Raw genomic sequence first — 57671 nt, 5'->3', positions numbered from 1 at the left:
CGAGGATGGCAACAACCACCTGTTGTTCGTCAACCGGCGCCTGAACGCCTACCGCCAAGGTCGAATGATACGTCGCCTTCTGGAAATCGAGACCTACCGGATGATGGCCTCATTATCCTTGACCATGGCCAAGTCCTTGAGCGCGCAACTCGATGTTTTTGACAAGACCTTGGTCACGCTCTCCGAACGTAACGCCCATGCCGACGGTAATAATGCGAAAGCCCTGCTTGCAGATATTTCCAACCTGTCTGCCCAAGTGGTCAGCAGCACCGCGAAAACCCGCCACCGCTTCAGTGCCACTCAGGCCTATGCTCAACTGGTGTTTGAACGCTTGGGTGAATTGCGGGAAAGTCATGTGGGCGATTGCCAACGCCTTGGCGTGTTCATCGAACGCCGCTTCAAACCCACCGTCAGGTATTGCTCCGCCACCGAACAGCGGTTGGAGCACTTGGCCAAAAGCGTGGCCAACCTGGGCGATCTGTTACAAGCACGGGTCCAGGTAGAAATGGAAGAACAGAACTCGGAAATTCTCAAAAGCCTGAACGCCCGCGCCGATGCCCAGATCAAGATCCAGCGCGCAGTGGAAGGTCTGTCGATTATTGCAATTACCTACTACCTGATTAACCTGCTCAAACTTGGCTACTCGGGGCTGCACTTGCTCGGCGTTGCAGTGGCCCCGCGAGAGGCCATGCTGGCGATGACGCCGCTCGCGATCGGCATACTTGCGTTGATTGTGCTTCGTATCAAGAAAGTCAAAGAGCATTGAGGTGATGGCCCTGATGCTCATTTTTTTAACGGGGCGCGTGGTCTTGAACGACTGGGCATTTCTCAGCTGCCACCATTTCCAGGCAATCAACTCATGGATTCGGCAGCACCGTTGGTGGGATCCCCTTCAGACAGCATCTGCCTGAGGCATTCTCGCTCTTCAATTCCAGGCAGCACGCCAGAAGTCGTCGCTTCCAGCACCGTGATGCCTTCAGCATTCACAATCCTGACCTGGGCTTTTGCGTGACCGCGTTCATCGATGTCAGCGATGAGCCAGTGGCAGATGATCTGTTCACCCGGGTACACCGGTCGTTTGAACTCGAAACTCATCCCTGTCGCCAGCCAGCCGATTTGTCCGCCAATTTCGGTGACAAGGCTGGCGGTCAGCAGGCCATGGGCAATGGGTGCCTTGAATCTGCGCAACTGCGCATAACGTGCGTCGCAGTGAACCGGGTTGTAGTCGCGAGAAATCTGCGCGAATTGACGAATATCAACCTCTGAAAAACAGCGGACTATCGTGAACCGGTCTCCGATCTGGAGGCCTTCGGCAGCACGTTCTCTTGGACTCTTCATAAACGCTCCCGGGTGGTAAAAACATAGGTTAGTCGCTCATTGAGGTTGGCTCGCTGAAAAAAGAATCAACCCATCTGCTCGCTGAGCAGCACCACCGCGATGATGATCATGGCCGCTCCGGATAGACGGCTGACACCGCGAGCCGCCGCCGGACGTGCTTGCAGTACAGCCTGTGAACCAAATCCGACCAGCAGATAGATAACGCCGCAGCTGACGGTGTGGATGAGTCCCAGCGCAATCATCTGCATCGGCACAGGCCAGGCAGCAGCTGCATCGGTGAATTGAGGCAGTAGCGCGAGGAACAACAGAAACACTTTCGGATTCAGCCCACTCACGCAAAGCCCCTTGATCGCCCAGCGACTCCAGGAGCCCGACGCCTGTATGTCATCAGCGCGCGGTGTAGCGGGGCGGGCAAGCATGTTGATGCCCAGCCACAGCAGATAACCCGCTCCGGCAACGGTCAGTACTGACAAGGCTATGGGATGGTTAACAACCAGCGCGCCGGCACCACCGGCCACAATCACGGTTGCAATCAAATGACCGGACAAAAGCCCGCCCACGGCGGGTATGACGACTCGGCCTTTCAATCCCGCCGAAATTGCGTAGGCCCAATCTGCGCCCGGTGTGATGACGAACAGAATCGACACTGCCCAGAATGCGATGAAAACGCTGACGGTCATGGGGCTACCCATGCCTGCTGTTGCGATTTTGTGACCTGCATCGTCTTGCTCCTTGAATCAAAGGCCGCCTCTGGAAGAGGAATGCGGCATATATTAGTCAAGGGAAGAATAGTGAAATGTGGTTAGAATTAACTTTCAAAGATCATCATTTGCGTGCGCAGAATTGGGAGATTATTCCGAATGGACAGGATTGATCGCAAGATTCTTTCTGAGCTTCAAAAGGACGGTCGTCTTTCGGTGACCGAACTGGCTGAACGCGTGGGCCTGAGCCTTTCCCCTTGCCATCGACGGGTGCGGGCACTAGAGGAGTCGGGAGTGTTGCTCGGCTATAGAGCCCAGCTGGATCCCTGCGCATTGGGCTTTAACTTTTCCGCCATGGTGTTTGCCACGCTTCGCGAGGGGAATAGACAAGCTGTCGCTGCCTTCGAGGCGGCACTCATTGAAATCCCGCAGGTGGTCGATGCCCAGCGATTGTTTGGGGAGCCGGACTACCTGCTGCACGTCATTGCCGAGGATTTGCCGGCGTTCCAACGACTGTACGACGAGAGCCTATCGACACTGCCTAATGTGCAGCGCCTGACCTCAACCCTTGTCATGAAAAGGGTCATTCAGGACCGGCCGCTCCCGTTGTGATGGCAGGGCCGGGGCTTCTGGCTTTGCTTTTCATACAGAGTTTGCGTTGATACGGAATGCCCCGATCTGGCCGTTTTCTGCTTGTCGTGACCGGCTGGAAGCGACCCATTGCAGACATTCAGAAAACGGGATTTTATGTTTTGAGTCCTGAGTATCTAGAAAGCGCACTGGTCAGCCATTACGTTGAAAAGCTCGCAAAGTGGCGACCTCTAAAAAGGCCGCCGCTCATTGCCTGATTGCCTAATTACTGGTTGGCATCGGCAGGTTAATGCCCTCCTTCTGCAATTGCTCCCGAACCGATTGGAATTTCTGATACTGGGACAACTCGAGCGGCCCGTCATAGGTCATGCTTTGCATCTTGCGGGGGGGGTATTTGACATAGGTCTGCATAAGCTTGCCGATCGCCTGGCTGATCGGCACCATCACCCAGGTACGCTCGGTGAAGTTAGTCATGAAAATGTCATAGCGCTCTTGCGGGTCCTGCCACAAGTCAAAGACTTGCGGCACGGTGGCCACATATTTTGCTGCGCCTTTCCAGCCCAGGTTGGAGTCCACGGCCAGACCACCGGTTTGTGCGCCATCATCACCCCGCAGGTTGAACACGGCCTTGTAGTTTCCAACACGGGCCGCCCCCGGGGACAATTCGTTCTCGGTAAAGTAGAACCACTCCTTGCGCGGAGACGGGGCACTGCCGGTGAGTACTGGTGTCATGTCGTAACTGTCGAAGATGATTGGCTGACCCTCACGATCTTTCTCGGGCAACTTCACGCCAGCCACAGAGGCAAACGTCGCCATCAAATCCAGGCCACCGAGAATCTCGTGATTTTTCGTGTCCGGCTTGATTTTGTTCGGCCAGACGGCAATGGCCGGCACCCGGTTACCGCCCTCACGCACCGTGCCCTTGGTCCCACGGAATGGGGTGTAGCCGGCATCCGGATAAACATCCTGCCAGGCCCCATTGTCCGTGGTGTAAACCACCAGCGTGTTCTTGTCCATGCCCAGTGCCTTGAGCTTGTCCATGATGCGGCCGATGTGGGTATCGAGTTCGACTACCGAATCGGCGTACTTGGACTTGGACATGGACTTATGAATGAACTCCGGTGCTGGCAAGTTCGGCTGGTGCACTTTCATGAAGTTGACGTTGATGAAAAACGGCTTGTCCGATTTGGCCGCGGTGTCGAGAAATTCCAGTGCGGCTTTTTCGACATAGTTGTCAAAGAACGGAATGCCGACCACGCCGGGTTTGCCATCCACGACCGGCGTGTCCACGTATTGGCCGTTGATCTTGAATTCTTCGACCGGTTTTTCCCCGGCCTTGCCGGACAACGCACCCTTGGTCACCTTTTCAAACATCGCGCGGGTTTCCGGATCCATGTCGGGGAACCAGGTAGGGTCCGCGTAGGTGTAAGCATTGAGGTGGTACAGGCCGACGTATTTCATCACGTCATAACCTTGGGCATTGGGAAGGGCGTAGTCGGCTTCACCCAAATGCCATTTGCCGGTGAAATAGGTGTCGTAGCCACCGGTTTTCAGCACCGATGCCAGCGTCCATTCGGCGGCTGGCAAGCCACCGCCCTGACCCTGGAAGGCCACGGTGGTCATGCCGCTGCGATTGGGTATGCGCCCGGTTTGCATGGCTGCCCGGCCCGGCGTGCAGCTTGGTTGAGCATAGAAAGAGTAAAAAGTGACGCCTTCTGCCGCCAGCTCATCGATGCTGGGCGTCGGCATGCCCCGACCGATACCTCCGCCGTAGGGACCGAGGTCGCCGTAACCGGTGTCGTCGGAGACGATAAACAAAATATTGGTTTTTTCCGTTTGAGCGGCGTGGGCAAGACCGTTGAGCGCTAACAGTAACGAACAGGCAACATAGAGCTTGGAGCGATGTGAGGGCCTTTTCATAGTGGTTTTCCTTTATCGAGTGTCGATCCTTGTTGCTGCTACTCAAACACAAGTTCGCAACGACCAGAATCCTGGTGTGTTATCCCCCAACCCTGTCCATGGACAGTTCAAGGGGGTCAACTAACCCAGCGATAGAACTCCCATTACTACTCAAGGCGCCCGCAATAGCCTAGTACGGTTATTTTCATTGCGCGCGTTGCTGATGAGGAATTTCAACGTCGTTGGTCGATATCTGGAAAAGTGCAGAGCCGATCGTAAAACCCTGGAGGATTCGAGGTATAGACAATTTTTAAATGACTGCTGTTGGCCGATTTCTGCCTCTGATCAAGGGCAGCAGACGGCCCAAAACTGCCTGTTGCAGCGTCTAGAAAATCAGGTGCGACGTAAGCGGCCAGCCATCGCACCTTGCCGAACGGTTCCTTGCCAACCTTTATGCGGTTGCCTCGCCGATTGGCGAACAGATATGGCCAGGGGCGTCCATCCCATTGCTTACTGGGCTCTGGCAGATCAGAAGCGATCAGTATCAATACGTTCGAAGATCGCTAGATGCAGGGTATGTAACAGCGGAAATCGGGCGAAGTCTTTGACCAGACGAAAGCCTGCTAGCTGAAAGTAAAGGTCTATTTCGCGCAAAGAAGTTGAGTATTTCTCTGACTTTCGCCCGCCGCGTAGCTCACGTAGGCGACGTTTGAATGAGGTGACCGAAAACGGGCTGAAGTAGGAGAGCACAACATAGCAATCAGCAACGCGGCACAATTCGGAAATGACTTTTTGGCGAATACCTGGCTCTGGAAAGTGATGAAATAACCGGAAGCTAAGGACGGTATCGAAGCTGCGATCGGGCAGCGTCATCTGTTCGAGATCCTGCTTTTCTACCGTGCAGACAAGTCCTTGGGCGGCCAGGTTGGCCCGTGCGATTTCAAGCATCGACTCGGATAAGTCTGCGGCAATCACTGCGTAATTCTTGCGAGCTAGATGAGCGGTTACGCGGCCACCTCCGCAAGGTGCATCAAGTACCCGATGGGTGAGCGGGATGTAGGCAAACGCACGATCAATCAAGCGCATTTCCGCCGCATGCTTAGCGTCTGGACGTTGCTCTTCATAGCTACGAGCTGTCGACCCGTTGTACTTGCTTCTGCCGCGATACTGAAAGTTAGAGCTACTTTTCATTGTTTTAATCACTCTAAGCGACAAATGGAAGACGTTGTTAGGTTGATGCCGAGAAAATGAGTACTCTTTCTGGTACTGGTGGCATAGGGCAATGGACACAGTTCTGGTGCCTGGTTGCACTAACGGGTAATAGCCTGCAACACATTTCGATAAGCGTCGTATCGGTGTAAGCGTTCGACCAACTCACCTTGCGTGGTTAAGCGGATGCCCATCTATGCGGCAGTAACTCGGTAATCTCGCTCGCCCGCTGCGTCGGCAAGCGCATGAGAACGTCCTTTCAATAAGCATACGGATCATGCCCGTTGAGCCGCGCCGACTGGATCAGACTCATGATCGCAGCCGCACGCTTGCCGCTACTAGCGAGCCCGAAAATAGCCAGTTCGAGCGCCCAAGTGCCCACGGCCGGATTTGATTATCCACCCAGTTATTGTCGATGTGCATGGCACCGTCAGCGCTATCCAGCGTTTTAGGTTGAACGTCTCCTTTTGGTCGGTATCTGTCTTGGCGGGTCGTCCGCTTCTGGCCGTTTTCTGCCTGTCACGAAGGGCAGAAAACGACTGTGTATTCAACCGACGATGGAAACTTTAGCGCTGAGCTACTGCTTGACATGCCGGTCCTCTGGAGATTTGGCTGCCAAGCAATTTGCCGATTCAATCCCCCATCAACGCACCGAGACTGGTGCTGTTACCACCTTGCCAAGCGCAGACGTGACAGTGATGGTCGGGTTTGGCGCCGGCCCGGCACCGGCGGTCGCCACCAACACTCGCCACTTCGCACCCGTGCCGACTTGCGTGAGCGTGGCCTTGCCCAGGTTAAGCGGCCCGGCGGTAGTGGACGCGGTCACCGTCACGCTATTGCCGGTAAAACGCGTGGTGGTGCCGGAAATATCCCAGGTGTAGCGATTGTCGGTACGAACGGTGACGAAAGCGCTGGTGACCACCAGAGTCTCGTTGGCCGCTGCAGCGGTGACATTGACGGACACCGTCGCCGGGTCCGAGTTCGCGTCCTTGGCATCGCTGGCCCGATAGGTGAAGGTCGCGGTGAACGGTGCGGGGACGATGGCCGGTGGGGTGTAGATCACGCGCAGACCATCGGTGGCGACCACGCCCTTGCCGGAGTCCGGTTGCTCCAGACCCACCACTTTAAGTGGCACGTTACCGTCGGGGTCGCTGTCGTTGGCCAGCACGTTGATGGTCACCGGTTGGCCGGTGTTACTGATGGCGCTGTCTGGGTTGGCAATTGGTTTTTTGTTTTCGCCTTCGTTATTGTCACGTTTATCGCCAGTGCGGAAGGTCGGCAGCGCAGCGGAGTTGACGTAAGTGACGCCGTCCCAGCCGGGTATGGGCGTTGGCATCAACTGGAACTGGCCCGGATGCTCTACATCCCAGCGCAGCAGCATGGACGTGTCCTCGTGCTGGGTGTTGTGGCAGTGCTCCAAGTAGGTCCCGGCGAATTCGCGGAAGCGGATCGCTATGTCCACGTCCACCGAACTGTCGATGCCTTCGCCGATGAGATAGACGTCCTTGCGCGCCCACTTTTCCCATTCCGGCGGCGCCTTGCCGTCGCGGTTGAGGACGATGCCTTCTTCGAAATGCACATGCACCGGGTGGCTCCAGCCGTTGCCGCCGTTCCTGATTTTCCACACTTCCAGGGTGCCGTCGCCGGAGAACCCGGCAGGGGTCGGACCGTTGGCCAGTTGCGGAGCGGCGCTGATGATTCGAGGGTCCATTTGGAAGCCTAAACCTCCGTCGGTCTTGATCGTCCAGGGTTGTTCGTCGGTACCGTCGGAGCGGCCGAAGATGAACTCGCGATGCCGCGCCAGTTTCAGTTTGGCCTGCACCGCCGGGTCGTCGCGGTTGAGGGTCAGCGGAATCATGGTTTTACCCGCCGCCTTGCCCGGTTTGGCGGGTTCGAAGTCGGCGGGGTTCATGCTCACGTCCTGGCCGGAGTAAGGCTGGACCACCATCTGCATGAACTTGCCCACCACCGGGTCGCCGTTCTCCCATTGCAGCCCTTTGCTGCCCAGCTTGAGTACCGCCTTGTACTTGCCGGACAGGACATCGGCCAGGCTCAGCGGATTACTCTCCGGACCTTTACCGGTCTGATGCTCCATCAGGTTGACGAAGTACAGCTTGTCGCCGGTGTTGATCCCGTTTTTCGCGAAGTTGACGATGATGTCGAAACGCTCGGCGATGCCCTGGCTGGGTAGGATGGCGTTGTGGTCCTGCACATCGCCGTCGGCGTCCAGGTCCATGCTCCCATCGAACGGCACGGCGTGTTCCATGAGGTTGCCGTCGTTGGCGATCAAGTGGAACGGCACGCGGGTATAGGACAGGCCGGAACCTGTCGGGCCGGGGAATTCGCCACCGGTGCCGACGATTTCACGCACCAGCGCGATCCTGAAGAAGCGCGACACCGAGCCATTGAGGATGCGGAAGCGATAGCTGCGCGCGCGCACATTCAGGCGCGGCTGGTACTGCCAGTTGACCAGGATCTGATCGCCGAGAAAGCCATCGGTGTTGAACGGGTTGAACCACAACTGGCCATTGGCGTCCCAGGCCTTGTCGGCCACCACCAGGTTGACGTCATAGTCGCGGTTGCCCCAGGGCAATGCCGAACCGCTGGGCAGGCGCAGGTTGACGCCGTCTACAAACGCTTCGTTACCGCGATCCAGGGCGCTGTAGTAGTTCATCATCGTCGCGTTGCCCTTGTAGACGTTCTGTGCGGTGAAATCGAGCATGTGGTCGTGGAACCAGTGGGTGCTCATGGTTTCGCGCCAGTCGCCACGGATCTTGATGCTGCCGTTGTTGCAGGTCTTGAGGCCCGGAGTGGCATCGTTGACAAACAGGGTTTCACCCGGGGCGCAGGGGAACGCCGCGCGCGGATCCTGAGCGCTGGTGTTGATGGTGTCGTAACCGGCCAACTGGATCGGCCAGCGATAGTCGTAGTACTGTCCCGGAAAGAAAAACGCATTGGCAAAGCCATCGCTTTCGGCCGGGGAGTGGCCGTTGTGTTCGTGGGTGCTGAGGGTGTGCAGGCCGAAACCCATGTTGGCCGCGGGGTCGATCGGCAGGGCGTTGTAGTGACGCATCAGCACGGGCTGGCCGTACCGCACCATCAACAGTTTTGCCGGAAAGGTGCCGTCGAAGGTCCATAGCGCCTTGTGGTTTTGAATCGGCATGTTGGGGTGAAAACGGGTGTCGATGCCTTTGGTGGTGCCCGCTATGATCGGGGCGTCCGAGGTCTGGTTGTAGAGCCCGCCAGGCCCGAACTCACCGACGGCGTAGTTGTGCAACTGTCGGCGGTCGCGCATGCCGCCGTTGAGTTTGGCGCCCGCTTGAGCGGTCTTGAAGGCGACCTGTGGGTAGAACTCGTTCCAGCGCTGGTGCGACCAGCCTTTTCCTGGCGGACGACCTTCGGCCGGCGAGCCGACCGGGTGGCGGTTGAGGAAGGCTTCGATCTGCGCTTTCCAAGGGTTGCGGTCGAGCACGTTGGAAAACTGCGACGGAAACGGGTACAGCCCCGGCTGGCGCATGAAGGCTTCCAGCGCCGCGCTCGAAGGGCCGCTGCGAGCGATGCTGTTCGGGTCTTGCGTCGGCGCCGGGCCGGCGGTGGGCACCGGGAAGGTCAGTGGTGGCGCGGGCAGGGTCGGGTCGAGTTTTTCCGTGCCGAATTCTTCGAACAACAGCAGTTGCTGAGTGTACGGCTGAGCTCCGAACAATGGGCTGGGCTTGCCGTTGGTGGGGATTTTGAAGGATGTCTGCAGGTTTGGCGGCAGCACGTTGTCGGCCGTTGGCGTGGTGCGGGTGCCAAAAACGCCATTGGGCAGGGCGATGGCACCCTGGTTGGCGGGTGGCATGGCCCGTATGGCATCCAGCGCGGCCTTGGGGTCGGCCGGCGGGTTGGTAAACGCCGAGGGGTCCGTCGGTGGTGGCGGGCCGAAATCATCCAGCGGCGCGGCTTCTGCCGTGGCCAGGGTAAGGAGCATCGCACAAGACAGGTTTGATTTACGCAGCAAGCCGAAGGCGTCGCAAGATGGAGTCGTACGTGTCATTTTTCACCCCTCACCTGATGCCCCGTCGTCTCCATATTCGGGACGACAGCAGTTGCGTGTACAAGGGGAGGTGCAACTAATGAGCCATCACTAGGGCGAAGAAAAAATTCAAATTAACGAGCATGTTGTTCTGAGCGTTGCAGACGGAAGAAGCGGGGGGGGGGGGAATAGTCCTCTAATTAGGTGGTAAACACCCGGTTGGTTGGGTGAAGTACCCCATTTGTGGGGATAGTAGCGACCCTATTTCACCGGCCGCTGTTGGTCGGATCTGCTTACCCTAAGGCGACATGGATTTAACTGGTCGAGAAGGGCCGCTTTTGGCTGTGTAGCAGCTGTTCGCGACCGACCAGCGCTTATCCCTGGCCAACCGTTCTGACAGATTGCGCGGGCGCTGAAACTGCTCCAGCGTTTTTTTTGTTGAGCTGCGGCAACTCTCGTATCACGATTTTACAAACTGTCTTCTTTGTAGGTAGATGACTGAAGAAACTCTGCTATCAGCGATGTAATCTGCTGTTGGATCAGCCCACGCGTGCGAGCGCTGTCGCCATCCCGGCAAATGATGCCATCGCCTGGTACTTCTTCTTCTAGCATTACCTCCGCGCCAGGTTTGCACACCGACAAGAAGCTGAAATGGCTTGCGTCGCTGATTTCGACGTAACGGCTTGACGCCGGAGGCAGGCGTTTGGCCAGGTTGGCAGACTCCAACTCAGCGGGAAGCTCGCGCGACGGTACGCCGGCAGCGATCACCAGCGCTGGTACCGGCAGCGCGGCCAGGCTTTCATCGGTCAGGCCCCGTGAAAGGCCCAGGTCCAATGTAATCACAGCAGTGACGCGTTTATCGCGCCAATCGGCGGCCAGCGCGGCCTTTGATTCTGAGGTGCTTGCGGGGTTTATCTGTCCGTAAACGGTGCAACCGGATAACTGCGGGTGGGCTTTGCAGTCATGGGCGAAGAGGTCTGGATCGAAACGAGCACCGGCGATCTCCAGGGCGGTCAAGCCGCCGAGTGAATGGCCCGCTACTGCAATTCGGCCATTGGCGACCAGGCCAAATTTTTCAGGTTGAGTCGTGACCCTATCAATGGCTCGGCGCAGATCAACGGGCCGCTGCCATAACTGCGCAGCTGCTTGAGGGCTGCGGTCATGGGTCGTGGTACCAGGGTGATTGATTGCGGCGACGATGTAACCCTTTTGGGCCAAAGAACTGGCAAGCCAAATCTGGTTGCTCCAGTTCCCCCTGTAACCGTGGGATAGCACCAGCAATGGATGTTCGCCGGCAGCGGGCGGCGCGTCACGAACGGCAGAAGCACCGACAAACACCGCATCATCGGCGATCAGTAGCGTGGCTGCGGTAGTTGCACTGGGGTACCAGACGACCATCTCCAGTGCGCGGTCATTGTGCGAGTCCGCCAGTGTGGAAGAGTGGAAGCCGACAGCGTTCTCGTCAGCGAGTGCGATAGTAGTCAGCCAGGTCAACAACAGGGCGCCAAAAGCTATTTTCAATGTCGTTTCTTCCTTGATTAGACAAGTGCATGGCAACCTGAACCCGCCGTTAGGCGCATCCACCTTCGTAGGGAGTCGAAGCTAATGTGGCTGCATATAAGCATGGACATTAAAGCCCACATTCGAACCGCCGCGCATACTTTCATCGTTAACTCTGTTCGCGGTCTTTAGTGAGAAGGCTGAACGTCCCTCAAGTCGACAATCGCTGTCCAGCTACAGGATTGCAGCCTCACCTTTACCCAAGTGGATATTTTTGGGAGCTCTGTAGCCTTTTCGGGCACTCTTTACTTTGCGATTTCGCATGTGGATCAATACTACGAATCAGTGAAAGACAAGGTCGCCATTGCTTGGCTGCTTCAAAACATGCCCTATGGATCAAGGGAGTTCGGGTTCCGCGATTGCAATGGCTACTACCTTGCGTTCACGCAAATTTCGGCAGGTAGCAAAAATTCTGGCTGAGCATTCTGCTGCCTCACCATTGGCTTGCCACGATCTGAATCACTGCCGTTTAGCAGCCATTGTGAGTGGCGGTTTCCGGGTGTTAGCTGCCCGCTATTGAGGGTGAGTTTTAGATACTGGTATCTGGGGGAGGCCCGCGTCTATTTGCACTATAGACGCGGGAAAGCCGTTACTTGCGCACGTTCTGGTACAGCATCAATCGTGAGGTTTCATGCATGGCGCGGGTCAACTCTGACAGCCGCTTGAACTCTTCGGGGTGTTGCTCGGCGACGTTGTCCAGCGGCGTCGGTGAGGCCAGGTCATGGAGACTTGGCGAGCTGCCGTCGTGTTCCATCTGTACCAGGTAGTGTTGAGTCACGCCGGCAATCAGCGGGAATGTGCCTTCGCGCAATACCAATGGCACCACGCGTTCGCCTTCGGGCGCGGGCTGCTGAATATCACGGCCCATGCCGCTGTTGCGAAACTCAAGGCCGGCCATACCCGCCACGGTTGGCAGCAAGTCCACCAGGCCAACGGCTTCCTCGACCTTGCGCGTCCCGATCATGCCTGGCGCGTGGATGATCATCGGCACCGCGTTGCTTTCCAGACCCAGTTGCTCGTAGGCCGGTGCCAGGAAAGGGATCTGGGCGATACGGGTGTTGTGGTCGCCAAACAGCACGAATATGGTGTTTTCGTACCAGCCGCCGGCCTTGGCGATTTCCATCAAGCGTCCGATGTTGAAGTCCAGCAAGCGCACGGCGTTGTATTGCTCGACACTGCGCGAGCCTGCGGCCTGGACTTCCTCCAGGGTAGGGTGCTTGACCTCGAATCCGTCATTGGTCTTTGGAATCGTAAAGGGGCGATGGTTACCGGCCGTTTGCACATAGGCGAAGAACGGCTTGTCCTTGGGCAGCGTTTGGAGGATCTGGTCGGTTTCCTTGAACAGGTCCAGATCCGAGATCCCCCAGACATCCACCACTGGGGATTTCCAGTCTCGCTCATCGAACAGACGAACGCCGTCGATACTTTGCTTGATCAAGGCATTCATGTTGGCCCAACCGGAGTTGCCGCCAATGGTGTAGATCTTCTCGTAGCCGGTGAAGGCATTGACCAGCGTGTTTTGGTTGGTGATCAGTGGATTACGTGTCGCGGTTTCCTGTCGAGTAACGTCAGGCACCCCACTGATGCTGGCCCAGACGGTTTTTGCGGTCCCCGTCACTGGCACATAGAAGTGCTTGAAGAACCAGCTCTGCGTCGCCAGGCGATCAATATTGGGCGTTGGATTAATCGGGTTGCCATAGGCCCCGACGGCGCTGGTGCCCAGCGATTCAAGCATGATGAACATCACGTTCGGTGGCCGCGAGCCCGGTACTTTGTAGGGTTGTGGCGCCTGGTGGCGGACGAAGTCAAGGGTCTGCGGGTCGGGTTGGTCGACGCCCAGATAGTTGGCCATGACCGCGTAATGTTCGCGCACCTGCGCTTCGTCATAGCGCGACTGGCCGACCTTGACGGTGTCGTAGAGGAAAAGCACCGGGTTCAGGCCCAATGCGGCGACCTGGTTATTGCCCGAGAAAAACGCATCGCTCCAGCGCAGCGGTACAGGGTTTTCAATGTTCAAGTGTTCGACACGACCCAAAATACCCAGCAGCACCAGCACGACTATCAACGCACTGCCCCATGTCGCGGAGAACCGGTGAATGACTTTGCGGGGACGGTCCAGCGTGACGCGCTCCAGACGCACCAAGGCCAGTGTCACCAACGCGACTGTTGCCAGCCAACCCAGTGAAATCCAGATAACCGGGTAGGTTTGCCAGACCATATCACGGGATATTTGCGCATCGTCGATGAAGCGCAACACTGTGGCGTTGATCCTCACGCCGAGGTACGCGTAATGGCCAAAATCGATGATGTAGATCAGCAGCAGAGCGCTGAGGACGGCAACCAGATACACCCGAGCGATGCAGCGAACGAGGCGGCTGCTGATCAGGTTCCAGCGAGGGGTCCAGGCCAACAACGCCAACGGCAGCATGACCAGAATGGCCAGGCGCAAGTCGAAACGAAAGCCGATGCCCAGGGTTGTCAGGACGGCATTGTCGTCGCTCAGGGCTTTGGCGTCGAAACCGGAAAAGCCGAAAAAGAACACCACCCGCAGCAGTGCAAACAGCACAAACGCGATCGCTGTTGCGCCCAGCCAGTAATGCAAACGTCTCGATTTCAGCCAACCCATCGAAGTTTCCCTATTAAAAATGTCGTTAAATTTCAAACGGATTTGTTTCGCATTGGTCTGCGCAACGTGATGAACCGGCGATACGCCCAGCGTGTCGCCAGCACCAGCACTGCCAGGCAGCAATACAGGCCCAGCAGCGGATCAATCAAGTAATCCCAATAGTTGTGGGAAGGTTTGATCCCGGCGATGAAGGCCAGGGTCGCGCTGGTCAACAACACGACGGCCAGGTAATTGCGCAGGTAAAACAGGCTCAAGGTCAGTAGTGCGACGACAAACAACAGGGGGCGCGGGCTGAAACCCCGCCGGTAAGGGTCCAGATCACTCAAGCCCAGGGTTGCCGGGTACAGCACCAGGGCCATCGCGGCGAAGAGGATCAATACGCCGATGTGACTCTGCTGCGCAGGCGGCAACACTCCCAGCCGACGCAAACAGCCCCACCCCATGAACACCAATGAGGTGATCGCAAGGTCATCAATATAGCTGCGCAAGTAAGCGGCCAGCGACACCTCGCCCAGCTGTATGAAGCTGGCGGCCAGCAATGCCAGCAACAGCGCGATGCGCCAGCCCCTGTTCAGACCAAAAGCCGGCAGTATCAGGAAGATGATCATCGCGAAGCTGGCATGGGCTTGCCACAGACTAATCATTTGAGACGCTCGGACAGCCAGGCCTCGTTGAAGGAGACGTGTTTGATGAAAGTGTTGTTCCAGGTATAAACCAAGTGATACATCCCGTCGGGACTGCGGATGAAGTACGGGTATTCATATTCAAACTCACACCCTTCGCTTTTACAGACGCGTTTGTCGAGGTTGTCGAGGAATTGCGCCTCCAGCGGTTGGCGGAGTTCGCCGCTGGAATCGCGGAACTCTTTCCCGATGATTTCCTTGTAGGCGAGGGGTGAAAACGGATCACCCTCGGGATCCGGTGATTTGTCCAGATCGTGCACCAAGCGCCAATCGTCCATTTTCGCATCGGTAAGATAAAGGCTCAGCTTGAAGCGCCCCTCTTGCAGGTCATTGAGCGCTACCAGCAACCCGTGTTCGGGCGTCGCAACGGCCGCCAGCGAGGAATTGGGGTTCGAAGGATCGAGCGGATAAGGTTCGCTCCAGGTTTGCCCGGCATCCTCGGTGCGGCTCGCCAGGACTCGGTGGTGGGTGTCGCCGGCATAGCGCAACATCGCGATACCGCGCTGACCGTCCAGCGGAACGACCGCGGGTTGCAAGGAATTATTGCCGTGGCTGATGCGGTATTTATCGATCACTTCACCGTCTGCGCTCAAGTACAGGTACTCGGCAAACTTGCCCAGAAACTCGTGGTAGACCGGCAAGCCGATGGAGCCGTCGACATGGAACACCGGTGCCGACCGGACCAGGGTGCTGATGTTCAGAAAGGGTGAAGTGATCAATTGGCGCGGTGCCGACCAATTCACACCAAAGTCGTCTGAAACCATCACATTGACCGCGCTACCGGCCCAGCCGCCCATGGATACGGAGACGTAGAACAGCCACAGGCGATTGTCCGGCGCCAGTGCAACGACCGGGTTGCCGAGTTTTCGGATGTATTTTCGAGTGCTTTGCTGGGTTGATTCCCGGGTCGCCATGACCTGTTCCTCCCCCCACTCGCCGGTGCTCACGTTGAAACGGGCGGAGCGCACCTGCACATCGGCTGCGCCTTCGCGAGTGCCGGCGAACCAGACCGCCATCAGGCTACCGTCAGGCAAGGCCGTTACCGCCGAGGAATGCACGAAGTCCACCAGCCCGGAGGAGGCGAAACGGCTGGTATAAATGGGCTTGGCGGCTTCATCCGCCTCAGGCAAAACCGGACTTATCAGGGCAAAGGAAGAATGCTTGGGGGCAGGGTGGGTGAACCATGCGCCCGCAAAGAGGCAAGCCAGGGCAAGGTAAACACCGATGGCAGGAATGCTGGGGAGCTTTATGCGCATAACGAAGGCTTTGGCCTCTCATGGCCCGATAAAGCGCACAAGCTAACACTCGGTAGTACAAGATCGGACTTTATGAGTTTCTATTGTGTAAGCAGGTATTTATAGCGCTACTGCGCTGTCTGCGAGTAAAGACTGATTGAGTCGCTGACACTACCGGGTTAGATGGTTTTCGCCTCGGTCCAGGATACTCGTCAGCCATCTTCACCGCTGGTCGCAAAGCTGGCCTCAAAAGGTGGTTTTCATCGTCAGGTACACGGCGCCACGGTCCTCAATCGTTGCACCAACACCGGAGAAGGACGAGTAGCCACCGGCGAAACAGGCGTAGTTTTCGTTGCCGCTAAAGGCGTTCGGCGTAGAGCCATCGCCACCGGTCGGGCCGGTACTCACACCACTGACATTGCACTTGTCGGTTTGGCCGAAGGCGTCCACGTACTTCAGGTCGACAAAGTATTTGTTGTACACAATGGCACCGACGCCCAACGCGTAGTTGCCGGTGTCCTTGGCACCGCCACCGGACACCGGTGACACGCCTGCGAGGCCGACGTTGACGGACACCGGCGCGTTGAGGTCAACACCGGGGAACACCTGGAACCAGGTCGGTGTGAAGTTGACCGCGACGCCCCAGTTGTCCCGGGTCGGCTGGTCGATGCCGCGATAGGTGCCTTTGCCCTTGTAGAGCGCTTCGTTCTTGTCATCGAGCTTGAGCAGGTTGCTGTAGTACAACTCGGCCAGCAGGGAAGCCGAATCGAACAGTGGCGTTTTCGGCAGGGGCAACAGACCGTTCAGCGTCCAGTGCAGGGTGTCGCCGGTGGCGCTCAGGCTGTCGCCGCGGCTCGGGGTGTCGTAGATCACACCCGTGGAAGCCGTGCGCGCCGGCAACAGGCCGAGGCCTTGGCCCAGGCCCAGCGGGCTGGTGGTGCTGACGATGGCCGGGATACTGGCCAGCGGCATGTTGTGACGGATGTTCAGGTCCGAACCCACACTCACAACGCCGACATCCTTGGACAGACTCAGGCCGAAAATCTGAATGTTGTCGGCATAGGCCAGTTGATAGGTGGCGGTGCTCAACGAGTTGAGCGTGTTGACCACCGCTGGCACTTGCCCGGCTGGCCGGGTGCCGTTCGGGTTGGCCGAGGAGATGCCTCTGGCATCCAGCCAGGCTTGCGGCAGGATGTCCGAGGTTTCGCGGTAGTAGACGCCGAGCGTCCCGTCCAGCCAGGCCGGCGACCACTTGGCCATCACGCCCCAGTCACCGCTGTTATGCGGATCCAGGTCATGACCACGACGCACGTTGGTGAACGCGTCGCACGGTGCCAGGCCACAACCCAGCGGGCTGTCCGGAACCACGGCGTTGGTGTTGCCCAACAGGAACGATTTGGCGCCAAAGCCCACCAGATCGGAACCACCGTAGTAGGTGCCCGCTTCAGGCAGGCGAGCGGCGTCCCAATCCAGGAAGTACTGCGCACCCACGGTCAACTCGGGGTTAACGGTGAACGACATCGACAACTGGTTACGCGGAACGAACAGCTCCTTGGTTTCCGTACCCGGCGACGCCGCCAGTTTGGCCAGGTCGAGGCCGGACTGGCCGTAGCTGATCGAGTGCACCGGGTTGAGAATGGTCTCGCCCCAGAACACGTTGTGCTGACCGGCCTTGGCGCTGAACAAAGACTCTTCGCCCACTTCAGTGCTGTAGAACACGAACGCATCGAGAATTTCGCCAGACGGACCGGTGTAATAACGCTGGGCGTAGTTGCTCAGGTGCGGGCTGCCAAAGCCGACGTTGTCGTTGGTGACGCCGGCCAGGCGTGGGTCGTTAGCGACCAGACCAGACCGTGAGTCATTGCCGTTGACGAACGGGTTGGAGTTGGAACCGGTGTTTTCATACGCCTTGTCGTACCAGCTGGCAGCACTGACACGAAAGCCCATGGCGTTTTTGTAGACCACGTCCATCTCGGTCAACAGGTCGACACGGTTGGTGATGTTGGTTCCGGACTTGCGGAAGTTGTAGTCGCCATCGTTGTTGTTTGGCGTCCCCAACATGCGCTTGTCGGCGCTTTCGGTGCGCACACCGTAGTTGTACCTGACGGTGTTATCGATACGCGCGGTCCAGTCCGGATTGCCCGTATCCAGTTCAACCGCCTGGGCGGTCGGCATGGAAGCCGCCAGGATGGCCGAAGCCAGCAAGGTGTAGCGCGAAACCGTGAACCCTTGACGCTTATTGTTGGGCATTACGTGTCCCCGCCTGCTTTTATTTTTTACAAGCGTAGCGGCATTCCCGCACTTCCTTGTTCCACGGACTTTTCTTGATGACGTTTTTTACCGGGTAAACTGGTTCGCCACGCGTGAAGAAATCGCTCGTGCCTGGCTTGAGCGAAGTTAAAGGCGTGGCCTTGGTCGCAGGGATTTGAAATGCACGGCGTTGCTCGGCAGAATCGCGTCCCGATCTGGCCTAAGGTGCCGGACGTTCGTGGTGAAAAGGAACTGCAGTTGAACGAACAGACATTGTCCATGCGCCTGGAACGCGTGGCGGCGCATGTGCCAGCAGATGCGCGCCTGGCCGATATCGGCTCGGATCACGGCTACCTGCCGGTGGCGTTGATGCGCCGGGGCGCCATCGTGGCGGCGGTGGCCGGCGAGGTGGCATTGACGCCGTTCCGCTCGGCTGAACGCACCGTGCGCGAGAACGACCTCGACCAGCGAATCACCGTGCGCCTGGCCAATGGCCTGGCGGCGATCGAACCGGGAGACTGGATCACGGCGATCAGCATCTGTGGCATGGGCGGCGAGACAATTCGCGACATCCTCGACAGCGGCAAGGCGCGGCTGAGTGGCCAGGAGCGCCTGATCCTGCAGCCCAACGGCGGCGAGCAGCCACTGCGCCAATGGTTGATGGACAATGGCTACCGCATCCTCTGCGAGGAAGTGCTGCGGGAAAACCGTTTCGACTACGAAATCATCGTCGCCGAGCGCGACGGGCCAATGGTGTACACCGCCGAGGAGCTGTATTTCGGCCCGCTGCAGATGCAGGCACGCAGCCCGGCGTTCCTGGTCAAGTGGCAGCGGATGCTGCGCGAGAAACAGAAGACCCTGAACAGCTTTGCCCGGGCTCGGCAGGCTGTGCCCGAGGAGACGGTGCAGGACATCGCCCGGCAAGCCCGGTGGATCACCGAACTGCTGGCTTGATCCCGCCCAAGTGTCCGGGTACTGATGCCGAAATTCAGAGCTTTTATTGACGGGGAGGCAGCGGAGTCCAATCGCTTTGATGGATTGATCTGAAGTTGACTATTTACCTTATATACGGGAAATCATATATTCGTTAGCCCGTATATGAACTGAGACTTCACCCTGACCAGCAAAGCCCGTGTCCTTTTGCTGGTGAGCGTTTCGATCAGGTCATCACTCTCTTGGTCAAAAACAAACACTGAGACACGATATGGCTGACCCTCTGACACCGACCACTGTTTTTAAATGCCTGGCTGACGACACTCGGGTCCGCACGATGATGCTCATCACCCGTGAAGGAGAGCTATGTGTTTGCGAGCTGACTTGCGCGTTGAATGAGAGTCAGCCAAAAGTCTCCAGACACCTCGCGCAGTTGCGCAGTTGCGGTTTGCTGTCGGACCGTCGGCAAGGCCAATGGGTGTATTACCGATTGCACCCAAATCTCGCTGATTGGGTCCATCAAGTGCTGACCACTGTGCTCGAAAGCAACCAGCATTGGTTGAGCCCTGACGCCAAACGCCTTGAAGAAATGGGTGACCGTCCTGAACGGGCACTGGCCTGCTGCGAAAGCTGAATCGCCGATTCCGCCTCATCGAGTAGATCGGCCAGTTCGACACCCGGTCGAATTTCCACTGACATCAGATACAGAGCACAACAACATGACTATCAAAGTTGGCATCAATGGTTTTGGCCGGATCGGTCGCCTCGCTTTGCGAGCAGCCTGGAGCTGGCCGGAGTTTGAGTTCGTGCAGATCAACGACCCAGCTGGGGACGCGGCGACTCATGCGCACCTGCTGAACTTCGACTCAGTGCATGGTCGTTGGAATTACCAGGCCGATTCCGAGGGCGACAGCATCGTCATCGACGGCAAACGAATCAAGGTAACGGGCAACACGGCAATTGGCGCCACCGATTGGTCGGGCTGTGATCTGGTGATTGAAGCCAGCGGCAAGATGAAGACCGTCGCCGTGCTTCAGGCTTACCTCGACCAAGGCGTGAAGCGTGTGGTGGTCAGCGCCCCGGTGAAGGAAAAAGGCGCGTTGAACATTGTCATGGGCGTCAATCATCAACTGTTCAATGCGGCGCAACATCGCATCGTCACGGCGGCGTCATGCACCACCAATTGCCTCGCTCCAGTCGTTAAGGTGATCCACGAAAAGCTGGGAATTCGTCACGGCTCGATCACTACTATTCACGACCTGACCAACACCCAGAGCATCCTCGATCAGCCGCACAAGGATCTGCGCCGTGCGCGTGCTTCGGGTATGAGCCTGATTCCAACCAGTACCGGCTCGGCTACCGCCATCGCTGAAATCTTTCCGGAATTGCGCGGACGCCTGAATGGTCACGCCGTTCGCGTGCCGCTGGCCAACGCTTCGCTGACTGACTGTGTCTTTGAAGTCGAGCGGGCCACCACTGTCGAAGAGGTCAATCAGTTCCTCAAGGACGCTTCCGAGAACGAGCTCAAAGACATTCTCGGATTCGAGGAGCGTCCACTGGTGTCCATCGACTACCGTACCGACCCGCGTTCATCGATTATCGATGCGCTGTCGACCATGGTCATCAATGGCACTCAGGTCAAACTCTATGCCTGGTACGACAACGAATGGGGCTATGCCAATCGCACCGTCGAACTGGCCAAGATGGTCGGTCTAGCGGTCTAAGGAGCGGCAATGAAAGCGTTGTCAGCCCTCGCGCCGCAAGTGCGGCAGTACCTGCTCGTCACGGGCAACTACTGGGCCTTCACCCTCACCGACGGCGCCTTGCGCATGTTGGTGGTGCTGCACTTTCACGCGTTGGGCTACAGCCCGCTTCAAATCGCGGCGTTGTTTCTGTTCTACGAACTCTTTGGCGTGATCACCAACCTGGTGGGTGGCTACCTCGGCGCCCGGCTGGGTCTGAACCGAACCATGAACATCGGGCTGGGCATCCAGGTTGCGGCGCTGCTGATGCTGACGGTTCCGGTGGCCTGGCTAACCATTCCATGGGTGATGGGGGCTCAAGCGCTGTCGGGGATTGCCAAAGACCTGAACAAGATGAGCGCGAAAAGCTCCATCAAGCTTCTGGTTCCGGATGGGCAGCAGGGCAAGCTCTACCAGTGGGTGGCGATCCTCACCGGTTCGAAGAACGCACTCAAGGGTGTCGGCTTTTTTCTGGGTGGCGCCTTGCTGGCATTGATTGGCTTCAAAAGCGCCTTGCTGGCCATGGCGGGTGGCCTGGGTCTGATCTGGATCAGCAGCTTGATCTTGTTGAAGAAGGACCTGGGCAAAGCGAAAGCCAAGCCGAAGTTTCGCGACATCCTGTCCAAGAGTCGGGCGATCAATATCCTCTCCGCGGCGCGGATGTTCCTGTTCGGTGCCCGTGATGTCTGGTTCGTGGTGGCATTGCCGGTGTACCTGAGCAGTGTCTTCGGCTGGGACTTCTGGAAGGTTGGCGGGTTTCTTGCGGTCTGGGTGATTGGCTACGGCATCGTGCAGTCTTTCGCGCCCAACATCACCGGAAAGAAGCGTGGGCACGTACCGGATGGTCGTGCAGCGTTTCTTTGGGCGCTTGCACTGGCGGGCCTGCCTGCGGCCATTGCTCTCGGGCTGAACACCGGCCTGTCGCAACAGGCAGTGCTGCTGGGTGGACTGATGGTTTTTGGCGTGCTGTTCGCGGTGAATTCTTCGCTGCACAGCTACCTGATCGTGTCTTACGCCAAGGAAGACGGCGTGTCGCTGGATGTGGGGTTTTATTACATGTCGAACGCCTTGGGGCGGTTGATAGGTACGGTGCTTTCCGGCTGGGTTTACCAGGTGTCTGGGCTGGTGGCGTGCTTATGGATATCAAGTGCATTCGTGCTGCTTGCAGCTTTGATTTCAATGGCATTGCCCCGTCACGCGCTGAGTGAATAACTGTTTTGGGCGATAGCAGACACTCTCCCCAGTTGGGCTTCGCAGCAGCCCCAAAAAGAGACCAACTGCAAAGCCCCGCGTCACTTACCTGCTTATCAAAGCAGACCGCAACTAAGCAGGTATATCAATTTTATCCAGCACCCGGTTAGCCGTGATCTCCGCCACCATGATGCTGTTTGAAATGCCCAGCAACGCGTAGCGCGCCTCACCTTCCAGATGGTCCACCAACTGATGGACCATCACATCGACCGACGCCAGCGTTTCGACCAAAAACACCACCAGGGTTTCGTTGGTCGCCTCTTGGTCCACGGCAAACAATTTGCTGGGTGTACGCGCGGTGGCTTTGATGTCAGCTTTCGACGGGAAGTGGAAGTCGAGGGCGCGTTCGGCGGCCTCGTTGAGTTTGTTTGAATCGGGTTCGTATGGGGAGACCGGATCGGTGTCCGGTGGGTTTGGTGTGACCTTGAACATTTCTTAGGTTCCTTATGGTGTGCCAACCCTCCTGCTGCTAAACGAAGAGGGAGGCAGCTGCACGCAGGTTAGCAGACCGGGGAAACCTAAGAAGCCGGCGCGCCCAAGGGCGCCCTGCGAACAGCTACCATCAAAATGCAGGCGCAAAACCTGACTGATAGACGCGTCGTATATCTTAGGTTATCCACGGGCTGCTATTCCCGATCACTGATGAGCAGTGACGGGAATCAAGTTACCGAGCGGGCCCAAGACGCACAAGACGGCGGATTCTGGCGTAACGGTAGGCAACGGCGCAAGGTCTTGTAGCTTTCAGGACGTAACCTTGATGGGAATTAAACAAGCACCTCCCGATGATGTTTAAAAAGCAAAGGAACAATAGTTTCGTTTTACCTAAGTGCTCACAGCAGCATCTTGGCGAGGACGGGGTGCACTCGTCACTGAAGTATGCTCGGTCTGAATAGGCAAAGTGCCATGCGTTGATTCGCCTTACCTTGAGTGTCACCCTGCGACTGCAAATCAAGGATCAGTCCCAAGGAATCAAGGAATGAGTGGTTACGTCCCTAAACCTGCACTACCCAATACACCGCAGAACTTGCGTAATCCAGGAGTGACGCCGGTCGATGTTCACGCTCAGCGCTGGGCGGAATACGAAAAGTACGGCAAAGAGCCCGCACCTGAGCCACAAAAAACCGGCATAGCGTTACGCATCGGTGTCTTCTTTGATGGCACCGGTAACAACGCCAACAACGCGGAGGCGGGCCTGCTCTGCGGAGCCCATCACCCCATTGCACCAAAAGACATCAACGCCAGTTGCAAGCCGTTCATGAGTGATCCGGACAGCAGCTATGGCAACGACACCAGCAATGTGAAAAAGCTGAGTGATCTGTACTACGTCACGCCACAAGCAGAAGGCAATGGCCCGCAAAAAAGCGCCTCCCGTGTCGTCTACATTGAAGGCATCGGTACCCAATCGGGTGAAGCAGACAGCGTCTTGGGGGCGGGCACTGGACGCGGCGATACCGGCGTCGTAGGGCGCGTTCAGTCTTCGTTCGTATTGATCAAGCAGAGCATCAATGAAGTGTTGGTCGACAACCCCGGCAGTGAAATCAGTTCACTGACGTTCGATACTTTTGGCTTTAGTCGCGGTGCAGCCGCCGCTCGACACTTTGCCAATGAAATCGTGCGTGGCAAGCAAGGCCCTTTAGGGAACGTTCTGCGCGGCAACTCCAAAGCCTTAAGTTCGACCTTCATTGACCAATACAAAAGCGACATCAACATGGGCTTTATTGGCCTGTTCGATACCGTGCCATCAATTGCCGGCTGGTCCAACCTGGGGAATATCAAAAGCCCTATCGCGACAGGCATCAAACTTTACCTTGATCGGCGCTTTTTCACTGACGTCGTCCAGTTAGTGGCGCGTGATGAATGCAGAGCTAACTTTGCTCTCAGTCGAATCAAACCGGCCTTCCCGGAAATTACAGTACCCGGTGTTCACTCGGATGTCGGCGGAGGATACCTCGCCGAAGCACAAGAGTGTGTATTGGTCAGCCCTATGCAGGCTTTGGAAGTGCCTATCAACACCGACGTTGTTACCACCTCGATCTATCGCGACGCCAAGAACATAAAAAACCAATGGCTAGCAAACGGATGGCCGCCTGAACTCCTGGAGATTGTCACTCCCCCCGCGTCCGAAGTGCCGCAACAGCAACAAGACCGGCTCAGTCCAGGTCAAAAACGCGTCTATGCCGCATTGCAGCTCAAGCGTCCGGTGAGCGGCAAGCTTTCACTCGTTTACCTGCGTGTGATGTATCAATTGGCGAAGGAAAAGGGGGTTCGCTTTAACGATATCGTTGATGCGCCTGAACTGGCGGTACCAGTAGAGCTTCAAGCGCTCTGTGACAGGTTTATCGCGAGCGACTACAGCATCACACCGCAAGAAGAACAGCTCCTGAAACTGAAGTACATCCACACCTCCGCCAACTGGAACCACCCACAGGGTAGAAAAGACGGCAGCGGTCTAAAGGCTGTTTACATCAATGCCCCCACACAGGATGCGATCCGCGTGCAACACCCTCATGTGCCTGACTGGACGATTTGGTAATGAAACTACTCATCACGCTACTGGGCATCCTACTCATTGCCGGCTGCCAGTCTGCCGACCCGCTTTCAGCAAAAAACGACCCCAAGTCCCAGTGGTGGGAGCTCGATTTCACCGAACCCCACTACATGAAGGTATGGGTTGAGGACAGCGCCGTGGAAGACATCAACGGCAAGCTGTTTCACCACACTGGTGGGGGCTCCGCCTCGGGTGGTGAGCCCGAAGACGGAACAGAGTCCGCAAGAGGTTGGCGAGGCGTCGGCGGTTCCGGAAAAGCGGTGGTCGGCGCCGACCTTCCCCAACGTATTTTTGTGCGGTGGCAGTCCATGGTAGAGCCACAGACCTATAAAGTCTGGGTGGACATTCCCGATCAAGCCAGACAACTTATGCACTCATCAATCATGCAGCGGTGCCCGGCAACCCCTGAACAAGAGGCCCGGTATAGGGCCGCTATCTATCTGGGCCTTGCCCCTGGTGGCGTCGTACAGGTATGGGTCAGAGACTCATGCCACCGTCCCGTCAAAGTAGCTCGGGCCCAAGCAGAGATTGAGCCGCTGGGACCTAGTCAAGGAAAAAATGAAGGCCGTTATGGCTACCCCGTCAGTGAAAAGGCAAAGCGATACATAGAAAAATACGGCATTCCTTACGGTAGCTGGTGAGGCCCCAACATGACTGATAGGCCTCCCCACCTCATAGGACGTGCGTTACTAAAGATGCTCTTGCGTCACTTGATTCCATATTTCGTCTTGAGTGATGCGACTACAAATCTCGCTTCATAAACTAAGCCTTGCGTGGTTGGTTTTTCTTTGAAGCATACAATCGTATTGGTCGTGTTTGGGTAGGTGAAAAAGAAGCTCTGTCCGCCATAAGTAGTTGCAGTTCCGTACGCAGTATTTCCTACGACAGTCGCAGTTGCCTGTGTCGTTGTCGGTGCTACATAGCTGGTGCCTGTAGAGTCGTCAGCCATGTTTACAATCACAAAATAGGCGAATCCATTTTGAAGGGCTACTTCGGCACTACGCAGTAGAGCAAGATCTGTCACCCTACCTCGAGAGTCGTACCCATCCCCTTGGAAGCCTACTTTAAAAATATTCTCGCCCAGTTGAGTGTCAAAATACCCGTTAAATCCTGGGAAGTTGCTCTGGGGGGTATAGGTCGAGGCGCAAGATGAAAGGAAAAGGATGGCAGGCAAAGTAAAGATAATTTTCAAAGACACTTTCATAGAAGCCCCTAACCACATACCTGTCGATTGAGCCCAAAGCAGCGACACAGATGAAATTACTCCTAAGCCTTCACCGTGTCTATTTCAGCTTTTGGCCGGATATACGCATTTTCTATAGCTAGTCAGACATGTGAATCACGATCCACTGCGATCAATTCTCGTAGCGTAGAATCCCAAAACCGCGCCCCATCCGAGATGGACCTTCCATGCAACCCCCCGCCCAATCAACCCAGCTTTGGAAAACCTACCTCCTTTTCCTAGCCCCGATGGTCCTGTCGAATTTCCTCCAATCCATGTCAGGCACCGTCAACAGCATCTATATCGGCCAGATGCTCGGCACCCAAGCCCTGGCGGCTGTATCAGGCATGTTCCCCATCGTCTTCTTCTTCATCGCCTTGGTGATCGGCTTAGGCGCGGGCGCCAGCGTGTTGATCGGCCAGGCCTGGGGCGCGCGTGAGCTGCACCTGGTGAAGACCATCGCCGCGACTACGTTGCTGTTGGGCGCAATGATCGGTCTGTCCGCCGCGGTGCTGGGCAGTGTGTTCGCCAGGCCAGCCTTGCAGGGTTTGGGCACGCCGGCCGATGTGCTGGACGACGCGGTGTCCTACGCCCGCGTGATGATGTGGATCATGCCGTCGCTGCTGGTCTACGTGCTGTTCACACAATTGCTGCGCGGGGTGAGCGATACGCTGTCGCCGCTGATCGCGTTGGTGGTGTCGACGTGTATCGGGTTGGCGCTGACGCCAGCGTTGATTCGTGGCTGGTTCGGGTTGCCGATGATGGGGATTCAGAGTGCAGCGTATGCCGGGTTGGCGGGTAACTTGTCGGCGATGGGCTGGCTGGCCTGGCGGTTGATTCGCAAGGGGCATCCTTTGGCGCCGGATCGGGAAATGTTTGCGGCGATGAAGCTGGATCGGGTGATTCTTGGCAAGGTGTTGCGCATCGGCTTGCCGACCGGGCTGCAGATGGTGGTGTTGTCGGTATCGGAGCTGGTGATTCTGGCGCTGGTGAACCAGCACGGTTCGCAGGCGACGGCGGCGTATGGGGCGGTGACGCAGATCGTCAATTACGTGCAGTTTCCGGCGCTGTCGATTGCGATCACGGCGTCGATTCTCGGGGCTCAGGCGATTGGGGCAGGGCGCCTGGAGCGCATGGGGCCGATTTTGCGCACGGGGCTGCTGATCAATGTGTGCCTGACCGGAGGGTTGGTGGTATTGGGTTACTTGTTGTCGCACTGGTTGTTGGGGCTGTTTCTGACGGATGACTCGACGCGGGCAATGGCCGAGCACTTGTTGCACATCATGCTCTGGAGTCTATTGGTGTTTGGCTTCCAGGCGATTGTTGGCGGCATCATGCGCGCCAGCGGCACGGTGCTGGTGCCGATGGCGGTGTCGATTTTTTGCGTGGTGTTGGTGCAGTTGCCGGTCGCGTATGTGCTGGACGGGCATTTTGGTTTGCAGGGCGTGTGGATGGCGTTTCCGGTGGCGTATCTGGGGATGCTGGTGTTGCAGACCGCGTATTACAGCTTCGTTTGGCGGCATCAGCAAATCCAGCGATTGGTGTAAGCGGCGCCGCTTGATGTCGGCTACGGTCAGGCCGACAATTCTCTGGGACTGCGTGATGAAACCGACGGGCGTGATCGCCTGAGGAGGTTTTCAAATGAGTCCCCCATCGAACATCGTTTTGCAGGACCGAGCAGCGGCCGGTCGGCGTCTGGTGGCGCCGTTGCTCGCTTACGCTCATCGCCCGGAAGTGATCGTCCTCGCCTTGCCCCGTGGCGGCGTGCCGGTGGCCTATGAAGTGGCCACGGCGCTGGACGTTCGCCTCGACCTGATGCTGGTGCGCAAGCTCGGTGTGCCGTCGCACGAGGAGTTCGCCATGGGCGCGATAGCCAGCGGCGGCGTCCAGATTCTCAATGAACAGGCGTTGCGAACGCACCCGATTGATAAGGTGGCATTCGATGCGGTGGTCGCCCGGGAGACGCGGGAGTTGTTGCGGCGCGAGCAGGTTTACCGGGGAACGCGCGCGTCTGTGCAACTCAAGGATCAGGTGGTAATTCTGATCGACGATGGTCTGGCGACAGGCGCCTCAATGATGGCGGCGATTCACGCGGCGCGGGTGCATGAGCCGTCTAGCATCGTGGTCGCGGTGCCGGTTGGGCCACCCGAGACAGTCGAGGCGTTGCGCAGTGAAGTGGATGAATTGATTTGCCCGCTCATGCCTGAGTGGCTGATGTCGATTGGGCATTGGTACATGGATTTTTCCCAGACCTCGGATGCGGAGGTCATCAGGCTGTTGCAACGGGCCTGGGAGAAAGAGGGTCGCGCCGATCAGCAGCATCCCGTTCATTAATTACCTAAAATCAGGGTGCTCACGGGGGCGCGGGTAACGCCCAGACCGGGCACCCTCGACACCTGAGATTTCCTGATTTAAAAAGTATGACTGTTTTAGTTATTGCGTCATGAATGCGAGTTGCTCGCTATTACACATGCTTTGGAGTGGTTGGTAACTAATGGATCCAATAAATTTATTATGAAGTCCATGTAAATTAAGCAGGCCAGTTATCATGGGCCTATCAGGGAAGTCTACGACTTAGTATCGGCGCGATAAGTCACAAATTCTAACTACCGTTTGTCGGTAGTGTGCTCAAAAAATGAACATTCGGGTATTCTTGGGCTCTCATTCTTCAGCAGTCATTCGTGACCTGCACCTGAATCCGTAGTAAAGAAGTGGAAAATTGAACCTCATGTGCATTGAATGCTATGGGGATTTTTTTTCACTGAAACCCGGGAGAAATACTTAAGCAGATCGTTGGTTCGCTGTGCGAATCAATTATCTTGGCCGTGCCAAGTCTATGAGTTGGCTTATCTTGAATCAGTAGGATCGAACAGGTGTATTTGGAATAAATATATAACCTGTAGAGCATCGATCAGTACTGTCGAATAAGGTGGAGAACGTACCGTGGCGATAACTACAATTATGAGCCTGATTGAAAATAAAGAATTCATGGAATTCTTACGATTGGGCGTTGTTTATGTCCATTTAGTTGCGTGTTGTGTCGCCATTGGTTTGGTATTGACCAGCGATATTGCGATGGTGAGAGATCTATTTAAGCGAAAAACATTTACGGAGCATGATAATGCTCACATGGAAAGTCTTCAGAAGTCTGTCAGTGTTGCGTTGATAGCCTTGTGGGTAACAGGTGCCGCGATCATCGGTATCGATTACCTGGACAAAGGCATGAACTACTTTATGAATCCAAAACTTCAAGCCAAAGTCATTATTGTCGCCTTGCTGACTTACAACGGTGTCGTATTGCATCGCTTGGTACTGCCTGCTCTGCAAAAGGCCGGCTCATTGCTCAATCTCGGGTTCAGCGCCCGGATGACAGCACTGTTCTGCGGCTCGCTGTCGGCAGTATCCTGGATGTACGCGGCCATGTTGGGGGTCGGTCGTCCGCTGGCCTGGAAGTATTCCCTTACTGAACTATTGATGGCCTATCCGGTGTTGATTGCACTGGGGTTCCTGGCGATGCTTGCGTTGACTCAGCGGGCGAAACAACCGGACTACGCCATTGCGTCTCCGCGGACATTCGCAGCCGCTTGTTAAGTCGGTTAAGCGAGTAGACCTTACAGGCTTGTTCGGAGCCTGACAGAAGCGACCTCCTTTGTGCAGGGCAACTAATGCCTGAATCAAGGAGGTCGTTTTTGTTTTCCAGCCACCCTCAGCGTGGCAGATGGGCGCCTAGTGGGTCTTGAGCCAATCCTGAAACCGGGTCGCGCCGACGATGGGGTTGGCACCCGGTGTCAGTGACTGGTCATTGATTGGCGCACCAAAGTAAGGAACCGTGTCGTCCGCTACGGTTTGGCGCGGGTCGTTGGTGTGCTTCAGGTAATCGCTCGCGAACTCAACGAGAGGGCGGTTATCAGGTCCAGCCACTTCGACGGTCTGATTGACAGGCGCTTTCAGCGCAATAGCTGTCAATGCCTGCGCAACATCCGCCGAGGCCACCGGTTGCAACGCTGCGGACGTTAAGTGAATGATGTCGCCTTCTTCACGCCCGGAGTGAGCAATGGCATGGATAAACTCAAAGAACTGCGTCGCCCGCAGGATGGTGTAGGGAATACCTGACTTCTTGATGAGATTTTCCTGCGTCATTTTTGCCCGGAAGTAACCGCTGTCGAGCATCCGTTCGGTGCCGACGACCGACAGGGCCACATGGTGTTTGACGCCGTCGAGCTTTTCCGCCGCTAACAGGTTGTGCCCGGCGGTTTCAAAAAAATGCAACGCTGCGTGGTCTTCGAAAGAGGGCGAGTTCGCGACGTCGACCACCACGTCGGCGCCTTTTAACGCCTCCGTCAGCCCTTCGCCGCTGATGACATTCACGCCGGTACTCGGTGACGCCGCGAAGGCTTCATGGCCCAGGTCCTGCAGGTTTTTACAGACTTTGCTGCCGATCAGCCCGGTACCTCCGATAACGACGATCTTCATGTCCTGTCTCCCGCCGTGGTGAGTGCAGCAATTATTAAACACCCGCAAAGGTGGCAGGGTCGGGCGCTGATCCGGATTGGCCGACAGGTGGTCGTAAGTCAGCACGGTAGGTGGAAGAATTGGTCGTTGTTTGCTTTAGTCCTCCTATCGCTGGCGTAGGTGTGCGGGCGTTTCGGCTCATGACCGGACGCCTTGACCGGAGAATCCCATGACTTTTCGATTCCCGCGGCTCGCTGTTCTGGCTGCCTTGCTCACTGTCGGCGTCTTGCCCTGCGCGCAAGCGGTCCAGTACACGCAGGTCAATCAGGCTGCGAGCAAAATCTCCTTCACGTACAACCAGTTCAGCTCGCGGGTATATGGCACGTTTGGCAAGTTTGAAGCCAAGCTTGATTTCGACACGGCCAACCCCGCAGCGGCCCATGCGTCGCTCACCATCCAGCTCGACAGCATCGATGCCGGCAGCAGCGAGGCCAACACTGAACTGCAAAAACCCGCCTGGTTCGATACAGCGGCTTATCCGGTGGCGACCTTTGAATCGACCGATGTGAAGGCACTTGGCGACAACAAGTACACAATCATCGGCAAACTGACACTCAGAGGCATTACCCGTGAGGTGGCGGTTCCGGTCCAGCTGAAGGCGAAGAAGACCATCGGGATTTTCGATGGCCAGTTAACGCTCAAGCGAAGCGACTTCAAAGTCGGCGACGGTGAATATGCTGATGCCGTCGTTTCCAACGACATCAATATCCGGTTCAAGATGGTTGCGCCGCAGCAGTAGCGCGTAGCCAGTGAGACAGTGGGGGAGCAAGGAGTAATGCTGGTCACGCACCTTAAGAGTGTGGTCCTTAAGCGATCGGCATGTGATTTGTTTGTTTGCCTAAGTGGGAGGGTGTCACAATCACATTCTTGTCACAGCATCATGATCAGGAGGATCAAATGGGTGGCCCAGGATATCGGCACGATCAGGAGATGTTCATCACCGCGCAAGTGCGTGGTGACCGATTGCGCCAGCTATTCCATCAATCCGTGTCTGCTGTGTTCGGCAGTTACCTTGCCGCGATCATGTTGTGTGGGTTGTGCTGGGATCGTATTGATCACCGCGTCGTGTGCGGCTGGATTGTCCTGCTAAGCGCCTCGTCGTTGCTGCGCATCCTGATGTTTATTGTCTATTTTCGTAGCCCGGAAAGTGAGCGCACACCTCAACGCTGGGAGCGGACCTATTGGATAACGCTAATGTTGTCTGCCAGTATCTGGGGCGCAGGCGCTTTGGCGGTCATTCCGGCAAACGACCTGCTGGCCCAGTCGCTGGTCATGCTCTTCGCCGTCGGCATGTCGGTCAGCGCGGTGTCGTGTTACTCGTCCTATCGGTACATGACGTTAGCGTCGATTGGCCTGGTGTTGTTGCCGTGTACCACGTGGCTGTTGTTTCAACCGTCGGCCCTGCAATTCGGTATGGCGCTGGCGGTCCTGGTGTTCGCCTCATTTGTCGTCAACGCGACTCGAAAACTGTCCGAAGCCCTGGAAACAGCTTTCCGCGTGACCCGTGAAATGGAACAGGCGCACCGCATTTCCACACTCGCCGCACAAACCGATGAACTCACCGGGTTGAAAAACCGCCGGGCTTTTTTTGAGCGCGCGCAGCAATTGTTCAATGACTGCCAACACAAACGGTTGCCACTGTGCGTGGTGATGCTGGATATGGATCACTTCAAGCACATCAATGACACTTACGGTCACCAGGTCGGTGACCAGGTATTGCGTCAAGTGGGTGTCATCATCAGTGGCGGTTTTCGCGAAACGGACGTATACGGCCGGTTGGGTGGCGAGGAGTTCGCCATCCTGCTGCCGGACACGTCCATTGAGGTCGCCCTGAATCTTGCCGAGCAACTGATCCAGGCTATCGGTGGTTTGATGTCCGGCCCTGTCCACCGCATATCGGCCAGTCTCGGCGTCGCTTCAATGGAGTTCCACGACAATGATCTGCAAAGGTTGATGAACAATGCGGACAAAGCGCTTTATCGGGCCAAGGCACGCGGGCGTAATCAAGTGGCTGTTTCAGAGTAAGCGCGGGGCAGGGTGGGCCTGAGCGAGCAAGGTTTTGAAGTGTGTAGGGAATGTTCGTCTGCCTGTTAAACATCTGCGGAAGGGGTTTGTTTAAACGCCATCAAGGTTACGTCCTGAAAGCTACAAAACCTTGCGCCGTTGCCTACGGCTACGCCAGAATCCGCCGGCTTGTGCGCCTTGGCCCTGGCCTCTATCGTTTCCCTGCCACTGCCCATAAGTGGTCGGGTTTAGCAGCCCGGGGTTATAAGTAAGCTGCACAAGCGCTTGTCAGTCAGGCATTTCCATGCCTGCACTTGATGGTGGTTGTGCGCAGGGCGCCTTCGGGCGCGCCGGCTTTGCTAGCTTCCCCGGTCTGCTAACCTGCGTACAGCTGCCTCCCTCTCGTTTAGCAGCAGGAGGGTTGGCACTCAATCAGAGAAGCAAGCTTATGTTCAAAGTTACGCCCAACCCGCCAGACACCGATCCGGTCTCTCCGTACGAACCCGATTCAAAGAAGCTCAATGAGGCCGCCGAGCGGGCTCTGAACTTCCACTTCCCGTCGAATGCCGACATCAAAGCTACCGCGCGAACTCGCAGCACTCTGTTTTCCGTGGACCCCGCGGCCACTACCGAAACCCTGGCGGTTTTTTTGGTCGAGACGCTGGCCTCGGTCGATGTGATGGTCCATCAGTTGGTGGATCATCTGGAGGGTGAGTCGCGCTACGCCCTGCTGGGTATTTCCAACAGCGTCATGGTGGCGGAGATCACGGCGAACCGGGTGCTGGATACGATTGAGCCACCCGTGTAACCGCCGTCCTGTGGCGAGGGGGCTTGTCGGACCGCCGCACCGCCCCGTTGGGCAGCGAAGCGGCCCCAAAAAATGGGCCTGCTGCGCAGTCCAACGGGGGCGAGCCCCCTCGCCACGGGGGCGCCTATAGATGCCGCTTTAACGCACGGTGATCGGCACGGTTATCGTCTTGCCAAGCGCAGACTTGACAGTGATGGTCGGGTTTGGCGCCGGCCCGGCACCGGCGGTCGCCACTAACACTCGCCACTTCGCACCCGTGCCGACTTGCGTGAGCGTGGCCTTGCCCAGGTTAAGCGGCCCGGCGGTAGTGGACGCGGTCACCGTCACGCTATTGCCGGCAAAAACCGTGGTGGTGCCGGAAATATCCCAGGTGTAGCGATTGTCGGTACGAACGGTGACGAAAGCGCTGGTGACCGCCAGAGTCTCGTTGGCCGCTGCAGCGGTGACATTGACCGACACTGTCGCCGGGTCCGACTTCGCGTCCTTGGCATCGCTGGCGCGATAGGTGAAGGTCGCGGTGAACGGTGCGGGGACGATGGCCGGTGGGGTGTAGATCACCCGCAAACCGTCAGTGCTGACCGTACCCTTACCGGAATCCGGCTGGTTCAGCTCCACCACTTTGAGCGGCAGATTATTGTCGGGGTCGGTGTCGTTGGCCAACACGTTGATGGTCAGCGGCTGGCCGTTGCTGGCGGTGGCGCTGTCGGGGTTGGCCACGGGTTTTTGGTTGTCTCCCTCGTCATTGTTACCGTCATTGCCGGTGCGGAAGGTAGGCAGCGCCACGGAAGCGACGTAGGTCACACCGTCCCAACCCGGCAAGGGTGTTGGCATCAACTGGAACTGGCCCGGATGCTCGACATCCCAGCGCAACAGCATCGCGTTGTCTTCATGCTGGGTGTTGTGGCAGTGCTCCATGTAAGTGCCGGCGAACTCGCGGAAGCGGATTGCCATTCTCACGTCCATCGTACTGTCGACGCCTTCGCCAATGCGATAGACGTCCTTGCGTGCCCATTTTTCCCAATCCGGCGGAGGCAGGCCGTTGCGACTGAGAATGATGCCTTCCTCGAAATGCACATGCACCGGGTGGGTCCAGCCGTTACCGCCGTTCTTGATATCCCATACTTCGAGGGTACCGTCGCCGGAGAACCCGGCATCGGTCGGGCCGTTGGCCAATTGCGGAGCGGCATCTAGCCGGCGTGGGTCCATGCTGTAACCGAAGCCGCCATCGGTCTTGATCGTCCACGGCGCTAGATCGGTGCCGTCAGAACGCCCGAAAGTGAACTCGCGATGCCGCGCAGCGGCGAGTTTGGCCTGATCGGTCGGGCTATCGCGGTCAATGGTCAGCGGGATCATGACCTTGCCGGCAGGCTTGCCAGGTTTGGCGGGTTCATAGGCGACCGGGTCCATGCTCAGGTCCTGACCGGAGTAAGGCTGTACCAAAAACTCCAGAAACTTGCCCACCGCCGGATCGCCGTTGTCCCATTTCAGGCCATTACTGGTTAGCTTGAGCACCGCTTTGTATTTTTCCGACAGCACGTCGGCCAGCGACAGTTCTATTTTCTCCGGGCCTTTACCGGTCTGGTGATCCATCAGGTTAACGAAAAACAGTTTGTCGCCGGTGCTGATGCCGTATTTCGCAAAGTTGACAATGATGTCGTAGCGTTCGGCGATGCCTTGGGTCGGCAGAATGGCGTTGTGATCCTGAAAGTCACCGTCGCCATCCATGTCCATGCTGCCGTCGAAAGGCAGGCTGTGCGCCATGAGGTTGCCGTCGTTGGCAATCAAGTGAAACGGCACGCGTTTGTAGGAAACCCCTGAGCCTGCCGGGCCCGGAAACTCACCGCTGGTGCCGCTGACCTGCCGTACCAGCGCTATTTTGAAGTAGCGAGACACCGAGCCATTGAGGATACGGAACCGATAGCTGCGCGCCCGCACTTTCAGCACCGGTTGGTACTGCCAGTTGACCAACACCTGGTCACCGAGGAAGCCGTCAGTGTTGAACGGGTTGAACCACAACTGGCCGTTGGCGTCCCAGGCCTTGTCGGCGATCATCAGGTTCACATCGTAGTCACGGTTGCCCCATGGCATCGCCGAACCACTGGGCAGGCGCAGGTTGACGCCGTCTTCGATCGCCTCGTTACCGCGATCCAGGGCGCTGTAGTAGTTCATCATCACCGCGCTGCCCTTGTAGACGTTCTGCGCAGTGAAATCGAGCATGTGGTCGTGGAACCAGTGGGTACTCATGGTTTCGCGCCAGTCGCCACGGATTTTGATGCTGCCGTTGTCGCAGGTTTTCAGCCCGGGACTGGCGTCGTTGACGTACAGCGTTTCGCCGGGCGCGCAAGGGAATGCCGCGCGCGGATCCTGCGCCGTGGTGTTGATGGTGTCGTAACCGGCCAGCTGGATCGGCCAGCGATAGTCGTAATACTGCCCCGGAAAGAAAAACGCGTTGGCATAACCATCGCTTTCCGCCGGGGAGTGCCCGTTGTGTTCATGGGTGGTGAGGGTATGCAAGCCGAAACCGGCATTGGCCGCCGGGTCGATCGGCAGGGCGTTGTAGTGGCGCATCAGCACGGGTTGGCCGTACCGCACCATCAACAGTTTTGCCGGCAAGGTGCCGTCGAAGGACCAAAAATTCTTGTAATTTTGCACCGGCATTTTCGGGTGAAAACGCGCGTCGATGCCCTTGGTGGTGCCAGCGGTTGTCGGAATATCCGAGGTTTGGTAATAGAGCCCGCCGGGGGCAAATTCACCCTTGGCGTAGTTGTGCAATTGCTTGCGGTCACGCATGCCCAGGTTGGTCCGTGCGCCGGTTTGCACGGTCTTGAAATCGACCTGCGGGTAGAACTCGTTCCAGCGCTGATGCGACCAGCCTTTTCCCGGTGGACGGCCTTCGGCGGGCGAACCGACCGGATGGCGGTTGAGGAAGGCTTCGATCTGCGACTTCCACGGGTTGCGGTCCAGCACATTGGAGTATTGCGACGGGAACGGATACAACCCCGGCTGGCGCATGAATGCATCTAGCGCGGTATTCGACGGGACGCTGCGAGCGATGCTGTTCGGGTCCTGCTGGGGCGCCGGGCCGGCGAGCGGCACGGGGAACGACAGTGGCGGTTGCGGCAGGCTCGGGTCGAGTTTTTCCGTGCCAAATTCCTCGAACAGCAGCAGTTGCTGGGTGAACGGTTGAGCCCCGAACAGGGGGCTGGGTTTGCCGTTCGTGGGGAAGTTGAACGTCGTTTGCACGGCAGGTGGCAACACGTTTTCGGTGCGGGTCGTGTCCTTGTTGCCATACATCCCATTGGGCAGGGCATATGAACCCTGGTTCGCCTCTGGCATGGTCTTCAATGCTTCCAGCGCAACGGCTGGATCAGCCGGCTGGTTGATGTACGCTGAGGGATCGGTGGGTGGTGGTTGTCCGACATCATCGATGGGGGCAGCGTTCAGGGTGGTCACGCTGAACGTGATCATCACCACCGAAGTAATGCCCTGCGCCATGGAATAGCCGAATGACTTGTTCGCAGGGACTGAGCTCTTCATGATAGTTCTCATTGGAGGCATGCCACGGTGATGGCACTCGCCCTTTGGCCGAAGCAAAAGCTGAGCCATGAGCGCAATCAGACCAAAGTCTTAGTAATATTTAGTAAAACAAAGTCCTGTGACAAACAAATGGGTTATCCCGGCATTGGGGAAAAGTGCGTAAAACTGGGGGGGAATTCCTCATTGTCGGGGAATTAAGTTATCTATTCGCGACAACCCCTGTAGCCGCTGGCAGAAGCGGCGCGGCGATCAATCTGTGACAATACCCTGGCCGATGCCCTGTAAGCCTTATCCCGGAGTCAGAATTTCAATGCCCCAACTCACCCACTTCGCAGCCCCGTGCCCGGAGCACATCAACAGCCAGATCCTGCAACTGGTCGTCGATAACCTGACCGACATCAGCATGGTCGGCATCGCGCCGAGCAATCCGCTGTACAACGTGTACCAATACACGGTCGGCTTCGAAGTGCACCTGTACCTGGAAGCGCTCAACGGGGACAAGGGGATTGCGGTCGAGTTGATCGTCGCCACCGACGATGAAGACCCGTCGAAGGTCATCGGTTTCCTGCTTTACCTGCCGATCAAAGACGATCCCCAGGCGTGCGGCGTGGCCTACATGGCGGTTGACGCGGGCCATCGTCGTAAAGGTGTTGCGCGCGCCATGCTGCAAGACATGATCAACCGCTACCCGCACGCCGAGTTGACCTGCGCTGTCGCCAAAGTGCCGTGGTTCGAGTCGATGGGCTTTCAGGTGCTGGGCGTGCGCGGCACGCAAGTACTGATGAACACCCGCGACCACAGCAGCGAAGGTTTGATGGGGCTGCTGGATGTGGCCTCAATCTACAGTTCGCTGGAAGTTCGGCAGATCCATCACTACTTGCTGCAAAAACACGGCCAGCGCGCAATGATCGATGCCGAGAAGCAGCGCGACCGGCATCTGGACCAGATGACCCGCAACGCCAAGGTGTTTGTGCTGAATCGTTTAGGCCAGAACGCGTCGAACGAGCCGCGTCTGGACTAGACCCATAAGTCCTTTCGGGAGCGCACGGTCGTCCGACCGTGATATTCTGCGCGCCAACTTGGTTTGACCTGTTCAGTTGGCCCGTCCCGCAGACGTGCCGACAGGATCAATGTCGCTCAAGTAGCTGAAGCCAATAATGATAAAAAGTCAGTTCAGTAGGGACATATAACTGAGGTCGACGCAGTCCGTCGGCCTTGTGTGCCCACCCTCCAATCCTTATGTACGAACACCCACGACATCCTGCCTGAATGCCGTGAGCCAGGGGTTTGGTCGTGAGGATGGAAGGGCGGATGGCGTTTTATCATAGGTGCTACAGATGTTTAAGAAAGTGAATACGGCCCTGCTGGGGCTGGCTTTGTCGATGGGGATCACGTCCGTCCAGGCGCAAGAGGCAAAGAAAGTCGATGTGCTGCTGATTGGCGGCGGCATCATGAGCGCAACACTGGGTGTCTGGCTCAATGAACTGGAACCTGGCACCTCGATGGAAATGATCGAACGCCTCGACGGCGTCGCTCAGGAAAGCTCCAACGGCTGGAACAACGCCGGTACCGGTCACTCCGCCCTGGCTGAGTTGAACTACACCCCGGAAGACGACAAGGGCAACGTTCAGATCCCGAAAGCCGTTGAAATCAACGAAGCGTTTCAGATCTCCCGTCAATTCTGGGCCTGGCAAGTTCAGCAAGGCGTGCTGAAGAACCCGCGTTCGTTCATCAATTCCACACCGCACATGAGCTTTGTGTGGGGCGATGACAACATCAAGTTCCTGAAGAAGCGCTACGAAGCCCTGCAAGCGAGCCCATTGTTCGCCGGCATGCAGTATTCCGAAGACCCTGAAGTGATCAAGAAGTGGGTGCCGCTGATGATGGAAGGGCGCGACCCCAACCAGAAAATCGCGGCCACCTGGAGCCCGATCGGCACCGACGTCAACTTCGGCGAGATCACCCGCCAGTTCGTGGGGCACCTGCAAACCACGCCACACTTCGACTTGAAGTTGTCCAGCGAAGTGCAGGACATCACCAAGAACGAAGATGGCACCTGGCGCGTCAGCTACAAAAACCTGAAAGACGGCAGCAAAGCCGAAACCGACGCCAAGTTCGTGTTCATCGGCGCGGGCGGCGGTGCACTGCACCTGCTGCAGAAGTCCGGCATTCCTGAAGCCAAGGAATACGCAGGCTTCCCGGTAGGCGGCTCGTTCCTCGTGACCGAAAACCCGACCATCGCCGAGCAACACCTGGCCAAGGCCTACGGCAAAGCCTCCGTTGGCGCACCGCCGATGTCGGTTCCGCACCTGGACACCCGTGTTCTGGACGGCAAGCGCGTCATCCTGTTTGGCCCATTCGCGACCTTCAGCACCAAGTTCCTCAAAGAAGGTTCGTACCTGGACCTGCTGACCACCACCACCACGCACAACGTGTGGCCAATGACCAAGGTCGGCATCAAGGAATACCCGTTGGTTGAGTACCTTGCAGGCCAGCTGATGCTGTCGGATGAAGACCGCATGAACGCCCTGAAAGAATACTTCCCGAACGCCAAAGCCGAGGACTGGCGCCTGTGGCAAGCCGGCCAGCGCGTGCAAATCATCAAGCGTGATGAAGCTGCCGGTGGTGTGTTGAAGCTGGGTACCGAGATCGTTTCGTCTGCTGACGGCTCGATTGCCGGCCTGCTGGGCGCCTCGCCAGGCGCATCGACCGCTGCACCGATCATGCTGACCGTGCTGCAGAAAGTCTTCAAAGACAAGGTGGCTTCGCCAGCCTGGCAGGAAAAGCTGCACCAGATCGTGCCGAGCTATGGCACTCAGCTCAATGGCAATCCTGAGAAGGTGGCCGAGGAGTGGGCTTACACCGCCAAGGTGCTGGAGTTGACTCCGCCGCCGGCGATGGGTCAGGTGGTGGCTCCGGTTGCTGCTCCGGCTGATGCGGGTAAGGCACCGAAGGCTAATGCTGCGACTGATATGGCTCTGTAATTAGAGAGCTAAACAAAAGCCCACTGAATCGGTGACGGTCAGTGGGCTTTTTTGTGGGACATGGTTTTCAAAGGGCAGATTCATTTAGCCTGTGCGGGTTGACCCGGAGCCAGAAAGGGCTAATTTACATTGAGTGGGAAAATATCCCACGCAGCTATACTGGGGTTAACTGTCCAGGAATGCGCTCAATGCAATCGTCCACCCTGCCCACCTCCCTCCTCAAAGCCTTGCGGCATGTCATGCGCCCGCTGGTACGCCTGATGCTGCGCAAAGGCGTCACCTACTTGGTGTTTGCCGACCTGCTCAAGGAGGTTTTCGTCGAAGTGGCGGACCGCGAGTTCCGTCTGGACGACAAGGCATCGACCGACAGCCGCATCAGCCTGCTCACCGGCGTGCATCGCAAGGATGTACGGCGCTTGCGCAACACCAGCGACCCCGATTCTTCCACGCTTCCGGAAAACATCACTTTCGGTGCGCAACTGGTCAATGCCTGGACCAACGAGCCCTTTTGCAATGTAGCCGGCCAGCCACTGCCGCTGCCTCGATTGGCCAGTGTCGGCGGCGACCGCTCCTTTGACGCCTTGGTGGCGAAGGTCAGCACGGATATCAGGGCGCGGGTAGTGTTGGACGAGTGGCTGCGTCTGGGCGTCGTCCGCCTTGACGAACAAGAGTGCGTGCACCTCGAAGCCCAGGCCTTCGTGCCACAAAAGGGCTTCGATGAGAAAACTGCTTACCTGGGGCATAACCTGCACGATCATGCCTGCGCTGCGGTACACAACCTGACCAGCGAAGGTACGGCCTTTTTTGAACGCAGCGTCCACTATGACGCGCTGGCCCCGATGAGCGTCGAGGCGTTGCGCGAGGCCGTTGCCAGCGAGGGAATGCAGGCCCTGTTGAGTTTCAACCGGCTCGCCGCCGAGCTGGAACTCCAGGACCTGCCCAGCCTTGAACCGCGCCAGCGCATCACGGTCGGCTTGTACTTCTACACTGAAGCTTCCGATCCCGATTCACCAACGGCCCCTAAGCCATGACCGTCAATTTGCGCCTGATTCGTGCAATAGCCCTCGCTCTGGGCCTCGGGCTTCCGATTGTGATGCAAGCCGCCCCAGCCTGTGTAAGCCAGAATGACGCGGGCACAAGCGAAGTGCCGGTCATCCAGGTTCCGGGGGGCACCGGCGGCACGGGCGCAGCGCCTGGTGGCATGGGCGGTACTGGCATCAGCACCGACAACGGCGGGGTGGGCGGTACCGGCGCACCACTGAAAAAGCGCCCCGGCGGCATTGGCGGCACCGGCGCCGTTGCAGGCGGCGTGGGTGGCACGGGCATTAGCGATGACAACGGAGGGATCGGTGGCACCGGCATTGTCGGCACCATCACCGGGTTCGCCTCGATCTGCGTCAATGGCCTGGAAGTGCACTTCAGCAACAACGTTCCGGTCAGCGAGAACGGCATTGCCACTACCAGCACTCAGCTGGCGATTGGCCAAGTGGTTGCCGTGGAAGCGTTCAATTCCAAGCGAGGTCTGGAGGCCGGGCGCATTTCTATCCTGCACGTCTACGAAGGCCCTTTGACAGCCCTGCCTAGAGATTCCATGCCCATGCGTGTCATGGGGCAAACGGTACGCCTGGCCGCCGGTGCTCAAGTCGCTGCTGGTCTGCGCCCGGGTGATCCGGTACGGGTCAGCGGGCTGCGCGATGCTCGTGGAGAAGTGGTGGCCAGCCGCATCGACCGGGCGCCCGGCCTCAAGGAGGCCAGTGCCATCGGCTCGGTGGATCGTAGCGGCTATCTCCAGGGGCTCAAGCTCAGCAATCACCCAGGCCCGGCGCAGGAAATGCTGGTGCGCGGCCAGTGGTCAGGCCGCGAACTGGATGTGACCCAAAGCCGCCCCGACCCGAGCCTGCCCTTCATTGGCCGGGTACACAATGCGGTGATCGAGGGCCTGGTACAGGGCCGGCACGACCGCCATTTGATGGTGGGTGGCTTTAATGTGACGCTGGTGCGCGACACCGTGTTTGTCGGTGTGCAGCCTTCGGAGCTGGCACTGGATCGACGTGTACGGGTCAACGGCGTGTTCACCGGCGCTCGGGACGTGCAGGCAACGCGTATCGAATTGCCCCGCGATCGGGCCGATTCGCCGGCCAGCAACCGGCACGGACCACCCGGTACCAGCGAGCAGCGCACAGACGACTCAAGTGGCTCGAGTAACTCAAGTGGCTCCGGTAACTCTGGCAGTTCGGGGAATTCAGGGAATTCAGGCAGTGACAGGAGCGGGCGCTCCGAGAGCGAGGGCAGCGTTGTCGACGATACTCGCCACGGGGGCAATGACAGTCATGGCGGTGGCGAGAAGACAGAACGCATGGACGTGGACAAGTCCGGTAAGTCAGAGCGTATCGAGAAGGTCGAGCAATCCGGCAAAGTCGAGAAGGTGGAGAGGGTAGAGAAGGTCGATAAAGTCGAAAAGGTCGAGCGTCCGGAGAAAGTCGAGAAAGTTGATCGGCCAGAAAAAGTCGAAAAGGTAGAGAAAGTCGAGAAGGTAGAGAGGGTCGAGAAAGTCGAAAAGGTAGAGAAGGTAGAGAAGGGCGAGAAGGTCGAGCAGGTTGAAAAAGTCGATCACTCTGGCAGATCGGGTTAAACCGTGCAGTCATGATGCACTATCGTCATAAGTAACTAGGCTGGGTAAGTCACGCAACAAAGCATGCGTGTGAACTTCGATGACGGAACACACGAGGTGAACATGAGCCCCAAGTGCAGCCTGCTCGTCGGTTTGCTTGCCAGCCTGGCCTTGCCAGCCTTGGCCGATAACTTCACGACCTCGATCGGAACCGACTACTCTCGGGGCGACTATGGCACCGGTACTACTTCTGAAACCTGGTATGTCCCGCTGGTAGGCAAATACGAAACCGGTCCCATGACCTACAAGCTCACTGTGCCTTGGCTGCGCATTACCAATCCTTCGGTCGGCCCTGATGGCGACCCGCTACCCGGTGGTTGCGGCAAAGTGGAAAGCGGTCTGGGCGACACCGTTGCCGGTGTAGGCTATGCCGCGCTTGATGGCAGCGTTGGCGGGCTGTTCGTGGACTTGATCGGCAAGGTCAAGCTACCCACAGCCGACGAAGACAAGTGTCTGGGTACGGGCAAAACCGACTATTCCGCCCAGGTCGATGTCGCCAAAGCCTTCGGCCCTGTGACCGGGTTTGCTACCCTGGGCTGGAAAAAGTACGGCGACCCGTCGGGCTCCGACTTCGACAACCCGATATTTGCCGGCCTGGGCTTCGCCATGCCCGTATTCGCGCGCACCACGGCGGGCGCGTCCTACGACTGGCGGCAGAAGGTCGTTTCCACGGGCGACCCGATTAAGGAACTCACCCTCTTCCTCACGCACAAGCTCAATCAGAACTGGAAGTTTCAGTTGTATGCCGTCAAGGGGTTTTCCGACGCCAGCCCGGATGGCGAGGCTGGATTGTTGCTCATCCACGCTTTCTGATACCCCGTTGCCTGTCAGGTTATTTCCAACATTGATGCGTTTCACCGACTCTAGCCAAGCCGGGTCCGCGCGGTGCGTTTCGAAAAACCTGCCAGGCCAGCCAGCGTCATGACAGGCTCTTTGATTCGCCCCTGGTTACCTTGGTAAATCCGAATGTCAGCTCCTGGTCTATTCCATTGAAAAAAGTCGTCTCGATAAACCAGCCGATCGGGTGAGGGGCGATTCTCAATGGGTTAGGTTGAAATTTTTGCTCAGCGCGTGCCTTAGTCCTGATATTTGGTCGTTGACACTCGGGCTGACAGCACTATTCTAAATGTGTGGGAATATTTCCCACGCTACGTTGCTAACTGGCTCTGAGGGATCGTGCGGAACCGCAGTTGCTCGTTAATGCTGCAGATTTATGACCGCGCCGGTTGGCTGGCCGCTCCAATGAGCGGCAGGAAACTCACTGGTGTTTGCGTTCGATACGGAGATGACGACGCAACGCCAAGCGGAGGTGCATCATGCTGCTCAAAAAATGTTTATTGGCTCTCGCAATTGGCGGTGTCCTGTCGGCATCGACTGTCCTGGTACCCGATTACATCGGTAGTTTCTCCAGCGTGTATGCCAAGGATGGCGGCAGTGGCGGTGGCGGTGGCGGCGGTGGAGGCCACGGTGGCAGCGGCGGAGGCGGAGGTGGTCACGGTGGCTCCGGTGGTGGTGGCGGTGGCTCTGGTAGTGGAGGCTCCGGTGGCGGTAGTCACGGTGGTGACGGCGGAGGTGGTCACGGTGGTCACGGAGGCGGCAGTGGCTCCGGTGGCGGTGGCGGTGGCTCCAACAGTGGAGGCTCAGGAGGAGGTCACGGTAGCAGCGGCCATGGAGAAGGTGGCGGTCATGCTGCTGGTCATGACGGTGACGGTCATGGAGGCCCGGGACGCGGCGACGCTGACCATGACGCTGACCATGGCGGTATTGCCGGGAACAGAGGCCCAGGCAATGCGCATGACAACGACGCTGACAACGACGCTGACGATGCCGCAGATGCAGCCAGGGACGCTGCCAGAAACGATGCAGATGCAGCCCGAGATAATGCCAAAGCTGCCGCAGATGCAGCTAGAGATGCGGCCCGAGCTGATGCGGATGCCGCCAGGGATGCTGCAAAAGCTGCAGGTGTAGCGGGCGCAGATGCAACCAGAGATGCTGCGCGGGCTGCCGCAGATGCGACCAGGGACGCCGCTAAGGCTAACGCAAATGCCACCAGAGATGCGGCGAAGGCTGCTGCAGATGCGACTAGAGACGCTGCCAAAGCTGATGCGCGCGCAGCCAGAGGGGCTATGGCGGACGCCCCAGACGCCCCAGACGCTCCAGACGCTCCAGACGCCCCGGACAGGGACGTGGCTGAGGTGCAGAACTAGGCCTGCAAGTTCCGCCATGAACACGGCAGGCATAACAGCAGAAAACGTCCCGCAAGCTTGAGGGACGTATCGGCAAAGAGTCGCAAGCCCTGAAGTGTCGCGGGGTTTGCGACTTTTTTTCGAAATCTGTCGCACGGTCCGAAACACTGACGAGGATGGCGGCAGTGGGGACGGAGCTGGACGGGTAAGCAATACAATCCCAGTCGTTCACAAAACCCGGAGCCCTCCCGTTTTTGTGGCGCAGGGTCAGGAAGTCGGACTCATCTGTCCACCGACCGCTTTTGGCCGATTCTGTTGAAAAAGTCGGCGAAGGACAGAAAACCCAAAGCAGCCCTTCGCGAAAGGCTACTTACGACTGTGGATTCAACACACTGGATTTTGTGTAAGTGGGATCTCGGTTACACCGGCGCTAGCAGCACCTTGGGTGCTGCATTTGAGGCTTGAGACCACGCATTTCGGTCAGCCTGGGGGCGCGCTACACAGATTAGCTGCTGGCGTGATCGGTCGCCTTGGCTTTGCTTTGAGCTACAGCGGCTTCAGCCTTCTGTTTCTGTGCAACCTGGTAGGCTTCCATCGAGACTTTCCGGGCCGCCTCCATGCGATTGAACGTCTTGTCACCACCACCTGTGGCCATGGCCAGAGAAGAAGCGGTCAGAGCGGCGATTACGAAGAGAGCTTTCATGGATTTCATTTGGGTATCCTCAAGTAAAACTTTGTGAACTGCTAACAGCGGGGTTTGTTTGCTAAAGCTGAACTTCCTTGTTCAACGTGGCCTCATCATCCAGCCAGGGCGGTGTTTCTTACTGACCAGGAGCCTTGCTCCATGCGCCCTTCAGCGTCTCTGCTTTTTGCCCAGGCAGTGAGTAGTACCATCATCCCGAATCCACCGACGATGAGAACCGGATAGGCTGCCAGCAACTCCACCAGCGAGTACTTCCAGGCCAGCGGACGACCCACACCCAGCATGGCGGCATAGAACCACGACACGCCAGAGAACGCACCCGAGAACAGCGCCAGCATGCGCAGGTTGAAGGAGAGTTTCAGTAACGAACCGGCTTTTTTCAGCGCCGGCATTACAGCGCTATGCAACAGGAAGCCGTTAAAGGTCAACAGCACAACTATGCCAATTTTGGCTTGTAGTTTTGGATTGAGGAAATACTCCATCCCCTTGCCGGCATAATCGATCCCGACAATGCCAATGCCCGTAATCCAAAGCGCTACCAGCGCAAGCCCTACGGTTTTTTGAAGACTTTCCATGTGCGCGTCATCGTGGTGACTTGACGCACCTCCCTTCAGGAGTTGCTTGATCATTGCAATGTCACTGGTCAACACCAGCCCGATTGCCACACAGCAGGCGATAAGATGAAAATATACAACGCCCAAACGCAAATATTCCACGGTGGACGAAGAAAACATACTAAGTTCCATGGTTACCTCTTGGTTATAATGGTGGATCAACTTTGCTCTCGGCACGGCATAATTGGAGTTTGCCGTTCCTGATTGCAGTTAAGATCCAGCAATTACTATTAATTAATCTTGCGGCATTACGCTGCCAGGACAATAGCGATTTTCGCGAATGAACTTTTAATCATTCGATCGTGTCCATTTTCAGGTAACAAAAAACATCATTCGCACTTTGTGCATATGAGGTTTAACTTCCACTTCTGGGGGGCAGGCGAGGCCCGGAACCCTAACGGCGAGCGGATCAGGCAATACTGGTGGGGTCGGCGGGACTTCCACCCCATTCGAGGAAACGGATCTTGTGAACTTCACCCTCGCTGTCTTCGTAGACCAGGGTCACCGGTACCACGCCGGTCTTATCGGATGTATCGGTGCGCTGCAGTACCCGTTTCACATCGATGTCCATTCCGTAGTGGTATTCAACGGCTGAGACATGCGCGCCAGGTTCTTGCAGGTTGTTCTGGTCGAAGACACTGGGCGCGAGACTGGAAATCACGGCACTGACAATTGTGGCCATGCTCATAAGGCTTTACCTCTACTTAAGTTCGCTTGACGGGGACCTAATGTGACACATGGAGTAAGTGAAGTTCACTTCAACGCGACGAACGTGCCTTTCTGAAAAGCCTGTAGTGGCTGTAAATTCCCGGCAATTCCCCGCGCTTGACGCCCCCCGACCATTCGTCCTTTAAACCCCGTATTTGTTGGAAAAACTCCTTTCTCTGCCTGTCGCGAAGGGCTGGAGGCGACCAAAAACAGCCTGTGAAAAGTGGCTGCAATTTGGCTGGGTTGTTTTTCTTCAGGCATGATTTCGTCCTTTCCAGGTCCCTGTTAACAGCCGAACACATCGAAGAGTGACAAGACTGCCCCCGTGGAAAAAATGAAGAGGATGAGTACCAAGGTTTGGATTATCGGCTTACTACGCATGGGAGTGATCCGCCGGAATGGGCAGTGCATCGCGCTCAAGACTTTCGGTGACTAGAAATCTTGTTGCCATAGAGCCCAACCCAAAAGCTATCGCGCTGATGAGAAGGAAACTGGCGATGGAAAACCACCGCAGGAGATTGAGTTGGCTGGTGGGTGCAATCGAGTCAACCGGTCCACGGTGAAGGCGCTTAAACACTGCATCGATTGCAGGCATAGGGAGTAGCCCTAGGTATGCTGCTTATCTAGTTGTAGCAGCTTCAACTACCCAATAAAGCCCTGGATGAGAGCACAGCATTCTCTATGCCAAGAGTTGAACGCTGTTTAATTTCTGGCCGAAGTGATCCATATATGCCCAGCGACGGGCTTGAGGAGGTACCGCTTGCGGCATTTCGCCAGCAAATCTAAACAGGTAGCGCGGTATTAAAGCCCATATATGGGGATTATTTTCCCGGAATGTGGGGATAGCGATTCCACAGGAAGCTTAAGATCGGCTCAATAGCAGCCGAAAGCAGACGGCAGACTCTATCTGCTCTCATTGGGCACAGGCTCATCGGACGCCTACGAATTCCTCTCTGGTTTCACCAGGTTGTCAGAGGAGTCCTCAGTCGCCTGCGAAAAGCCCATGCTTGTGTGCGTAGGCGTACAGATCTACGCGGTTCGTCAGGCCCAGCTTGCTGTAGATCGATGTTAAATGGTTGCGCAGCGTGTGCTCGCTGATGTGCAGCTTCTCTGCCACCGACTTGCCAGAGGCTGAGGGGGCACTGGCCAGTGATGCAATGGTTTGGTGCTCGCGGCGCGTTAGCTTGGCGATTTTTTGTTGCTCCGGGTCTATATCGCGTTCGGCTTTCTTGCGCGCCAGTTCAAGGAAGATTCGGCTGGTCGCATTGCGGTCAATCCAGAGTTCGCCGTCATGCACTTTTTCTATGGCTTTGAGCAATGTTGATGCGGATGCCGACTCCCGCTTATCCACTACGCCACGTGCGCCCGCCAGCACCGCACTGTCATGCAGCGCCACGTCGCTCGACCCTGTCACGACCAGAATCTTGGCTTTGGTCTGGCTGTGCAAGTCGGCCAGCGACTCGATACAGTCCTCGCTGTCCAGGTCCAGCACCACCACATCCGGCGCGTATTGGTTTAGCGAAAGCAGGTATTGCGCCACCGACGCCACCGAGCCCGCCAGCGCCAACCTTGGTTGTGCGCTTTCCACCAGACGCTCAAGGCCCCAGGCCACGAGCGGTAGAGCTACTAACAGGACTTGAATTGGCATGCGGCTCGCTGCCTCTCTAGGCGGGTTGTGTTAGCTGATCATGATAGCAATCGTTGCAGTCCGTAGCTTTTTTCTATAGCGCATCAGTCCCCCTCCCATGACATTTGTCCCGTAAAACACTGTTTTCATGGGTGATTGACTCCTAGAAAAAAGGGAGAGCGCACTCATGTAAAAAACAACGGTCGTTTTTAGACTGCTGTCATGAAAGACGCATACCGAATTGAGCCCCGTGAACAAGTCACCCTGTCGCTGCAACTGATCGGCGGGGGCAACGGTGTCACCCGTGACATCAGCGCCTCCGGTTTGTATTTCGAAACCGATAGCGAGCAGCAGGTGGGTAGCTTGATTGACTTCGAGATCGAGCTCGAGACTCCTGGCGGCCCCATGAAGTTCAAGGCGCAAGGACAAATCGTGCGCATTGAGCCACAGGACGGCAGGATCGGGGCGGGCGTGAAGCTGCTGGCCAGCCGGCTGGTGCCGGTTGAGTGAGCTGTTCGTGGGGTGAGGAAGAATCGGCTTGCGGCTGTTGGCGGCCACAGCGGTTTTTTGCTCAGAGTGACATTCTTGGGAGAAAGACATGGCTAGCACTACAACTACCAGCGGCGGAACCGTTACCTCGTTTTCCAACACGCCGCAGGCGAAGGATGACGTCCTTAACACCACTGAAAATCTGCTGGGGGTCATGTATTGGGACGTCATGTCCAATGACCTCGGTGGCAACGCGAAGACACTCTGGTCACTCGACAACGCGGACAGTCTTTCTACTGCCACCAAGGTTTATGCTCCGGCCGACCTCCTGACCCAGGATACGGCGGGGGCTGAGGCGATGAGCTCTGACACCAGTAAGAATGGTGCAAAGATCTGGATCACCTCGGACGGCAAGGTCGGTTACGACGCTGCTACTTTGCCCTCTGAATTCAAGGTACAACTCCAGGCGCTTGCTGCTGGCGAGCTCCTGACGGACAGCTTTACCTATGCGATTCGTCTCGGCAACGGAACGCTCAGTTGGGCCACCGCGACAGTGCAGTTTTCGGGCGTGAATGATGGTGTGACGATCAGTACCGGCGCGCAGGCCGGCACGGTGACCGAAGACGCTGACACCACTGCGAGCACGACCGACTCGCTGACGGCCAGCGGCACGATTGTCTTTAACGACGTCGACCTGAGTGACACGCACATGGCGACGTTCGCGCCGGTGGGGGGCAACGCTATTCATCTTGGTACGTTCGAGCTCTCGGCGGTAAGCGAAGCCGCGAACGCGGCCAACGGTTCGGTGCAATGGACGTACAACCTGAGCAATGCGGCGGCGCAGTACCTGGCCCAGGGACAGACAGTAACCGAAACTTACCAGGTCACCATCAGCGATGGTCATGGTTCGTCGGTAACAAAAAATGTGACCATCACGATCACCGGCACCAATGACGCGCCGACGCTGACGGCGGCAGAAGTCGAAAGCGGTGCGGTGGCCGAAGACGGCACCACGGTGACCAGCGGCAGCTTCGCCTTCGGCGACGTGGACCTGGCCGATCACGCACATGTGGCCAGCGTGAGCGCGCCGTCCGGTGCGCTGGGTACGCTGGTGGCCAATGTCAGCGACGAGAGCGCGGGCGACGCTGCGGGCAGCGTGGGCTGGACCTATACGCTGAGCAACGGTGCGGCGCAGTACCTGGCCGAGGGCCAGACCAAGACCGAAGTGTTCACGGTGACGCTGACCGACGACTTCGGGGCGACGGTGACCAAGGACGTGACGATCACCCTGACCGGCACCAACGACCAGCCGACGCTGACTATCGACGACCCGACCGGGGCGATGACCGAAGGCAACGGCGCGGCCACGCTGAGCGACAGCGGTACGCTGAGCTTCGCCGATCTGGACACCAACGACACGGTGACGGTCAGCCAGACAGCAAACAACGACCTCGTCTGGAGCGGCGGCACCCTCGGTGCGGCGCAGGCCGCGGCGCTGGTGGCCGGCTTCTCGGTCGATCAGGCCGGCTGGACCTACAACAGCAGCGAGAACCTGGACTTCCTGAGCGCCGGCGAAACCATCAGCTTCTCCTACATCGTGGTGGCCACCGACAACAGCGGCGCGGCCAACGCCACCTCGGCAGCGCAGACGGTGACGATCACCCTGACCGGCACCAACGACCAGCCAACGCTGACCATCACCGACCCGACCGGGGCGATGACCGAAGGCAACGGCGCGGCCACGCTGAGCGACAGCGGTACGCTGAGCTTCGCCGATCTGGACACCAACGACACGGTGACGGTCAGCCAGACAGCAAACAACGACCTCGTCTGGAGCGGCGGCACCCTCGGTGCGGCGCAGGCCGCGGCGCTGGTGGCCGGCTTCTCGGTCGATCAGGACAGCTGGACCTACAGCAGCAGCGAGAACCTGGACTTCCTGAGCGCCGGTGAAACCATCAGCTTCTCCTACACCGTGGTGGCCACCGACGACAGCGGTACGGGCAACGCGGCCTCGGCGGCGCAAACGGTGACGATCACCCTGACCGGCACCAACGACCAGCCGACGCTGACCATCGACGACACGACCGGGGCGATGAACGAAGGCAACGGCGCGGCCACGCTGAGCGACAGCGGGGCGCTGAGCTTCGCCGATCTGGACAGCCACGACACGGTGACGGTCAGCCAGAGCGCCAACCACGACCTCGCCTGGAGCGGCGGCACCCTCGGTGCGGCACAGGCCGCGGCGCTGGTGGCCGGCTTCTCGGTCGATCAGGCCGGCTGGACCTACAGCAGCAGCGAGAACCTGGACTTCCTGAGCGCCGGTGAAACCATCAGCTTCTCCTACACCGTGGTGGCCAGCGACGACAGCGGTACGGGCAACGCGGCCTCGGCGGCGCAAACGGTGACGATCACCCTGACCGGCACCAACGACCAGCCAACGCTGACCATCACCGACCCGACCGGGGCGATGAGCGAAGGCAACGGCGCGGCCACGCTGAGCGACAGCGGGGCGCTGAGCTTCGCCGATCTGGACAGCCACGACACGGTGACGGTCAGCCAGAGCGCCAACCACGACCTCGCCTGGAGCGGCGGCACGCTCGGTGCGGCGCAGGCCGCGGCGCTGGTGGCCGGCTTCTCGGTCGATCAGGACAGCTGGAACTACAGCAGCAGCGAGAACCTGGACTTCCTGCGGGCCGGTGAAACCATCAGCTTCTCCTACACCGTGGTGGCCACCGACGACAGCGGTACGGGCAACGCGGCCTCGGCGGCGCAAACGGTGACGATCACCCTGACCGGCACCAACGACCAGCCGACGCTGACCATCGACGACCCGACCGGGGCGATGAACGAAGGCAACGGCGCGGCCACGCTGAGCGACAGCGGCGCACTGAGCTTCGCCGATCTGGACAGCCACGACACGGTGACGGTCAGCCAGAGCGCCAATAACGACCTCGTCTGGAGCGGCGGTACGCTCGGTGCGGCGCAGGTCGCAGCGCTGGTGGACGGCTTCTCGGTCGATCAGGCCGGCTGGACCTACAGCAGCAGCGAGAACCTGGACTTCCTGAGCGCCGGTGAAACCATCAGCTTCTCCTACACCGTGGTGGCCACCGATAACAGCGGCGCGGCCAACGCGGCCTCGGCAGCGCAGACGGTGACGATCACCCTGACCGGCACCAACGACCAGCCAACGCTGACCATCACCGACCCGACCGGGGCGATGAGCGAAGGCAATGGCGCAGCCACGCTGAGCGACAGCGGTACGCTGAGCTTCGCCGATCTGGACACCAACGACACGGTGACGGTCAGCCAGACAGCAAACAACGACCTCGTCTGGAGCGGCGGCACCCTCGGTGCGGCGCAGGCCGCCGCGCTGGTGGCTGGCTTCTCGGTCGATCAGGCCGGCTGGACCTACAACAGCAGCGAGAACCTGGACTTCCTGAGCGCCGGCGAAACCATCAGCTTCTCCTACATCGTGGTGGCCACCGACAACAGCGGCGCGGCCAACGCCACCTCGGCAGCGCAGACGGTGACGATCACCCTGACCGGCACCAACGACCAGCCAACGCTGACCATCACCGACCCGACCGGGGCGATGACCGAAGGCAACGGCGCGGCCACGCTGAGCGACAGCGGTACGCTGAGCTTCGCCGATCTGGACACCAACGACACGGTGACGGTCAGCCAGACAGCAAACAACGACCTCGTCTGGAGCGGCGGCACCCTCGGTGCGGCGCAGGCCGCCGCGCTGGTGGCTGGCTTCTCGGTCGATCAGGCCGGCTGGACCTACAGCAGCAGCGAGAACCTGGACTTCCTGAGCGCCGGTGAAACCATCAGCTTCTCCTACACCGTGGTGGCCACCGACGACAGCGGTACGGGCAACGCGGCCTCGGCGGCGCAAACGGTGACGATCACCCTGACCGGCACCAACGACCAGCCAACGCTGACCATCACCGACCCGACCGGGGCGATGAGCGAAGGCAACGGCGCGGCCACGCTGAGCGACAGCGGGGCGCTGAGCTTCGCCGATCTGGACAGCCACGACACGGTGACGGTCAGCCAGAGCGCCAACCACGACCTCGCCTGGAGCGGCGGCACGCTCGGTGCGGCGCAGGCCGCGGCGCTGGTGGCCGGCTTCTCGGTCGATCAGGACAGCTGGAACTACAGCAGCAGCGAGAACCTGGACTTCCTGCGGGCCGGTGAAACCATCAGCTTCTCCTACACCGTGGTGGCCACCGACGACAGCGGTACGGGCAACGCGGCCTCGGCGGCGCAAACGGTGACGATCACCCTGACCGGCACCAACGACCAGCCAACGCTGACCATCACCGACCCGACCGGGGCGATGAGCGAAGGCAACGGCGCGGCCACGCTGAGCGACAGCGGGGCGCTGAGCTTCGCCGATCTGGACAGCCACGACACGGTGACGGTCAGCCAGAGCGCCAACCACGACATCGCCTGGAGCGGCGGCACGCTCGGTGCGGCGCAGGCCGCGGCGCTGGTGGCTGGCTTCTCGGTCGATCAGGCCGGCTGGACCTACAGCAGCAGCGAGAACCTGGACTTCCTGAGCGCCGGTGAAACCATCAGCTTCTCCTACACCGTGGTGGCCAGCGACGACAGCGGTACGGGCAACGCGGCCTCGGCGCCGCAAACCGTCACCATCACCATTACCGGCAGCAACGATGCGCCAGTGCTCAGTTTCGCGACGGGCAATGCTGCCGGCGCGGTGCAGGAAGACACCACGCTCAGCGTGAGTGGCCAGTTCAGCTCGGCCGACATCGATCACGATGCAACCGCCACTTGGAGTATTGCCGGGTCAAATACCGGCACCTTTGGCTCGATCGCCGTGGACAGCAGCGGCCAATGGACGTACACCCTGGCCAACGGCACCGATGGCGTTGCCAGTGCCGTGCAATCGCTGAAGGCCGGCGAGAGTCACGATGAAGTGTTCAGCGTGCAGGTCAGCGACGGCCTGGGCGGTGTCGACACCCAACTGGTGACTATCACCGTCACCGGCAGCAACGACGCCGCCGTGCTGTCCTCGGCCAGCGTTACGCTGAGCGAAACCAATGCTCCGCTGACCACCGGCGGCAGCCTGACCATTAGCGATATCGACAGCCCGGAAAGCTTCCAGGCGCAGTCCAACACCGCCGGTAGCTACGGCCAGTTCTCCATCGGCACCGGCGGTGCCTGGACCTACGTCGCCAACTCCGCCCACAACGAGTTCGCCGCCGGTACCACCTACACCGACACCTTCGCGGTGAACAGTGCCGACGGCACCCTCACTTCGGTCACCGTGCATATCGCCGGCAGCAACGACTCACCGACGATCACTTCCAACGGTGGCGGTGCGACGGCTTCGATCAACGTGGCGGAGAACACCACGGCGGTCTCGACAGTGGCGGCGACCGATGTTGATCTGCCGGCACAAACGCTGAGCTACAGCATCGTCGGCGGAGCGGATGCCGCGAAGTTCTCGATCGTTTCAGGCACAGGCGTGTTGAGCTTTATCTCTGCACCCAACTTTGAAGCACCGACTGATTCGGGAACGAACAACGTTTATGACGTGATTGTGCGGGCGTCGGACGGCACGCTGTTTGACGACCAGGCAATTGCGGTAACCGTGACGGGAGTCAACGACAACTCCCCGGTGATCACCTCCAACGGTGGTGGTACGACGGCTTCGGTCAATGTGGCGGAGAACACCACGGCGGTCACGACGGTGGCGGCGACCGATGCTGATCTGCCGGCGCAGACGCTGAGCTACTCGCTCCTGAATACGACCGGGACGGACTTCAGCAAGTTCTCGATCAGTTCGAGCGGGGTGCTGACGTTCAACTCAGCGCCCGATTACGAGAATGCCCAGGATGTCGGTGGTACTGACGGCGACAACGCCTACGTTGTGGACGTTCAGGTGTCCGACGGCAATGGCGGAATCGACACGCAGACGATTACGGTGAACGTGCAGAACGTCGTTGAGACGCCAGTTGATACCGTGGCGCCAACGGTGATAGTGACAGGGACTGCCTTAGGGAGTTCGATGGGTTCAACGTCGACGGTCACATTCCAGTTCAGTGAGAAGGTGAGCGGTTTCAACCTGTCTGATGTAGCAGTGTCGACAACGAGCGGAACGCCACGTGGAACCTTCAGTAACTTTACCCAGGTTGACGACGATACCTACACGGCAACGTTGACCAGAACGCTGGGCGGTAGCATAAAAGTCGACGTTGCCGCGAACAGCTACACCGACCAGGCGGGTAATCCTGGTGCGGCCGGGAGCAGTGCAAACCTTCCGGCAGGCGTTGCCGGCGAACCCATCAATCTGGCCCTCAACGTTCCACTGGCCGATATTAGCGGCCCCGTGACGGTGACCATCAGCGGTGTTCCTTCGGGGTGGGTGTTCAATGCAGGAACCGACAATGGCGATGGCACCTGGACCGTGCAGACCAGCGATCCCGGCGCATTGACTGTGACAACTCCAAGCGAATTCGCCGGTGCGTTGGTGCTCGATGTCAACATGTACTGGAGCAACAGCGACGGCAGCACCGCAAGCGCCTACGTGTTCAACAACGTCGAAATCTATGCCCCAGGCGCACCGATCTTCGCCTTGTCCACCGACGACAACCTGACCGGTTCGTCCGGTGCCGACACCTTCGTGTTCGCCCGGCCGATCGGCAACAATGTCATTTACAGCTTCGATGCGGCGGCGGACAAGATCGACTTGATCGGCTTCACGGGCGTCAATGATTTTGCGGATGTGAGTATCGCCAATGACGCGAGCGGCAATGCCGTGCTCAGTATCAGCGCCGACCAGACGATCACCATCAACGGTGTGGATGCGGCGGCGTTGAGCGGGGCCAACCTACTGTTCGATGTGAACCCGGTCACGACTAATACGGGCACTATCACCATTGCCGACGGCGCGATCATGCCGTTCGGTGGCAGCATCGACAACAGCGGCACCATAGCGCTCGGCTCCACCGGCAGCGGGACCGATCTTGAGATTCTGTTCCGTGGCGCGACGTTGACCGGAGGCGGGCAAGTGGTGCTGTCCGACAGCGCGCAGAACGTGATCTTTGGTGGCAGCACGGACACGGTGCTCACCAATGCCGACAACACAATCTCGGGTGCCGGCCAGTTGGGAGCGGGGCAGATGATGCTGGTCAACTCGGGCCTGGTCCTTGCCAGCGGCGTCAATGCGCTGGTGATCGATACCGGTAGTAGTGCCGTGACCAACTCTGGTGTGCTGCAAGCCAGCGGCAGCGGCGGATTGGTTATTGAAAGTGCGCTCGTCAACAGCGGCAGCCTGTGGGCAAACGATGGCAATATCATCATCCACGGAGATGCCAGTGGCGCGGGAAGCGCGACTATCAGCGGTTCGGCGATTCTGGAATTCGGTGCTGCCTCCGATCAGCATGTGACGTTCGACAGCGGCGCGGCAGGCACGCTCAAGCTTGATGTGTCAGCGGCGTTCAGTGGTAGCGTCAGCGGTTTTGCCGCAGGTGACACGCTGGACTTTGGCGATATTGCGTTCGGCTCCAATACCCAGATCACCTATGCCGCGAATGACACAGGCACCGGCGGCATGCTGAGCGTGAGCGACGGTGCGCATGTGACGCAGGTCGCGCTGAATGGCCAATACGCGGCCGCAGGTTTGCAGGCGAACGCCGAGGGCAGCGGCAGTGAGCTGGCCTACGATGCAGCGGCGGCAAACCACACGATGCTGGGCGGCCAGGCCAACGACATTCTGGTCGGTGGTGCGGGTGACGATCTGTTCTTCGGCGGGCTGGGCAACGACACGTTCAACGGCGGCTTCGGCAACGATACCTTCGTGTTTGCTGCCGCAGGCTTCGGCAACGACTCGATCCAGGGCTTCGATATCAATCCGACCGGAGGGCAGGACTTGCTCAATATCGCGGGGCTGGGGATCAGCAGCGAGACGTTCGCTGCCAACGTGAGCATTGCGGCTGACGGGGCGGACACGGTGATCGGGATCGGAGTGGACTCTATTCGCCTTGTCGGTGTTAGCAGCTCAGGTATCGATCAGACGGACTTTATCCTGTCGGCATGATGCTGTTGCTGCTGACCGCACGTTGCTACGCGGTTGCAGACCCCATCGCGGATAAATCCGCGATGGGGTCTGTGCGAGGTGTTTTTTCGTCACTCCACCCGGAGCGAGGGGGAGCCCCCGGAGTCCATGCAGTCTCCTTTCTCGGGTGTTGCTCTAGCGGGGCGAGTGCGGGGTGGTGCTCGATGCCTCCATCGGGAGCCTACCTGAACTGGTCAAGTAATCCCGGACACCAGTTACGGTGTTTATGCCGCATTCTGCTCCATAGCTATTGGCGACAGGTAGTCGTTGTAGCTGTGGAGCCTGGGCTCATTGCTGCCGTCTTTATTTAAATCGTTCGTCCATTCAAGAATCGTTTTTGTAGACAGAGGCAAGGCACATTGCCATCATTGTGCTTCTTGTAACTGAACGAGATTTCCTCCATGCGTAAGCTACTTTTTCTGGTCATGCTGGCTGTTGTGGTAACAGGATGCTCCAGCCGTAAAGACTTCTACGCAACCGGCGGGAGCCGAGCGGACGGCTCGATTGATATGGCTTATGATTTCAAACCCTTTGAGACACCGGTCGTTGACTATAAGCAAGCCGAGTCAATTGCAAACAGCAAATGTGCGGTTTGGGGTTACAACCGCGCCGAACTCTTCGGTGGGAAAACCCAGAACTGCCAGGCCCGCGATGGCTGGGGTAATTGCACCACTGGTCAGATGATCGTCAAATATCAATGCATCGGAAACATCACGCCAGCTAACCAAGCCTCAGCTTCTACGCTCCCGTCGGTTCCGGTTGGAATGCTGACTCCTGCTCAATACAAGGAAGCGCGCGTGAAAGTATTGATGGATCAAAACCTTCCCTATGCCGAGTACCAGAAGCAGTATCAGGCGATCATGGCGGAGTGATTCGGTTGACGCTGGTTCACGGTACGGCTCAATTTCTCCAAAGCTCCCTGAGAGTCGGCGTGAAACT

The 57671-nt window shown here is 58.2% G+C and carries 42 protein-coding genes and 2 pseudogenes (1 of these 44 running past the window's edge); 23 read left to right on the top strand and 21 right to left on the bottom strand.

The annotated features are described in order from the left end of the window. A protein-coding gene (locus tag ACWGZX_RS01890) for a DUF3422 domain-containing protein (RefSeq protein WP_452627056.1) crosses the window boundary here: on the top strand, positions 1–766 show its 3' portion. The gene continues 452 nt to the left of window position 1, outside the view; 766 of the gene's 1218 nt are visible here — the last part of the coding sequence; the start codon falls outside the window, past its left edge; its stop codon occupies positions 764–766. Between the two features lie 86 nt (positions 767–852). Here ACWGZX_RS01890 and ACWGZX_RS01885 read toward each other — a convergent pair whose 3' ends face one another. Beyond that, complete coding sequence (locus tag ACWGZX_RS01885; RefSeq protein WP_452627055.1) at positions 853–1338, bottom strand: MaoC family dehydratase; 486 nt, start codon at positions 1336–1338, stop codon at positions 853–855. Between the two features lie 65 nt (positions 1339–1403). Beyond that, the gene (locus tag ACWGZX_RS01880; protein ID WP_452627054.1) at positions 1404–2018 is read right to left on the bottom strand and encodes a LysE family translocator; all 615 of its coding nucleotides are present in this window, start codon (positions 2016–2018) and stop codon (positions 1404–1406) included. 180 nt (positions 2019–2198) lie between these two features. Here ACWGZX_RS01880 and ACWGZX_RS01875 point away from each other — a divergent pair, with 180 nt between their 5' ends. Then, entirely contained in the window at positions 2199–2651 is a 453-nt protein-coding gene (locus ACWGZX_RS01875) for an Lrp/AsnC family transcriptional regulator (protein WP_452627053.1), read from the top strand. A gap of 240 nt (positions 2652–2891) precedes the next feature. On the opposite strand, the gene ACWGZX_RS01870 is transcribed toward ACWGZX_RS01875, so the two are convergent. The 9 genes and pseudogenes from ACWGZX_RS01870 to ACWGZX_RS01830 form a co-directional block, all read right to left on the bottom strand. Next, a complete protein-coding gene (locus tag ACWGZX_RS01870; protein ID WP_452627052.1) occupies positions 2892–4550 on the bottom strand; it encodes an arylsulfatase in 1659 nt (552 codons plus the stop codon). A gap of 507 nt (positions 4551–5057) precedes the next feature. Next, positions 5058–5720, bottom strand: a complete 663-nt coding sequence (locus ACWGZX_RS01865) for a class I SAM-dependent methyltransferase (protein ID WP_452627051.1) — start codon at positions 5718–5720, stop codon at positions 5058–5060. A 196-nt stretch (positions 5721–5916) separates the two neighbouring features. Then, positions 5917–6170: pseudogene (locus ACWGZX_RS01860) on the bottom strand (transposase domain-containing protein); the annotation flags it as partial. A 211-nt stretch (positions 6171–6381) separates the two neighbouring features. Then, on the bottom strand, positions 6382–9708 hold the full coding sequence (locus ACWGZX_RS01855) for an Ig-like domain-containing protein (RefSeq protein ID WP_452628950.1): 3327 nt from the start codon (positions 9706–9708) through the stop codon (positions 6382–6384). A gap of 513 nt (positions 9709–10221) precedes the next feature. Next, positions 10222–11274 carry an alpha/beta hydrolase family protein gene (locus ACWGZX_RS01850; protein ID WP_452627050.1) on the bottom strand — a complete coding sequence of 351 codons (1053 nt, stop codon included), beginning with the start codon at positions 11272–11274 and terminating at the stop codon, positions 10222–10224. Positions 11275–11902: 628 nt separating this feature from the next. Continuing rightward, positions 11903–13939 carry an LTA synthase family protein gene (locus tag ACWGZX_RS01845; protein WP_452627049.1) on the bottom strand — a complete coding sequence of 679 codons (2037 nt, stop codon included), beginning with the start codon at positions 13937–13939 and terminating at the stop codon, positions 11903–11905. Between the two features lie 32 nt (positions 13940–13971). After that, positions 13972–14583, bottom strand: a complete 612-nt coding sequence (locus ACWGZX_RS01840; RefSeq protein WP_452627048.1) for a hypothetical protein — start codon at positions 14581–14583, stop codon at positions 13972–13974. Next, positions 14580–15878, bottom strand: coding sequence for a sialidase family protein (locus ACWGZX_RS01835; RefSeq protein WP_452627047.1), 1299 nt, complete (start codon positions 15876–15878; stop codon positions 14580–14582). The genes ACWGZX_RS01840 and ACWGZX_RS01835 overlap by 4 nt, the downstream gene beginning before the upstream one ends. A gap of 225 nt (positions 15879–16103) precedes the next feature. Continuing rightward, entirely contained in the window at positions 16104–18107 is a 2004-nt protein-coding gene (locus tag ACWGZX_RS01830) for a DUF1302 domain-containing protein (protein WP_452627046.1), read from the bottom strand. Between the two features lie 258 nt (positions 18108–18365). On the opposite strand from ACWGZX_RS01830, the gene ACWGZX_RS01825 reads away from it, so the two are divergent. From ACWGZX_RS01825 to arsJ, 4 genes are all read left to right on the top strand, one after another. Continuing rightward, positions 18366–19061: a tRNA (adenine(22)-N(1))-methyltransferase gene (locus ACWGZX_RS01825; protein ID WP_452628949.1), complete on the top strand. Its 696-nt coding sequence runs from the start codon at positions 18366–18368 to the stop codon at positions 19059–19061. Positions 19062–19311: 250 nt separating this feature from the next. Then, positions 19312–19674, top strand: coding sequence for a metalloregulator ArsR/SmtB family transcription factor (locus ACWGZX_RS01820; RefSeq protein ID WP_452627045.1), 363 nt, complete (start codon positions 19312–19314; stop codon positions 19672–19674). Positions 19675–19759: 85 nt separating this feature from the next. Beyond that, a complete protein-coding gene (locus ACWGZX_RS01815; protein ID WP_452627044.1) occupies positions 19760–20764 on the top strand; it encodes an ArsJ-associated glyceraldehyde-3-phosphate dehydrogenase in 1005 nt (334 codons plus the stop codon). 9 nt (positions 20765–20773) lie between these two features. Continuing rightward, positions 20774–21994 carry an organoarsenical effux MFS transporter ArsJ gene (gene arsJ, locus ACWGZX_RS01810; RefSeq protein ID WP_452627043.1) on the top strand — a complete coding sequence of 407 codons (1221 nt, stop codon included), beginning with the start codon at positions 20774–20776 and terminating at the stop codon, positions 21992–21994. Positions 21995–22105: 111 nt separating this feature from the next. On the opposite strand, the gene ACWGZX_RS01805 is transcribed toward arsJ, so the two are convergent. Further along, positions 22106–22465 (bottom strand): DUF6124 family protein, encoded by a 360-nt coding sequence (locus tag ACWGZX_RS01805; RefSeq protein WP_452627042.1) that lies wholly within the window; start codon positions 22463–22465, stop codon positions 22106–22108. 544 nt (positions 22466–23009) lie between these two features. Here ACWGZX_RS01805 and ACWGZX_RS01800 point away from each other — a divergent pair. Next, the gene (locus ACWGZX_RS01800) at positions 23010–24566 is read left to right on the top strand and encodes a T6SS phospholipase effector Tle1-like catalytic domain-containing protein (RefSeq protein ID WP_452627041.1); all 1557 of its coding nucleotides are present in this window, start codon (positions 23010–23012) and stop codon (positions 24564–24566) included. Beyond that, complete coding sequence (locus tag ACWGZX_RS01795; RefSeq protein ID WP_452627040.1) at positions 24566–25222, top strand: DUF2931 family protein; 657 nt, start codon at positions 24566–24568, stop codon at positions 25220–25222. Before ACWGZX_RS01800 ends, ACWGZX_RS01795 begins: the two co-directional genes overlap by 1 nt. Positions 25223–25287: 65 nt before the next feature. Here ACWGZX_RS01795 and ACWGZX_RS01790 read toward each other — a convergent pair whose 3' ends face one another. Further along, positions 25288–25785 (bottom strand): CC0125/CC1285 family lipoprotein, encoded by a 498-nt coding sequence (locus tag ACWGZX_RS01790; RefSeq protein WP_452627039.1) that lies wholly within the window; start codon positions 25783–25785, stop codon positions 25288–25290. A gap of 206 nt (positions 25786–25991) precedes the next feature. Here ACWGZX_RS01790 and ACWGZX_RS01785 point away from each other — a divergent pair, with 206 nt between their 5' ends. The 3 genes from ACWGZX_RS01785 to ACWGZX_RS01775 all read left to right on the top strand — a co-directional run bounded on the left by ACWGZX_RS01785 (position 25992) and on the right by ACWGZX_RS01775 (position 29394). Further along, on the top strand, positions 25992–27350 hold the full coding sequence (locus ACWGZX_RS01785; RefSeq protein ID WP_452627038.1) for an MATE family efflux transporter: 1359 nt from the start codon (positions 25992–25994) through the stop codon (positions 27348–27350). Between the two features lie 94 nt (positions 27351–27444). Then, positions 27445–28137, top strand: coding sequence for a phosphoribosyltransferase (locus ACWGZX_RS01780; protein ID WP_452627037.1), 693 nt, complete (start codon positions 27445–27447; stop codon positions 28135–28137). 609 nt (positions 28138–28746) lie between these two features. Beyond that, positions 28747–29394 carry a hypothetical protein gene (locus ACWGZX_RS01775; protein WP_452627036.1) on the top strand — a complete coding sequence of 216 codons (648 nt, stop codon included), beginning with the start codon at positions 28747–28749 and terminating at the stop codon, positions 29392–29394. A 135-nt stretch (positions 29395–29529) separates the two neighbouring features. On the opposite strand, the gene ACWGZX_RS01770 is transcribed toward ACWGZX_RS01775, so the two are convergent. Next, on the bottom strand, positions 29530–30276 hold the full coding sequence (locus ACWGZX_RS01770; protein ID WP_452627035.1) for an SDR family oxidoreductase: 747 nt from the start codon (positions 30274–30276) through the stop codon (positions 29530–29532). Between the two features lie 208 nt (positions 30277–30484). Between ACWGZX_RS01770 and ACWGZX_RS01765 the strand changes: the two genes are divergently transcribed. The 3 genes from ACWGZX_RS01765 (at position 30485) to ACWGZX_RS01755 (ending at position 33127) form a co-directional block, all read left to right on the top strand. Beyond that, positions 30485–31054 (top strand): YceI family protein, encoded by a 570-nt coding sequence (locus ACWGZX_RS01765; RefSeq protein WP_452627034.1) that lies wholly within the window; start codon positions 30485–30487, stop codon positions 31052–31054. Between the two features lie 158 nt (positions 31055–31212). Next, the gene (locus ACWGZX_RS01760; protein WP_452627033.1) at positions 31213–32340 is read left to right on the top strand and encodes a diguanylate cyclase; all 1128 of its coding nucleotides are present in this window, start codon (positions 31213–31215) and stop codon (positions 32338–32340) included. A gap of 427 nt (positions 32341–32767) precedes the next feature. Beyond that, positions 32768–33127, top strand: a complete 360-nt coding sequence (locus ACWGZX_RS01755; RefSeq protein ID WP_452627032.1) for a DUF6124 family protein — start codon at positions 32768–32770, stop codon at positions 33125–33127. A 138-nt stretch (positions 33128–33265) separates the two neighbouring features. On the opposite strand, the gene ACWGZX_RS01750 is transcribed toward ACWGZX_RS01755, so the two are convergent. Beyond that, positions 33266–36664 carry an Ig-like domain-containing protein gene (locus tag ACWGZX_RS01750; protein WP_452627031.1) on the bottom strand — a complete coding sequence of 1133 codons (3399 nt, stop codon included), beginning with the start codon at positions 36662–36664 and terminating at the stop codon, positions 33266–33268. Positions 36665–36974: 310 nt separating this feature from the next. Between ACWGZX_RS01750 and ACWGZX_RS01745 the strand changes: the two genes are divergently transcribed. The 6 genes from ACWGZX_RS01745 to ACWGZX_RS01720 all read left to right on the top strand — a co-directional run bounded on the left by ACWGZX_RS01745 (position 36975) and on the right by ACWGZX_RS01720 (position 44287). Then, positions 36975–37685, top strand: coding sequence for a GNAT family N-acetyltransferase (locus tag ACWGZX_RS01745; protein WP_452627030.1), 711 nt, complete (start codon positions 36975–36977; stop codon positions 37683–37685). A gap of 316 nt (positions 37686–38001) precedes the next feature. After that, positions 38002–39648, top strand: a complete 1647-nt coding sequence (mqo, locus tag ACWGZX_RS01740) for a malate dehydrogenase (quinone) (protein WP_452627029.1) — start codon at positions 38002–38004, stop codon at positions 39646–39648. Between the two features lie 188 nt (positions 39649–39836). After that, on the top strand, positions 39837–40679 hold the full coding sequence (locus ACWGZX_RS01735) for a DUF6502 family protein (protein WP_452627028.1): 843 nt from the start codon (positions 39837–39839) through the stop codon (positions 40677–40679). Further along, positions 40676–42280, top strand: a complete 1605-nt coding sequence (locus tag ACWGZX_RS01730; RefSeq protein WP_452627027.1) for a DUF5666 domain-containing protein — start codon at positions 40676–40678, stop codon at positions 42278–42280. Before ACWGZX_RS01735 ends, ACWGZX_RS01730 begins: the two co-directional genes overlap by 4 nt. Positions 42281–42382: 102 nt before the next feature. After that, a complete protein-coding gene (locus ACWGZX_RS01725; RefSeq protein WP_452627026.1) occupies positions 42383–43132 on the top strand; it encodes a hypothetical protein in 750 nt (249 codons plus the stop codon). A 621-nt stretch (positions 43133–43753) separates the two neighbouring features. Then, positions 43754–44287, top strand: coding sequence for a hypothetical protein (locus ACWGZX_RS01720; protein WP_452627025.1), 534 nt, complete (start codon positions 43754–43756; stop codon positions 44285–44287). Between the two features lie 723 nt (positions 44288–45010). Here the strand turns inward: ACWGZX_RS01720 and ACWGZX_RS01715 are convergent. The 6 genes and pseudogenes from ACWGZX_RS01715 to ACWGZX_RS01690 all read right to left on the bottom strand — a co-directional run bounded on the left by ACWGZX_RS01715 (position 45011) and on the right by ACWGZX_RS01690 (position 48178). Next, on the bottom strand, positions 45011–45217 hold the full coding sequence (locus tag ACWGZX_RS01715; protein WP_223521405.1) for a co-regulatory protein PtrA N-terminal domain-containing protein: 207 nt from the start codon (positions 45215–45217) through the stop codon (positions 45011–45013). Positions 45218–45303: 86 nt separating this feature from the next. Beyond that, on the bottom strand, positions 45304–45954 hold the full coding sequence (locus ACWGZX_RS01710) for a hypothetical protein (protein WP_452627024.1): 651 nt from the start codon (positions 45952–45954) through the stop codon (positions 45304–45306). Positions 45955–46231: 277 nt separating this feature from the next. Continuing rightward, the gene (locus ACWGZX_RS01705) at positions 46232–46510 is read right to left on the bottom strand and encodes a DUF2790 domain-containing protein (RefSeq protein ID WP_223521410.1); all 279 of its coding nucleotides are present in this window, start codon (positions 46508–46510) and stop codon (positions 46232–46234) included. A gap of 65 nt (positions 46511–46575) precedes the next feature. After that, entirely contained in the window at positions 46576–46791 is a 216-nt protein-coding gene (locus tag ACWGZX_RS01700; protein WP_452627023.1) for a hypothetical protein, read from the bottom strand. Positions 46792–46933: 142 nt separating this feature from the next. Then, positions 46934–47125, bottom strand: a pseudogene (locus ACWGZX_RS01695) (two-component sensor histidine kinase); the annotation flags it as partial. 387 nt (positions 47126–47512) lie between these two features. After that, complete coding sequence (locus ACWGZX_RS01690; RefSeq protein WP_452627022.1) at positions 47513–48178, bottom strand: LuxR C-terminal-related transcriptional regulator; 666 nt, start codon at positions 48176–48178, stop codon at positions 47513–47515. Positions 48179–48379: 201 nt separating this feature from the next. Here ACWGZX_RS01690 and ACWGZX_RS01685 point away from each other — a divergent pair, with 201 nt between their 5' ends. From ACWGZX_RS01685 to yecR, 3 genes are all read left to right on the top strand, one after another. Next, complete coding sequence (locus tag ACWGZX_RS01685; RefSeq protein ID WP_452627021.1) at positions 48380–48667, top strand: PilZ domain-containing protein; 288 nt, start codon at positions 48380–48382, stop codon at positions 48665–48667. A gap of 88 nt (positions 48668–48755) precedes the next feature. Next, the gene (locus ACWGZX_RS01680) at positions 48756–56714 is read left to right on the top strand and encodes a beta strand repeat-containing protein (RefSeq protein ID WP_452627020.1); all 7959 of its coding nucleotides are present in this window, start codon (positions 48756–48758) and stop codon (positions 56712–56714) included. 419 nt (positions 56715–57133) lie between these two features. Further along, positions 57134–57604: a YecR family lipoprotein gene (yecR, locus tag ACWGZX_RS01675; RefSeq protein WP_452627019.1), complete on the top strand. Its 471-nt coding sequence runs from the start codon at positions 57134–57136 to the stop codon at positions 57602–57604. The last annotated feature ends 67 nt before the right edge of the window (positions 57605–57671 follow it).

The organism is Pseudomonas sp. CLCA07 (assembly GCF_053615335.1).
The sequence above is the reverse complement of the archived record's forward strand: the minus strand, read 5'-3'. Positions and strand labels throughout refer to the sequence as shown.

Coding starts and splice junctions, on each gene's coding strand:
- ACWGZX_RS01885 (WP_452627055.1), bottom strand. CDS start 1,338: ATGAAGAGTCCAAGAGAACGTGCTGCCGAAGGCCTCCAGATCGGAGAC.
- ACWGZX_RS01880 (WP_452627054.1), bottom strand. CDS start 2,018: ATGACCGTCAGCGTTTTCATCGCATTCTGGGCAGTGTCGATTCTGTTC.
- ACWGZX_RS01875 (WP_452627053.1), top strand. CDS start 2,199: ATGGACAGGATTGATCGCAAGATTCTTTCTGAGCTTCAAAAGGACGGT.
- ACWGZX_RS01870 (WP_452627052.1), bottom strand. CDS start 4,550: ATGAAAAGGCCCTCACATCGCTCCAAGCTCTATGTTGCCTGTTCGTTA.
- ACWGZX_RS01865 (WP_452627051.1), bottom strand. CDS start 5,720: ATGAAAAGTAGCTCTAACTTTCAGTATCGCGGCAGAAGCAAGTACAAC.
- ACWGZX_RS01855 (WP_452628950.1), bottom strand. CDS start 9,708: ATGCTCCTTACCCTGGCCACGGCAGAAGCCGCGCCGCTGGATGATTTC.
- ACWGZX_RS01845 (WP_452627049.1), bottom strand. CDS start 13,939: ATGGGTTGGCTGAAATCGAGACGTTTGCATTACTGGCTGGGCGCAACA.
- ACWGZX_RS01840 (WP_452627048.1), bottom strand. CDS start 14,583: ATGATTAGTCTGTGGCAAGCCCATGCCAGCTTCGCGATGATCATCTTC.
- ACWGZX_RS01835 (WP_452627047.1), bottom strand. CDS start 15,878: ATGCGCATAAAGCTCCCCAGCATTCCTGCCATCGGTGTTTACCTTGCC.
- ACWGZX_RS01830 (WP_452627046.1), bottom strand. CDS start 18,107: ATGCCCAACAATAAGCGTCAAGGGTTCACGGTTTCGCGCTACACCTTG.
- ACWGZX_RS01820 (WP_452627045.1), top strand. CDS start 19,312: ATGGCTGACCCTCTGACACCGACCACTGTTTTTAAATGCCTGGCTGAC.
- ACWGZX_RS01815 (WP_452627044.1), top strand. CDS start 19,760: ATGACTATCAAAGTTGGCATCAATGGTTTTGGCCGGATCGGTCGCCTC.
- arsJ (WP_452627043.1), top strand. CDS start 20,774: ATGAAAGCGTTGTCAGCCCTCGCGCCGCAAGTGCGGCAGTACCTGCTC.
- ACWGZX_RS01805 (WP_452627042.1), bottom strand. CDS start 22,465: ATGTTCAAGGTCACACCAAACCCACCGGACACCGATCCGGTCTCCCCA.
- ACWGZX_RS01800 (WP_452627041.1), top strand. CDS start 23,010: ATGAGTGGTTACGTCCCTAAACCTGCACTACCCAATACACCGCAGAAC.
- ACWGZX_RS01795 (WP_452627040.1), top strand. CDS start 24,566: ATGAAACTACTCATCACGCTACTGGGCATCCTACTCATTGCCGGCTGC.
- ACWGZX_RS01790 (WP_452627039.1), bottom strand. CDS start 25,785: ATGAAAGTGTCTTTGAAAATTATCTTTACTTTGCCTGCCATCCTTTTC.
- ACWGZX_RS01785 (WP_452627038.1), top strand. CDS start 25,992: ATGCAACCCCCCGCCCAATCAACCCAGCTTTGGAAAACCTACCTCCTT.
- ACWGZX_RS01780 (WP_452627037.1), top strand. CDS start 27,445: ATGAGTCCCCCATCGAACATCGTTTTGCAGGACCGAGCAGCGGCCGGT.
- ACWGZX_RS01770 (WP_452627035.1), bottom strand. CDS start 30,276: ATGAAGATCGTCGTTATCGGAGGTACCGGGCTGATCGGCAGCAAAGTC.
- ACWGZX_RS01765 (WP_452627034.1), top strand. CDS start 30,485: ATGACTTTTCGATTCCCGCGGCTCGCTGTTCTGGCTGCCTTGCTCACT.
- ACWGZX_RS01760 (WP_452627033.1), top strand. CDS start 31,213: ATGGGTGGCCCAGGATATCGGCACGATCAGGAGATGTTCATCACCGCG.
- ACWGZX_RS01755 (WP_452627032.1), top strand. CDS start 32,768: ATGTTCAAAGTTACGCCCAACCCGCCAGACACCGATCCGGTCTCTCCG.
- ACWGZX_RS01750 (WP_452627031.1), bottom strand. CDS start 36,664: ATGAAGAGCTCAGTCCCTGCGAACAAGTCATTCGGCTATTCCATGGCG.
- ACWGZX_RS01745 (WP_452627030.1), top strand. CDS start 36,975: ATGCCCCAACTCACCCACTTCGCAGCCCCGTGCCCGGAGCACATCAAC.
- mqo (WP_452627029.1), top strand. CDS start 38,002: ATGTTTAAGAAAGTGAATACGGCCCTGCTGGGGCTGGCTTTGTCGATG.
- ACWGZX_RS01735 (WP_452627028.1), top strand. CDS start 39,837: ATGCAATCGTCCACCCTGCCCACCTCCCTCCTCAAAGCCTTGCGGCAT.
- ACWGZX_RS01730 (WP_452627027.1), top strand. CDS start 40,676: ATGACCGTCAATTTGCGCCTGATTCGTGCAATAGCCCTCGCTCTGGGC.
- ACWGZX_RS01725 (WP_452627026.1), top strand. CDS start 42,383: ATGAGCCCCAAGTGCAGCCTGCTCGTCGGTTTGCTTGCCAGCCTGGCC.
- ACWGZX_RS01715 (WP_223521405.1), bottom strand. CDS start 45,217: ATGAAATCCATGAAAGCTCTCTTCGTAATCGCCGCTCTGACCGCTTCT.
- ACWGZX_RS01710 (WP_452627024.1), bottom strand. CDS start 45,954: ATGGAACTTAGTATGTTTTCTTCGTCCACCGTGGAATATTTGCGTTTG.
- ACWGZX_RS01705 (WP_223521410.1), bottom strand. CDS start 46,510: ATGAGCATGGCCACAATTGTCAGTGCCGTGATTTCCAGTCTCGCGCCC.
- ACWGZX_RS01700 (WP_452627023.1), bottom strand. CDS start 46,791: ATGCCTGAAGAAAAACAACCCAGCCAAATTGCAGCCACTTTTCACAGG.
- ACWGZX_RS01690 (WP_452627022.1), bottom strand. CDS start 48,178: ATGCCAATTCAAGTCCTGTTAGTAGCTCTACCGCTCGTGGCCTGGGGC.
- ACWGZX_RS01685 (WP_452627021.1), top strand. CDS start 48,380: ATGAAAGACGCATACCGAATTGAGCCCCGTGAACAAGTCACCCTGTCG.
- ACWGZX_RS01680 (WP_452627020.1), top strand. CDS start 48,756: ATGGCTAGCACTACAACTACCAGCGGCGGAACCGTTACCTCGTTTTCC.
- yecR (WP_452627019.1), top strand. CDS start 57,134: ATGCGTAAGCTACTTTTTCTGGTCATGCTGGCTGTTGTGGTAACAGGA.